Origin of the sequence: Streptomyces sp. NPDC057099, assembly GCF_042671245.1 — a bacterium.
Taxonomy (GTDB): domain Bacteria; phylum Actinomycetota; class Actinomycetes; order Streptomycetales; family Streptomycetaceae; genus Streptomyces; species Streptomyces purpurascens.
Genome location: NZ_JBHUTX010000047.1, coordinates 1 through 56,005, shown reverse-complemented (window position 1 = coordinate 56,005; position 56,005 = coordinate 1). Strand labels below are relative to the sequence as shown.

At 70.1% G+C, this 56,005-nt stretch carries 48 protein-coding genes and 6 pseudogenes; 26 read left to right on the top strand and 28 right to left on the bottom strand.

All coding sequences use genetic code 11. The annotated features are described in order from the left end of the window. Positions 1-121 precede the first annotated feature (121 nt). Positions 122-1,006, top strand: a complete 885-nt coding sequence (locus ACFT4A_RS35180) for a helix-turn-helix domain-containing protein (protein ID WP_382838661.1) — start codon at positions 122-124, stop codon at positions 1,004-1,006. Between the two features lie 111 nt (positions 1,007-1,117). Here the strand turns inward: ACFT4A_RS35180 and ACFT4A_RS35175 are convergent. The 5 genes and pseudogenes from ACFT4A_RS35175 to ACFT4A_RS35155 form a co-directional block, all read right to left on the bottom strand. Further along, positions 1,118-1,225: pseudogene (locus tag ACFT4A_RS35175) on the bottom strand (GntR family transcriptional regulator); the annotation flags it as partial. A gap of 84 nt (positions 1,226-1,309) precedes the next feature. After that, positions 1,310-2,011 carry an alpha/beta fold hydrolase gene (locus tag ACFT4A_RS35170; RefSeq protein WP_382838659.1) on the bottom strand — a complete coding sequence of 234 codons (702 nt, stop codon included), beginning with the start codon at positions 2,009-2,011 and terminating at the stop codon, positions 1,310-1,312. Positions 2,012-2,035: 24 nt separating this feature from the next. Beyond that, on the bottom strand, positions 2,036-2,446 hold the full coding sequence (locus ACFT4A_RS35165) for a nuclear transport factor 2 family protein (protein ID WP_382838657.1): 411 nt from the start codon (positions 2,444-2,446) through the stop codon (positions 2,036-2,038). A 1-nt stretch (position 2,447) separates the two neighbouring features. Continuing rightward, entirely contained in the window at positions 2,448-3,254 is an 807-nt protein-coding gene (locus tag ACFT4A_RS35160) for an MBL fold metallo-hydrolase (RefSeq protein ID WP_382838654.1), read from the bottom strand. A gap of 47 nt (positions 3,255-3,301) precedes the next feature. Further along, the gene (locus ACFT4A_RS35155; RefSeq protein ID WP_382838652.1) at positions 3,302-3,928 is read right to left on the bottom strand and encodes a DsbA family protein; all 627 of its coding nucleotides are present in this window, start codon (positions 3,926-3,928) and stop codon (positions 3,302-3,304) included. A gap of 133 nt (positions 3,929-4,061) precedes the next feature. On the opposite strand from ACFT4A_RS35155, the gene ACFT4A_RS35150 reads away from it, so the two are divergent. Continuing rightward, complete coding sequence (locus ACFT4A_RS35150) at positions 4,062-4,673, top strand: TetR/AcrR family transcriptional regulator (protein WP_382838649.1); 612 nt, start codon at positions 4,062-4,064, stop codon at positions 4,671-4,673. Here ACFT4A_RS35150 and ACFT4A_RS35145 read toward each other — a convergent pair. After that, positions 4,633-5,127 carry a MarR family winged helix-turn-helix transcriptional regulator gene (locus tag ACFT4A_RS35145; RefSeq protein WP_382838647.1) on the bottom strand — a complete coding sequence of 165 codons (495 nt, stop codon included), beginning with the start codon at positions 5,125-5,127 and terminating at the stop codon, positions 4,633-4,635. The two genes, ACFT4A_RS35150 and ACFT4A_RS35145, sit on opposite strands and share 41 nt — an antisense overlap. An 81-nt stretch (positions 5,128-5,208) precedes the next feature. Beyond that, entirely contained in the window at positions 5,209-6,114 is a 906-nt protein-coding gene (locus tag ACFT4A_RS35140; RefSeq protein ID WP_382838645.1) for an AraC family transcriptional regulator, read from the bottom strand. Positions 6,115-6,243: 129 nt separating this feature from the next. Here ACFT4A_RS35140 and ACFT4A_RS35135 point away from each other — a divergent pair, with 129 nt between their 5' ends. The 4 genes and pseudogenes from ACFT4A_RS35135 to ACFT4A_RS35120 form a co-directional block, all read left to right on the top strand. Further along, positions 6,244-7,023, top strand: coding sequence for an MBL fold metallo-hydrolase (locus tag ACFT4A_RS35135; protein WP_382838643.1), 780 nt, complete (start codon positions 6,244-6,246; stop codon positions 7,021-7,023). Between the two features lie 66 nt (positions 7,024-7,089). Beyond that, positions 7,090-7,320 (top strand): hypothetical protein, encoded by a 231-nt coding sequence (locus ACFT4A_RS35130; RefSeq protein ID WP_382838640.1) that lies wholly within the window; start codon positions 7,090-7,092, stop codon positions 7,318-7,320. A 30-nt stretch (positions 7,321-7,350) separates the two neighbouring features. Next, entirely contained in the window at positions 7,351-8,163 is an 813-nt protein-coding gene (locus tag ACFT4A_RS35125; protein WP_382838638.1) for a phytanoyl-CoA dioxygenase family protein, read from the top strand. Positions 8,164-8,193: 30 nt separating this feature from the next. Further along, positions 8,194-8,449, top strand: a pseudogene (locus ACFT4A_RS35120) (helix-turn-helix domain-containing protein); the annotation flags it as partial. A 771-nt stretch (positions 8,450-9,220) separates the two neighbouring features. Here ACFT4A_RS35120 and ACFT4A_RS35115 read toward each other — a convergent pair. From ACFT4A_RS35115 to ACFT4A_RS35105, 3 genes are all read right to left on the bottom strand, one after another. Beyond that, positions 9,221-10,939: an acyl-CoA dehydrogenase family protein gene (locus ACFT4A_RS35115; protein WP_382838636.1), complete on the bottom strand. Its 1,719-nt coding sequence runs from the start codon at positions 10,937-10,939 to the stop codon at positions 9,221-9,223. A gap of 79 nt (positions 10,940-11,018) precedes the next feature. Further along, entirely contained in the window at positions 11,019-11,585 is a 567-nt protein-coding gene (locus ACFT4A_RS35110) for a PadR family transcriptional regulator (protein ID WP_382838633.1), read from the bottom strand. Positions 11,586-11,776: 191 nt separating this feature from the next. Continuing rightward, positions 11,777-12,763, bottom strand: coding sequence for a GlxA family transcriptional regulator (locus ACFT4A_RS35105; RefSeq protein WP_382838631.1), 987 nt, complete (start codon positions 12,761-12,763; stop codon positions 11,777-11,779). A gap of 72 nt (positions 12,764-12,835) precedes the next feature. Between ACFT4A_RS35105 and ACFT4A_RS35100 the strand changes: the two genes are divergently transcribed. Beyond that, the gene (locus tag ACFT4A_RS35100; protein ID WP_382838628.1) at positions 12,836-14,194 is read left to right on the top strand and encodes an MFS transporter; all 1,359 of its coding nucleotides are present in this window, start codon (positions 12,836-12,838) and stop codon (positions 14,192-14,194) included. Between the two features lie 1,261 nt (positions 14,195-15,455). Here ACFT4A_RS35100 and ACFT4A_RS35095 read toward each other — a convergent pair. The 6 genes from ACFT4A_RS35095 to ACFT4A_RS35070 form a co-directional block, all read right to left on the bottom strand. Further along, positions 15,456-17,213 carry a lysyl oxidase family protein gene (locus tag ACFT4A_RS35095; protein ID WP_382838626.1) on the bottom strand — a complete coding sequence of 586 codons (1,758 nt, stop codon included), beginning with the start codon at positions 17,211-17,213 and terminating at the stop codon, positions 15,456-15,458. A gap of 983 nt (positions 17,214-18,196) precedes the next feature. After that, positions 18,197-19,099 (bottom strand): DUF3626 domain-containing protein, encoded by a 903-nt coding sequence (locus ACFT4A_RS35090; protein WP_382838623.1) that lies wholly within the window; start codon positions 19,097-19,099, stop codon positions 18,197-18,199. Positions 19,100-19,817: 718 nt separating this feature from the next. Then, positions 19,818-23,135: a S8 family peptidase gene (locus ACFT4A_RS35085; protein ID WP_382838620.1), complete on the bottom strand. Its 3,318-nt coding sequence runs from the start codon at positions 23,133-23,135 to the stop codon at positions 19,818-19,820. 182 nt (positions 23,136-23,317) lie between these two features. Next, positions 23,318-24,328, bottom strand: coding sequence for an ABC transporter (locus tag ACFT4A_RS35080; RefSeq protein WP_382838618.1), 1,011 nt, complete (start codon positions 24,326-24,328; stop codon positions 23,318-23,320). Further along, a complete protein-coding gene (locus ACFT4A_RS35075; RefSeq protein WP_382838616.1) occupies positions 24,325-25,269 on the bottom strand; it encodes an ABC transporter ATP-binding protein in 945 nt (314 codons plus the stop codon). Before ACFT4A_RS35075 ends, ACFT4A_RS35080 begins: the two co-directional genes overlap by 4 nt. After that, positions 25,263-25,733 carry a GntR family transcriptional regulator gene (locus tag ACFT4A_RS35070; protein ID WP_382838613.1) on the bottom strand — a complete coding sequence of 157 codons (471 nt, stop codon included), beginning with the start codon at positions 25,731-25,733 and terminating at the stop codon, positions 25,263-25,265. The genes ACFT4A_RS35075 and ACFT4A_RS35070 overlap by 7 nt, the downstream gene beginning before the upstream one ends. A gap of 1,348 nt (positions 25,734-27,081) precedes the next feature. Between ACFT4A_RS35070 and ACFT4A_RS35065 the strand changes: the two genes are divergently transcribed. Then, positions 27,082-27,303, top strand: coding sequence for a hypothetical protein (locus ACFT4A_RS35065; protein ID WP_382838610.1), 222 nt, complete (start codon positions 27,082-27,084; stop codon positions 27,301-27,303). A gap of 846 nt (positions 27,304-28,149) precedes the next feature. On the opposite strand, the gene ACFT4A_RS35060 is transcribed toward ACFT4A_RS35065, so the two are convergent. Continuing rightward, entirely contained in the window at positions 28,150-29,352 is a 1,203-nt protein-coding gene (locus ACFT4A_RS35060; RefSeq protein WP_382838608.1) for a cytochrome P450, read from the bottom strand. An 806-nt stretch (positions 29,353-30,158) separates the two neighbouring features. Here ACFT4A_RS35060 and ACFT4A_RS35055 point away from each other — a divergent pair. The 4 genes and pseudogenes from ACFT4A_RS35055 to ACFT4A_RS35040 form a co-directional block, all read left to right on the top strand. After that, entirely contained in the window at positions 30,159-30,524 is a 366-nt protein-coding gene (locus tag ACFT4A_RS35055; protein ID WP_382838606.1) for a hypothetical protein, read from the top strand. Positions 30,525-30,539: 15 nt separating this feature from the next. Beyond that, a complete protein-coding gene (locus tag ACFT4A_RS35050; protein ID WP_382838603.1) occupies positions 30,540-30,767 on the top strand; it encodes a hypothetical protein in 228 nt (75 codons plus the stop codon). 239 nt (positions 30,768-31,006) lie between these two features. Then, positions 31,007-31,752 (top strand): annotated as a pseudogene (locus ACFT4A_RS35045) (IS5 family transposase); the annotation flags it as partial. A 136-nt stretch (positions 31,753-31,888) separates the two neighbouring features. Then, a pseudogene (locus tag ACFT4A_RS35040) lies at positions 31,889-32,120 on the top strand (MerR family transcriptional regulator); the annotation flags it as partial. 181 nt (positions 32,121-32,301) lie between these two features. Here ACFT4A_RS35040 and ACFT4A_RS35035 read toward each other — a convergent pair. Continuing rightward, positions 32,302-32,922 carry a TetR family transcriptional regulator gene (locus ACFT4A_RS35035; protein ID WP_193476888.1) on the bottom strand — a complete coding sequence of 207 codons (621 nt, stop codon included), beginning with the start codon at positions 32,920-32,922 and terminating at the stop codon, positions 32,302-32,304. A gap of 125 nt (positions 32,923-33,047) precedes the next feature. On the opposite strand from ACFT4A_RS35035, the gene ACFT4A_RS35030 reads away from it, so the two are divergent. Further along, entirely contained in the window at positions 33,048-34,040 is a 993-nt protein-coding gene (locus ACFT4A_RS35030; protein WP_382838601.1) for an aldo/keto reductase, read from the top strand. A gap of 31 nt (positions 34,041-34,071) precedes the next feature. Here the strand turns inward: ACFT4A_RS35030 and ACFT4A_RS35025 are convergent. Continuing rightward, positions 34,072-34,880 (bottom strand): IS5 family transposase gene (locus ACFT4A_RS35025; RefSeq protein WP_382838682.1). Its coding sequence is split into 2 segments (ribosomal slippage): positions 34,072-34,530 and positions 34,533-34,880, totalling 807 coding nucleotides; the frame shifts between segments, so codons are not numbered across the junction. Positions 34,881-34,922: 42 nt separating this feature from the next. On the opposite strand from ACFT4A_RS35025, the pseudogene ACFT4A_RS35020 reads away from it, so the two are divergent. Beyond that, a pseudogene (locus tag ACFT4A_RS35020) lies at positions 34,923-35,600 on the top strand (MerR family transcriptional regulator); the annotation flags it as partial. Between the two features lie 90 nt (positions 35,601-35,690). On the opposite strand, the gene ACFT4A_RS35015 reads toward ACFT4A_RS35020, so the two are convergent. Then, positions 35,691-37,025: an aspartate aminotransferase family protein gene (locus ACFT4A_RS35015; protein WP_382838598.1), complete on the bottom strand. Its 1,335-nt coding sequence runs from the start codon at positions 37,023-37,025 to the stop codon at positions 35,691-35,693. Positions 37,026-37,121: 96 nt separating this feature from the next. On the opposite strand from ACFT4A_RS35015, the gene ACFT4A_RS35010 reads away from it, so the two are divergent. Next, positions 37,122-37,865: an SDR family oxidoreductase gene (locus ACFT4A_RS35010; protein ID WP_382838595.1), complete on the top strand. Its 744-nt coding sequence runs from the start codon at positions 37,122-37,124 to the stop codon at positions 37,863-37,865. A 39-nt stretch (positions 37,866-37,904) separates the two neighbouring features. Here the strand turns inward: ACFT4A_RS35010 and ACFT4A_RS35005 are convergent. The 3 genes and pseudogenes from ACFT4A_RS35005 to ACFT4A_RS34995 all read right to left on the bottom strand — a co-directional run. Next, positions 37,905-38,378: pseudogene (locus ACFT4A_RS35005) on the bottom strand (DUF6309 family protein); the annotation flags it as partial. Next, the gene (locus ACFT4A_RS35000) at positions 38,375-39,184 is read right to left on the bottom strand and encodes a phytanoyl-CoA dioxygenase family protein (protein WP_382838593.1); all 810 of its coding nucleotides are present in this window, start codon (positions 39,182-39,184) and stop codon (positions 38,375-38,377) included. The gene ACFT4A_RS35000 and the pseudogene ACFT4A_RS35005, both read right to left, overlap by 4 nt. Before the next feature lie 1,194 nt (positions 39,185-40,378). Then, positions 40,379-40,534, bottom strand: a complete 156-nt coding sequence (locus tag ACFT4A_RS34995) for a hypothetical protein (RefSeq protein WP_382838590.1) — start codon at positions 40,532-40,534, stop codon at positions 40,379-40,381. 134 nt (positions 40,535-40,668) lie between these two features. Here ACFT4A_RS34995 and dhaK point away from each other — a divergent pair, with 134 nt between their 5' ends. Genes dhaK through ACFT4A_RS34980 form a run of 3 tightly spaced genes read left to right on the top strand, consistent with a single transcriptional unit; the run spans position 40,669 to position 42,711 of the window. Beyond that, on the top strand, positions 40,669-41,661 hold the full coding sequence (gene dhaK / locus ACFT4A_RS34990) for a dihydroxyacetone kinase subunit DhaK (RefSeq protein ID WP_382838587.1): 993 nt from the start codon (positions 40,669-40,671) through the stop codon (positions 41,659-41,661). 47 nt (positions 41,662-41,708) lie between these two features. Beyond that, on the top strand, positions 41,709-42,308 hold the full coding sequence (gene dhaL / locus ACFT4A_RS34985) for a dihydroxyacetone kinase subunit DhaL (RefSeq protein WP_382838584.1): 600 nt from the start codon (positions 41,709-41,711) through the stop codon (positions 42,306-42,308). After that, entirely contained in the window at positions 42,301-42,711 is a 411-nt protein-coding gene (locus tag ACFT4A_RS34980) for a PTS-dependent dihydroxyacetone kinase phosphotransferase subunit DhaM (protein ID WP_382838581.1), read from the top strand. Before dhaL ends, ACFT4A_RS34980 begins: the two co-directional genes overlap by 8 nt. Before the next feature lie 72 nt (positions 42,712-42,783). On the opposite strand, the gene ACFT4A_RS34975 is transcribed toward ACFT4A_RS34980, so the two are convergent. Continuing rightward, positions 42,784-43,509, bottom strand: coding sequence for a glycoside hydrolase family 75 protein (locus ACFT4A_RS34975; protein ID WP_382838578.1), 726 nt, complete (start codon positions 43,507-43,509; stop codon positions 42,784-42,786). A 414-nt stretch (positions 43,510-43,923) separates the two neighbouring features. Between ACFT4A_RS34975 and ACFT4A_RS34970 the strand changes: the two genes are divergently transcribed. Both ACFT4A_RS34970 and ACFT4A_RS34965 read left to right on the top strand, forming a co-directional pair. Then, positions 43,924-44,922, top strand: a complete 999-nt coding sequence (locus tag ACFT4A_RS34970; protein WP_382838575.1) for a fibronectin type III domain-containing protein — start codon at positions 43,924-43,926, stop codon at positions 44,920-44,922. A gap of 226 nt (positions 44,923-45,148) precedes the next feature. After that, positions 45,149-45,694: a hypothetical protein gene (locus ACFT4A_RS34965; RefSeq protein ID WP_382838572.1), complete on the top strand. Its 546-nt coding sequence runs from the start codon at positions 45,149-45,151 to the stop codon at positions 45,692-45,694. 78 nt (positions 45,695-45,772) lie between these two features. On the opposite strand, the gene ACFT4A_RS34960 is transcribed toward ACFT4A_RS34965, so the two are convergent. From ACFT4A_RS34960 to ACFT4A_RS34950, 3 genes are all read right to left on the bottom strand, one after another. Continuing rightward, positions 45,773-46,333: a PadR family transcriptional regulator gene (locus tag ACFT4A_RS34960; RefSeq protein WP_382838569.1), complete on the bottom strand. Its 561-nt coding sequence runs from the start codon at positions 46,331-46,333 to the stop codon at positions 45,773-45,775. 32 nt (positions 46,334-46,365) lie between these two features. Further along, entirely contained in the window at positions 46,366-48,381 is a 2,016-nt protein-coding gene (locus ACFT4A_RS34955) for an FAD-dependent oxidoreductase (RefSeq protein ID WP_382838566.1), read from the bottom strand. 110 nt (positions 48,382-48,491) lie between these two features. Then, positions 48,492-48,860 carry a hypothetical protein gene (locus tag ACFT4A_RS34950; RefSeq protein ID WP_215123612.1) on the bottom strand — a complete coding sequence of 123 codons (369 nt, stop codon included), beginning with the start codon at positions 48,858-48,860 and terminating at the stop codon, positions 48,492-48,494. A 243-nt stretch (positions 48,861-49,103) separates the two neighbouring features. Here ACFT4A_RS34950 and ACFT4A_RS34945 point away from each other — a divergent pair, with 243 nt between their 5' ends. Further along, a complete protein-coding gene (locus tag ACFT4A_RS34945; protein WP_382838561.1) occupies positions 49,104-51,200 on the top strand; it encodes a SpoIIE family protein phosphatase in 2,097 nt (698 codons plus the stop codon). On the opposite strand, the gene ACFT4A_RS34940 is transcribed toward ACFT4A_RS34945, so the two are convergent. Further along, positions 51,154-51,993 carry a putative protein N(5)-glutamine methyltransferase gene (locus ACFT4A_RS34940; RefSeq protein WP_382838558.1) on the bottom strand — a complete coding sequence of 280 codons (840 nt, stop codon included), beginning with the start codon at positions 51,991-51,993 and terminating at the stop codon, positions 51,154-51,156. The genes ACFT4A_RS34945 and ACFT4A_RS34940 overlap by 47 nt on opposite strands. A gap of 275 nt (positions 51,994-52,268) precedes the next feature. On the opposite strand from ACFT4A_RS34940, the gene ACFT4A_RS34935 reads away from it, so the two are divergent. From ACFT4A_RS34935 to ACFT4A_RS34915, 5 genes are all read left to right on the top strand, one after another. Continuing rightward, the gene (locus ACFT4A_RS34935; RefSeq protein WP_382838555.1) at positions 52,269-52,706 is read left to right on the top strand and encodes a MarR family winged helix-turn-helix transcriptional regulator; all 438 of its coding nucleotides are present in this window, start codon (positions 52,269-52,271) and stop codon (positions 52,704-52,706) included. 87 nt (positions 52,707-52,793) lie between these two features. Next, the gene (locus ACFT4A_RS34930; RefSeq protein WP_382838552.1) at positions 52,794-53,399 is read left to right on the top strand and encodes a sulfite oxidase-like oxidoreductase; all 606 of its coding nucleotides are present in this window, start codon (positions 52,794-52,796) and stop codon (positions 53,397-53,399) included. Next, positions 53,392-54,147, top strand: coding sequence for a ferredoxin reductase (locus tag ACFT4A_RS34925; RefSeq protein ID WP_382838550.1), 756 nt, complete (start codon positions 53,392-53,394; stop codon positions 54,145-54,147). Before ACFT4A_RS34930 ends, ACFT4A_RS34925 begins: the two co-directional genes overlap by 8 nt. 133 nt (positions 54,148-54,280) lie before the next feature. Next, on the top strand, positions 54,281-54,865 hold the full coding sequence (locus ACFT4A_RS34920) for a hypothetical protein (RefSeq protein WP_382838547.1): 585 nt from the start codon (positions 54,281-54,283) through the stop codon (positions 54,863-54,865). A gap of 92 nt (positions 54,866-54,957) precedes the next feature. Beyond that, on the top strand, positions 54,958-55,926 hold the full coding sequence (locus tag ACFT4A_RS34915; RefSeq protein WP_382838544.1) for an acetylxylan esterase: 969 nt from the start codon (positions 54,958-54,960) through the stop codon (positions 55,924-55,926). Positions 55,927-56,005: the final 79 nt, after the last annotated feature.

Below are 56,005 nucleotides of genomic sequence, written 5' to 3'. Positions count from 1 at the left end.
CGGTCGCCACGACACCGGGGGCGGACATGAGGTCCAAGGCCCGTGCGGCGTTCCGGCGGCCCCGCCGCATTCCACGCTAGGTGCCGTCCGAGGACCGAGGGCCGTACGCTGAGGACAGGCCATGAACAAAAACGGACAAGATGGCGAGGTCACGGACCTCCCCTTCAGGGCTGTGGCGGGAGCACCGCCGGGGGCGCAGGTGCTCGCCCTCTCCGCCCTGCTCGACCGCGCCCGCGGCCACGACCGGGACGCGTACGCGCCGATGCGCCCCTCCTTCCATCACCTGATCAGCGTGCGCTCCGGCCGGCTCGACTGCTCCGTCGACTTCGGCGAGCACACCCTGGATGCGGGAGCGTGGTTGTGGGTGCGGCCGGGACAGATCCTCCAGTTCCGCTCCGACCTCGCGGCGGCCGGGGGAACCGTGGTCCTCTTCCCGTCGGGCGTTCTCGACCCGGCCACCGCGAAGGCGGCCGGCGTCGACCGGCCCGCCCTGCGCACGGCACCGCTGTATCCGCGGGACGACGCGCCGCGGCGCACCCTCGACCTGCTGGTGGACGAGTACGGGCGGCTGGCCGACCTGCCGCTGGAGACCCACATGGAGGTCGTACGCCACCTCCTGTCGGTACTCCTGCTGCGTCTGGCGCACGAGCGGGGCGGACCCGGCGACGACGAACGGGGCAGCGAGCCTTTCCTCCGCTTCCAGCAAGCGGTGGAACGGGACTTCGCGCGCTCACACCGGGTGGAGGACTACGCCGCGAGGCTGGGCTACAGCGTCCGTACGCTCACCCGCGCCAGCCGGGCCGACGCCGGCTGCGGCGCCAAGCACTTCATCGACGAGCGGGTCCTGCTGGAGGCCCGGCGTCTGCTCGTCCACACGGACCTCGCGACATCCGCCGTCGGAGAACGCCTCGGCTTCCCACAGGCCACGGCATTCACCAGGTTCTTCCGCACCCGGACCGGGGAGACCCCGGCCGCGTTCCGCGCCCGATACCGCAACGCCCCGTAGGGCTGAGCGGGGGGGCGGATCCTGGCCGCGCCCCTGAGGACTCGAACCAGCTCGTCCCGCTGACACCCTGCGGGCCCTGTCACCGCGCAGGGCCCGTGCGCCTGTCGTCCGTTACCCGAACAGGCGCCGCTGGATCTCCCGCCGGTAGTCCTCCAGCGTCCTGTCGGGGTGGACCGCCGCGGCCTGGGCAGCCTCGTCGGGCCGGTCGTGATGCGCAGCGCCGCCGCGGCGACGGACTGCGGAGGCGCCGTCCCTCGCCCGCATCGGCCTGCGCCGGGAGCCGGCCAACCGGGCCGTCCGGGATCAACTGCCGGTGGCGGCGGCCCGTGCGACCGCCTCGGCGAGGGCGTCGGCGACCTCGTCGGCATGGGACAGGTGCGGGGAGTGCCCGGACGGGACACGAACGCTGTGCGCCGCGCGGGCGGCCCACTGCTCCTGGACGGCGGGCGGAAGCGCCGGATCCTCGGTGGCCACGACGTACGTCAGGGGAACGTCGCTCGGCACCGCACCCAGTTTCTCGGTGAAGGCGCGCATGCCCTGCCAGTTGAGGCGTTTGACGGCCTCGGCGGTCAGGGTCGGGTCGACACCGCTGAAGATGGACTCTTCCGCGTCTCCCGCCTTGACGGCGAGGTCGTCGGGAGAGCGCATCCAGGCGGGCGGGAAGGCGCCGCCCATCCACTCCAGCATCGAGGTGCCGGCCTCCAGCGCGAAGGCGGCGATGTAGACGAGTCCGGTGACCTGGCCGGCTTCGGCGGCGACCCAGGTGGCGGGCACACCGCCGTAGGAGTGGGCGGCGAGCACGACCGGCCCGTCGACGGCCTCGACCGCGGCCCGGAGCACCGCGATGTCGTCGGTCAGTCCCTGGGCGGCAGCGCTGTCGGGGTCACTGCTGGGGAGGTGCACGGCGAGCGAGGCGATGCCGCGGGCACCGAGCCGCTCACGCAGCGGGGCGAAGATCCACGGGGTGTGCATCGCCCCGTGCACCAGCACGACAGTGGGGTTCATCAGAGGTTCCTCAGGTGCGAGGGGTCAGTCGGTCATCGCGTCACGGACCAGTGCCGTGTCCACGAACTGTTCAAAGCGGACGATCAGTCCGCCACGGACGGTGAAGTGGTGGGCGACGCGGACGTCGATCGGCTTGCCGGTGGCCTTGTTGGTCGCGGTGTAGCGGGCGAGGACGACGACGTTCTCGCCGTCGACGACATAGGTGTCGTCGTGGGCGATCCAGCCGTCCCAGCCCTTGCCCAGCTGCTCCATCACACCGGAGGTGACCCCGTCGGGGGTGCGGTAGGTGCCGGCCAGAGGGAAGCCGGCCATCTCCTTCCACTCCACGTCAGGGGCGAGGGTGGCACGCAGCGCCTCCAGGTCGCCGGCCGCGGAGGCCAGGTACTGGCGGCGTACGACGTCGGCGGGCGCGGTGGAGGTGGCGAAGTCGGTCATGTCAGCCCCACTTCATCTCGCCCTTGGCGACCTTGGCACCGATCTGGGCGGCGATCAGCATGCCGTTGTCCGGGTAGCGCGCCACGAGTGCCTCGGTCAGCGCGGCACCGTCGGCGGCCTTGCCGAGCTCCTCCTCGAAGGCGACGAGGTACTCGCGGGTGGCGGTGATGGCGGAGGCGCCGGCCGGCGCGTGGGGCAGGCGGTGGCCGGGCACGACCAGCTCGGGCTGGAGGGCGGCCATCTCGTCCAGCAGGCCGATCCAGGCGGCGCGGTCTTCCGGGGCAGGGGTGTCGGCGACCCAGACGTGCTCCTGCTGGAACAGCAGGACGCCGCCGAGGAGGGCACGGGTCTCGGCCTGCCACAGGTAGTGCCGGTCGGGCAGGCCCTCCGGACCGCCCCTGAGCTCGAAGCGGTGGCCCTCCAGGATGAGGTCTCCGGTCAGCGGCTCGAGGTCCACCAGACGGGTCGGCAGGTTCGGGCCGAGCGCCGCCCACGCCTTGAGTTTGCCCTCGTAGGTGTGCTGGATGTGCTCGATGACGAGCGGGGTGGCGACGAACCTCGCGTCGGGGAAGGCGTCGGCGATCACTTCGGCGCCGAAGTAGAAGTCGGGGTCGGCGTGGCTGACGAACACGGTGGTCAGCTTCTTGCCCGAGTCGAGGATCTCGGCGGCCAGCCTGTGACCGTCGGCGCGGGTGAAGGCGGCGTCGATCAGCAGGGCCTCACTCTCGCCGGTGACGAGGGTGGCGGTCTTGTTCTTGCTGCCTGCCGGGAAGTCCAGGTCGAAGATCTTGAAGGAGAGGCTGCTCATGACGGTTCCTTTGGGGCGAGGTGCGGGGAACGGGGGCGGGGGTGGGGTCAGGAGGTGCGGGAGGCGGTGAACGCCGCGATTCCCCGCTCCACCTCGTCGGTGGAGGCCTTGCCGACGGCCAGGACTGCCACGTGGTCGCCGTCGACGGCGAGGAGGGTGGGGAAGGCGTTGACGCCCAGGTCGGCGGCGCGGAGGCGGTCCGCTTCGGCCTCGGCCCGCGTCTCGGGCGCCTCGAAGGCGGCGGCGACGGCGTCCGCGTCCAGTCCGTACTGCTCGGCGATCTTCCGGTAGGTGGCCGTCTCGGACAGGCTGAGACCGTCGACATAGAAGGCGTGCTGCATGGCGGTGGCCAGTTCCGCCGCTCGCGCGGGGGCGGCCTGACGCAGGGCGGCCACGCCACGGGCGGCGTCCTCGGAGTCCATGACGAACGAGCCGTCGGCGATCAGCCGCTCGTACGCCGCGCCGAACTCGGCGCCGGTCAGCTCGGCGATCTTGGCGTTGGCGCCGGCGACATACCCGAACTCCCGTATGGGCACTCGGCGCTCACCGCTGAACAGATGACCCGAGACCACCTCGACGGTGAGTTCCGGATGCCGGGACACCACCTCGAGCAGCGTCGCGGAGAACCCGTGGGACCAGCCGCAGTAGGCATCGAAGACGTGGACGAGCTTCATGGAGGACCTCGACGGAAAGGTGTGGCGCCGACCTGGTGCGAGCGGTTCACGCGACCAACAGTACCTGACTAGTCAGATATTCCCATGATCGAACAATGCCGCATCCCCACGTACTCCCCACCGTCGATCAGGCTTGAGCAAGTCCGCCGCCGTACGCAAGCCGGCGACGGAGCGGCGTGCGGAGACCCTGAAGGCCGCTGACGCCGAGTTCGCAGCGAACGGCCTGGCGGGGAGGAGCCTGGAAGCCATCGCCGCGCGGGTCGGCGTCTCCCACCTGCGGATCGTCCAGATGTTCGGCTCCAAGCGCAGCCTGTTCCTCGAGGTCGTACACGCCGCGTTCGCCGCTGCCGAGTCCACCCTGATCGGACTCTGCGACACCTGTCGACGGCTGCTGCGGAGCGAGCACACCATCGGACTCGTGATGCTTCACGGCTACGACGCGGCGGCGGACGAGGCCGTGCGCGAGGCGGTGAAACGGCGGCAGCTGCGACTGCAGGAGGCCAGCACCCGCTTGACCGGGGCGGACGCGATGCCGGCGCGCACGTTCTTCGCCACGGGGCTGGTGATCACCGTTTCCACGCTGCTCGAACTGCCCGGACAACAGGGCGACGCGGAGTGGGCGGCATGGATCCTCCAGCTCGCCGCCCCGCCCGACGGCGCCATGTGGGACATGTGCGGCTCGCGGCCTCTGACGGCCACTGCCCTCAGGGGAGCCGGGGCAGCGTGTCCCGCGCCGTATGGCTGAGTACGCGGAGGTTCTCCGCGAACCGCTCGCGTTCCTCGGCCGGGAGGGGAGCCAGGAAGTAGCGCCTGATGTTCTCCCGGTGCACTCGGGCCGCGGCCACCGTGGTCTCCTCCCCCAGCGCGGTCAGGCGCACCAGCCGGCCGCGCCGGTCGCCGGGATCCTCGACACGGTCGACCAGACCGGCCGCCGCCATGCGGTCCACCAGACGGGTCGCCCCTCCCGTGGTCAGCACCTGCTCCTGGGCGATGGCCCGCATCGACAGCCCCGGCTTTCCCGCTCGCCCCAGGATGAGCAGCACCTCGAACGTCAGATGGCTGATGCCGCACTCCACCTCCAGCGCCCGTCCCAGGATGTACTCCAGCCGGTTCGCGGCCCCCTGCAGCCGCCCGAAGGCCAGGATCAGGGCGTTGTTCGCCGCTTCCGCCGGCGTCGCGATCTCCGCCTGCTCGTCCATGGTCCTAACGCCCTTTCCGCTCCTGCTCCCACCCCGCCCACCGGTCATGTTCGCATCGGTACGGCCCAGCCTGTCACCGGTTCACCGCCGGCCTTGATGGGCCAGCCGGAATGCGCCTGGGGTCACGTCGACGTGGCGGGCGAAGAACTTGCCGAAGTTGGTGGCCTCGGGGAAGCCCAGCCGGCGGGCGATGGTCGCGACCGGTTCGTCGGTGTGCGCCAGCAGCCGTTGGGCCTCCAGGGCGACCCGTCCGTCGATGACGTGCTTCACGGGCTGCCCGGTCGCGGCCAGGCTGGCGCGGGTGAGTGTCTTGACGGTGTATCCGAGGCGGTGGGCGTAGTCGGCGGCGCGGCGGGTGGTGACGTAGGAGCGTTCAAGCTCGGCGCGGAAGCGGGCGTAGACCTCCCCGCCGGCGTGCGCGCCGCCGCCGTCCGGGTGGGGCAGCCGGTCGATCTGCAACAGCACGGTGGCGAGCAGGAGTCGCAGGATCTCGGACGACACCGTGTGCTCCGGCCGGCCGTATTCGGCGCGCAGTTGGCCGAGCAGGGTGGACAGCACCGCGTACTCGGGAGTGGCGCCCAGTTGCCAGCACGCGGGTCCGTACCACTCGTTGACCAGCCGGTCGGCGCTGCTGGAGTGGGGCGGGAAGGCCGGTGTGAACAGCAGATGGGTGCCGTTGGCGGTGGCCGGTCGTACGAAGCGCTGGACCTGGCCGGGGCGGATCCACAGCAGGGTGCCGGGGCGGCAGGGGTGGGCGACGAAGTCGATGGCGTGTTCGCCGCTGCCCTCGGTGACGAGGGTCAGGGTGTGGAAGTCGACCCGGTGCACCGCGTCGAGCCGACTGCCCCGGCGTAGGCGACGCTCGTGCAGGGTGGCCAGGTCGATGATCTCGAACCCGGGGACGCGTTCCTCGGGGGGATTGAAGTCGAGCCGGGGGATGGCCCCACCCCGGGAGGGAGCCTCCGCGTCAAGATCCGCCGCATTCATCACTGGCTCCGGGATGTCCTCGATTTACCATGCCGGGTCTCCAGCGTATCTCGTCTGCCTGCGATTTCACGGCGAGAGTAGAGGACATCAAGGCAACGCAAGGCCGCCCCTCACCGCAAGGAGCACCCCATGAACGGCACGGTCACGGTCCTCGACAAGGGCGCGGTCCGCATCCACAGCTACATGTCCCCGGCGGACACCTTCCACACCACCACCCAACTGATCGAGACCTCGGCGCGGATCGTCGCGATCGACGCCCAGCTGCTCCCCGCCTACGCGGACGAGGCGATCGCCTACGCCAAGGGGCTCGGCAAGCCGCTGGACCGGCTGATCGTCACGCACGCCCACCCGGACCACTACAACGGTGCCGCCCGTTTCGGCGTCCCGGTCCACGCGCTGGCGGAGGTGCGCGAGCAGATCATCGCGCGCGGCGACAGCACGTTGCCCACCGGCCTGGTCATCCCGCTCAGCGACTTCACTCCGACCGTGGAACTCACTCCCGGCACCGAGGTCATCGACGGCGTCCCGTTCGTCTTCGAGGCCGTCTCCGGCGGTGAGGCCGCCGACGAGCTGCTCATCAAGCTGCCCGAGCAGCGCGTTCTGATCGCCCAGGACCTCGTCTACAACGACGTCCACCTCTACCTGGGCAACAACGACATCACCGGCTGGCAGCAGGCCGTCGACACGCTGGCCGCCGAGTCCGGCTACGACACGATCCTCGCCGGGCACGGCCTGCCGACCGGCCCCGAGGTCTACGCGGACGTACGCCGCTACCTCGCCGACGCCCGCGAACTGCTCGGCGACGACGGTGACGCGTACAAGAAGGCGATCGTGGACCGATACCCCTCCCACGTCGGCCCGTTCATCATCGACATCGCCAACCGGTCCCTCTTCCCCACCGGTAGCTGATCTCCTCTCCCCTCCCTCTTCCTGATGGCCCACGTCGCTCGACCCGCACTCTCCCGCAGTTCCGTCATGTCACAACCCCGCCTGCCCCGTCCGCGCGCCGCGGCCGTCGCGATCGCCTCGCTCCTGGTCCTCGGCGCGTCCGCCCCGGCCCTGGCAGCCTCCCGGACGGCCGGGGAGGCGACCGCCACCCACGCGCATCACCACCCGGTGCCCGCCAGTTCTTCCGTCGCCGGCGTGACCGGGGTCCACACGCCCATCCTCATACCCGACAAAGGCGGTGCGGAGAATGTCGGGTGATCGGGGCCGGTGTCTCCGCACGATGGGGGCATGGATGACACGACCCTGGTATCCCGTTTCCTCCGCGACGGCTTCGTGAAGTTGGAGGGCGCCGTCGCGCCGCGCGTGGCCGCGGACTGCGCGCGGCTGCTGTGGCGGGAGACGGGCTGCGACCCGGACGACCCGTCGACGTGGACGCAGCCCGTGCACTGGGTGGGCGGCATGGCGCAGGGACCGTTCGCCGCGGCACCCAACTCCCCGTCCCTGCAGCACGCGTACGACCTGCTCGTCGGCCCGGGACGCTGGGAGCCGCGCTACTCGCTGGGCACGTTCCCGCTGCGCTTCCCGCACGAGGAGGAGCCGGACGACGCGGGCTGGCACATCGAGGGGAGCTATCTGCCGGAGGGCGAGAGCTGGTACTTCACGAATCTGCGCTCCCAGGGCCGGGCGCTGCTGATGCTGTTCCTTTTCAGCGAGGTCGGCGAGGAGGACGCCCCGACCCGGATCCGGGTCGGCTCACACCTCGACGTGCCGAAGGTGCTGGAGAAGTACGGGGAGGACGGGGCCAGCGGGCTGACCCTCGCGCCCGATCTGGTGGCGGCGTCCGACCACCGGCCAATCGCCCTCGCCACCGGGTCCCCGGGCGACGTCTTCCTGTGCCATCCGTTCCTGGTGCACGCTGCGCAACCGCACCATGGGGTGCGGCCGCGCTTCATGGCCCAGCCGCCGCTGATGCCGGCCGCGCCGTACGAACTGGAGCGGGCCGACGGCGCGTACTCGCCCGTGGAGATCGCGATCCGCCGGGGCCTGGGACGGGCTACCCCCGGTCCGGACGGGGACGGCACCGACCACAGCGCTGGGTAGACGTGCTTGACGATGATCGTCGGCAATTGCCGGATGTCCTCCGCGCTCACGGGCATGCCGCCGTCGGAGTACGTCCGACGCCGTCGGCTCACCCTCGCGGGCGCCGAAGTCCTCGCGGGGCGTGAAACTCTGCTGGAGATCGCGGTCCGCTATGGCTACAGCTCCGGTGAGGCGTTCGCACGGGCGTTCCGTGCCATGCACGGCATCGGACCGGGCGAGGCCCGGCGTACCGGCGCCACACTCAACTCCCAGTCGGGGATGGCCTTCCACCTCACCACCTTCGGGCCAGCACTGCAGCGGTGCAGCCGGAACGCGTGCTCCATGATGGCAATCATCGACTTCCAGTCATCCGGTGTCGTGGAAGCTTCCCGGTCGTGCGCAACACACAGCGGGCCGCGATCTGTGGGCCCCTCACCGGGGATGTGCTCAGTGGTTGTACTTCATTGGTCCGACATGTCCTTGCGGGTGGACGTGGCCATGTTGATGTTGCGGATCTCGTCCACGCGAACCAGGTCGCAACGGGCGCCGATCAGGATCTGGCAGAGCGTTCGGCGATATCCATCTCGTTATGCCGCGACTTCAGCGGAAGTCCTAGGAAGTACAGCGCGGGGAGCCGTTGGGCGGGACGGTCAAAGATCGGTGTCGTGCACGAGGCCGCCGGGTAGTGGAACGCCGGTCGCCTCCACCAGCTCCCGCTGCTGAGGTCGGCGTCGCCCACTCCGAGCGCGCACCCATCGAGGCGATATCCCTCGCGCCGTCCCGACCCCGGAGGTCCTGTAGCGCAAGCCGCCCGTGCTCGCGACCGCCGCACTCCCAGGGACGACGCTTGGGCGCCTCGCCGGCCCGGGCGGAGCATCGTCGCGCTTGCAAACACCAGGTCGCCAAGACCACGCTCCGGCCATGGACTCCGGCGTTCACACACTGGCGAGAGGAATCGCATCGTCGGGTTGCCTGGAGGCATTTACGCTCCTGGCAACCCGACACGGCCACGGTACGAGCGCTACAGCTCCCGGGGGCCCTGGCCGTCAGATGTTCGACGAGCCCTCTGGGCGGGCTGTCACGGCGCCATCTCGTACGCCCCGGACAGTGCCTCCACACGCTGCCAGACGCGCCCCGAACGCGCTTCGTCGACGACGGGACGCCGGACCGCGCCGAGCGCCCAGCGCTGCTGATCCACCGTGGCCGAGTCCTTGCCGTGCAGTTCGACGGCGAAGGTGGAGAAGTCGCGGACGAGGACGGAGAACAGCTCGTCGAGGACATCCTCGTCAAGGTCCGTCAGGCGGGCCTGCTCCAGGATCAGCTGGCCGTGCACCACCAGCGCGAACAGTTGGCCGACGGCGAGCAGAAGGTCGAGGTCGCGGCTCTGCTCCTCGTCGGGGGCCGCGGTGGCGACGAACTCGCACAGGGCGTCGGCCTGCTCGCGGAAGCGGGCGACGTTCGGCACCCCGGCGTATGCGTCGTAGGCGGGGCGCCAGTCGTGGAAGCGTACGGAGCCGAGGCCGCGGGCGGGACCCTGTTCGAAGAGGAAGGTGTCGTCGGCCGCGTCGAGGCGGGTCGGTACGGGCGCGAACTCGGCGGGGTTCAGGAGGTGGTTGCGCATGAACTTGAGGATCAGCGCGAGGTTGACGTGGACCGTGCCCTCGAGCTTGGGCAGTCCCCGGATCTCGACGGCGGCCTGGGCGAAGTAGGTGTCCTTCTCGAAACCCTTGGCGGCGATCACGTCCCACATCAGGTCGATGACCTTCTCGCCCTCCGTGGTCACCTTCATCTTCGTCATCGGGTTGAAGAGCAGGTAGCGGCGGTCGTCCGGCGAGGCGGAGCGGAAGTAGTCGACGGCGCGGTCGCTGAAGAGCTTCATGCCGACGAGGCGGACGTACGCGTCGGCCAGCTCGCGGCGCACGTGCGGGAAGGCGGTGACGGGGCGGCCGTACAGGATGCGGTTGTGCGCGTGGGTGACCGCCTCGTACATCGCGTGCTCGCAGATGCCGATCGAGGCGGTGCAGAGGTTGAACTTACCGACGTTGACGGTGTTGAGGGCGGCGTCGAAGGCGGCGCGGCCCGTGTGCAGGACGTCGTCCGGGCCCACCGGGTAGTCCTCGAGGCGGAATTCGCTGACGTACTTCGAGGAGTCGACGACGTTCTTCACGACGTGGTACGCCGAGTGGCGGCTGTCGGCGGCGAAGAAGACGTAGCCGTCCGGGCCCTCGATGTCGGTGCGGCGGCCGAAGACCGAGACGAGCCCGGCGGCGTTGCCGTTGCCGATGTAGTACTTGGAGCCCGTCGCCGTGAAGCCGCCGTTGCCGTCCGGCGTCAGCAGCATGTCGGTGGAGTAGATGTCGGCGCCATGGGTCTTCTCGGAGAGACCAAAGGCGAACACCTCTCCCCCGGCGAGGAGTTCGGCCGCGCGGGTGCGAGCCGCGGTGTTGTCGCTCTGCCAGACCGGTCCGAGACCGAGGATGGTCACCTGCCACGCGTACCAGTAGTCGAGACCGTAGAAGCCGAAGATCTCGTTGAGGGCGGCGATCCGGGCCGTGTCCCAGCGCTGGTCCTTGTCGCCGGCGGCGGACGCCGGGGTGAGGAAGGTGGCGAACAGCCCTTCCTTGGCGGCGAACGCGAGGAAGTCGGCCAGCCAGACGCGGGACCGATAGTCCTCGATGAGCCGGCGCTTGCCGCGGTCCTCGAACCAGTCGACGGTGGCACGCAGCAACCTGCGGGTCTCGGGGTCGAACTGCGCCGGGTCGTACGTACGGGGGTTGAAGAGGAGGGGGTCGGCCATGAAGGTCCGCCTTCCGAGGGTTGAGGGTGGAGAGTGCGGGTCTGAACGTCGCGGGGCCAGAACGGCGTTGGCCGGCCGGTCAGGCGTGTGGGGGTGACATGCCGAGCCGGCGGAGGGTGGCGAGTACGTCGTCGAGCCAGGCGATCGTCATCCGCTCGTACGCGATGCCGCCGCGCAGCACGACATGCTGCAGTTCCTGACCGGCGTCGAGCGGGGTGGGGGCTTCCGGGCCGGTGAAGTCGCGCAGCTCCCCGGCCACATAGTGCGCGAGCCGGTCGCTGTGCACCCGGCGGTGCCGTTCGACCTCACGGGTCAGCGCGGACGGGTCGTCGAAGGCCGCGCCGCGGATCTTCACGGCGAGTTCGTGCCGGATGCTCTCGGGTTGGATCGGTTCGTGCAGCCACTGAGAGAGGGCGGCGCGGCCGGGGCCTACGACGGAGTACTCCTTCTTGTCCGGTCGGCTCTGCTGCGACAGCTCACGGACGGCGAGCAGGCCCTCGGCCTCCATGCGCTTGAGAACGCGGTAGATCTGCTGGTGCGTGGCGGTCCAGAAGTATCCGATGGACCGCTCGAACCGCCGGGCCAGCTCATAGCCGGAGCCCGGCTTCTCCAGCAGGGAGACGAGGATCGCGTGCTCGAGCGCCATACCCAGATCCTTCTATGCAACTCGTTGCATAGCCAAGGGGCGCTGCCCAGGTGAGACAGGGCTCACGCGGGGTGGCGGTGGATGGCTCTCTCAGGTCCACCGCCGCTGCGCTCTTGTTCGGCTCCGGGCGCTTGATCTCGACGACACGGCCGCGGGTGCCGCCGGAGATGAGGACGCCGCGCGCGTACCGCTCAGCTCGTCCCTCGGAACGTGTTGCGATACGCGCGCGGCGACACCCCGAGCGTCTCCCGGAAGTGCTGGCGCAGCGCTGTCCCGGTACCGAAGCCGGCCGCTGCCGCGATGTGGTCCACCGGTTCGTCGGTCCGTTCCAGGAGGCGCCGCGCGTGCTGCAACCGCTGATCGGTCAGCCAGCGCATCGGTGTCGCTCCCGTCTCCAGCAGGAAGCGCCGACTCAGTGTCCGTACGCTCATCGATGCCTCCCGGGCCAGATCTTCCAATGCCAGCGGCTCCCCCAGATGACGGAGCGCGTAGGCGCGGGCGGCGGCCGTGGAACTGGTGCCGGGTTCGGGCACCGGCTGCTCGATGTACTGCGCCTGCCCGCCTTCCCGGTGCGGGGGTACGACGGTGCGCCGCGCGACGGTATTGGCCACATCGGCCCCGTGGTCGCTCCGGATCATGTGCAGGCACAGATCGACACCGGCGGCCACGCCCGCGGAGGTGAGCACGCCCTGATCATCCGTGTACAGGACATCGGGATCCACGTGCACCTCCGGATACAGGGTCTGCAACTCGTCGCACGACTTCCAGTGCGTCGTCGCCCGTCGCCCCGCCAGCAGCCCGGCAGCCGCCAGCACGAACGACCCGGTGCAGATCGAGGCCACCCGTGCCCCCGCCGGGATGCGGGTCAGCGCCTGGCGCACCGGCTCCGCCAACTGCCCCCGTTCCTGCGGCTCGTAGTCCTCGGCGGCAGCCGGCACGAGCACCGTGTCAGCGGTCTCCAGCGCCCGCGGACCATGGGCGACGTTCACGGTGAAGTCCGCTTCGGTGGTCAGCTCACCGGGGTCCGGCGCGCAGGTCACCACCGAGTACAGCGGTCGGCCATCCGCTCCGACGGCTGTTCCGAACAACCGGTGGACGATGCCCAGCTCCATCGGCAGCAGCCCCGGGCGGACCAGGGTGACCACCCGATGCGGCACGTTCCCGCTCACCTCAGGCATGGCCAGATCCTTTCACTTCGCGACCAGCTGGCCAGTGGTCGGGGGTTGCCCGCCCTGCGAAGGATGGAACACATGGAAGAAGCGACCACGGCACGCCTCCGGCAGCCCCAGGGCGACACTGACCGTTTCCCCGCAGATCCGCGGCTCGGCGCCATGGGGTACCGCCCCTGGTGGGTGGCCGCCATGGCCCTCCTCGCCATCGTGGTCGCCGGTGCCTTCTCCACGATGCCCGGCATCCTCCAGGACCCGCTCCAGCAGGAGTTCCACTGGTCACGCGGCACCATCGGCCTGGCTTCCTCGGTGAACATGGTCCTCTACGGACTCACCGCCCCGTTCGCCGCCGCCCTCATGGACCGTTTCGGCATCCGCCGTGTGGTGGTCGCGGCACTGACGACGGTCGCGGCCGGCTCTCTGCTCACCACGGTGATGAACGCCTCCTGGCAGTTCACCCTCTTCTGGGGACTCCTCGTCGGCCTCGGCACCGGCTCCATGGCCATGGCATTCGGAGCCACCGTCACCAACCGCTGGTTCACCACCCGGCGGGGGCTGGTCACCGGCATCCTCTCCTCGGGCAGCGTCTTCGGGCAGATGGTGTTTCTGCCCGCCCTCTCATGGACCATCGACCACTACGACTGGCGCCCCGCCCTGGTCACCCTCGCGCTCGCCGCGCTGGTCGTGGCCCCACTGGTGTGGCTGATCCTGCGCGACCACCCCGCCGACGTCGGCCAAAGCCCGTACGGAAGTGAGCACTTCGTTCCCAAGCCGCCGCCTGTCACGGGTGCCGCGCGTCGCACCCTCACCGTGCTCCGGGACTCAACGCGCACCGCGCCCTTCTGGCTGCTCGCCGGCGCGTTCGCGATCTGCGGTGCGACCACCAACGGAATCATGTGGACGCACTTCACCCCGGCGGCCCACGACCACGGCATGGCGGTCACCACCGCGTCGACCCTGCTCGCCCTGATCGGCGTCTTCAACGTGGTGGGCACGGTCGTTTCCGGGTGGCTCACCGACCGCATGGATGCCCGCCGCCTGCTCGCCGCCTGCTTCACCCTGCGTGGCCTCCTCCTTGTGCTGCTCCCCGTGATGATGGCCGCCACCGTCACCCCGGCCATGATGGTCTTCGTCGTTGCCTTCGGCCTTCTCGACCTCGCCACCGTGCCGCCCGTCATCGCCCTGTGCCGAACCTTCTACGGCGACGACAGCGCCATCGTCTTCGGCTGGGTCAACGCGGCCCACCAGATCGGCGCCGCCCTGGCCGCCCTCTTCGGCGGCGTCGCCCGCGACACCTTCGGCAGCTACGACCTGGTCTGGCCTGCCCTCGGCGCCGCCTGCGCCGGCGCCGCACTGGTCTCCATGGTCATCCGCACGACGCCCACCGGCCGCGACAACAACCCCGCATCCCCGATCCGCGAGACACAGCGGCCCCGGTAGCCTCACCGTCGCCAAGGTCGGACACCGCGGTCGCACGCGGGTGCAGTCCCGTCTCGTACCGTCGGAAAATGCGGGCGTGGTCGTCATCGAGATCGACGTCTCCTTGAGAGCGTGGGGGGCTCCGGCAGAGGTTCCTCCGGGCGGACCGCTCGCGACGCCAGAGTCAAACTCTCCTTGCTCTACGTCTTCCTGACGGCCCCTTAATTGCGGTCCCTTGACGGGAGTTCGACGGCGCCGTCCGGAGGCCGTCAGAGAGGCGCAAATTCCGTGCCGGAAGCAGCGGTTCGGGTCTCCGGCCCGGCTAGGTTTCTCCGGGCACGCGACGGCGTCACGTCGCGCCGGCGCGGCGGCCACAGTCCTGGAACCAGCAAAGGCTCCCGACGCTGCCAGATGCGGTGCTGACGAAACGCGGCTCGAATCCGAATTCTCGTGTCAGGAAGAAGTCTTCCGACGGCCCAGAAAGGCGAAGACCGCCAGAACCACTCCCTGCAACACACGCACCTATCCCTCCTACGATCAACACCGCAGAAAAGGCTCGCACACCTCTTATCGCGTCACCCATCGATGCGCCCTTCCGCCGCCTTCCACTACCGCTCCTTCGTATGCCCGTGGAGTCGAGATAGGCACTGCTTCACCGGTACGGCTGCGGGCGCCGCCTCGGTCGGCGTCGTGCGGGGCAGCGGCGGACGATCGGGGGAATGCCGGGTGACTCTGCCGCGCCCGGACTGGTTGTCTGACCATGACCTGCGAAGAGTTGCGCAACTTGATCACGCGTCTACTGGCAGGGAAGGACGTTTCGCCTCGGTGGGCCCACGACCCGGGAGCTTGTTCGAGGACCCGGGTGGAATGCTGACCCGGACGGCTGGCCCCGACGGCCGGGAATTCACCGTCGAGGTGACAGAGGCTGCTCAGCGACCATGACGACAGAGCGCCATCCCACAACTTCCCCGACGCCTTGGCCTCCGGCGCGGCAACGAGCCGAAGCCCCGCCGGAGCTCCACCGGCGGGGCGGGCCGGGCCACCCAGATCGAGGCGCCTGCCCAGGAGCTACTTCTGGCCGCCGGTGTCAATGATCTTTTAGGCGTCTTCCAGTCGTTCCTGTCGGCCTGGGCAGCCGGCTCTCCAGCGAAACCGCCCGGTCAGGACGCCGTGACCACGATGCCGGGGGAAGGGCACCCCAATGGCTGAAGCGGACGAATGGCGCAGACCATGCACACTGTCCGCATCGGGCGGGGACTCTCCCCCCGGCCGCACGGCGGGGTCAGTTGGCGTTCACCAGGTCGTGCGCCGGCACGGTGACCGTCCGCTTACCCGGCGTGCCGCCGAGCACGATCTTCCGCAGGGCACTGTTGTTGTCGAGGTTGGTTTCCTTCAGCCGCTTCTCCGGGTTGGCCAGCACCTGGATGTAGTAGGTGCCGTTGGGCACGCCGGTGATGTCGAAGGACTGGCCCGGCAGGTCCTGGGTGTAGGTGTCACCGGAGCCGACGTCCAGCACCTCGCGGACGGAGATCGAGTTCTCCTCACCGCAGGCGGTGGAGAGGTCGGTGTTGTAGGGGTGCCAGTTGGCGTTCTTCACCGTGTAGTCGATGGCGTCGGTGTTGGCCAGGCAGAACGCTTCCTTGCCGCTGCGCACGGCCTCCTTCTTGTCGGCCTTCAGCAGCCGGTAACTGGCGAAGTCGGTGAAGTGCCAGTGCACGTGCCCCGGGCGCGGGTCCCACTCCATGGTGCCGGTCGGGGTGTAGCCGACCTGCTTGCCCTTGGCGTCGTAGAAGTACTGGAAGGCGTCCATCTTGGCCTTGCCGGGCGAGCGGAACCCGTCCACCACGAGCTGCGCCGGACCGGCGTTCCAGACGTTGGCGCTGAACGCCAGGTAGTCCTTGCCGGGGATGTCCTTGTCGCCGTCGCCGATGGTGATGCCATAGGCCGGCAGCGAGCGCAGGTCCGGCTTGGGGACGTCCGGGACTGAGGGCTTGCCGGCGGGCCGCTTCGACAGCGGTTCGAGGGCGGGCGCCTGACGCGAGCCGTCGGTCTGGCCGCCGCTGTCCCGGGCCTGCGAAGACTGCGCGGACATCTGCTTCTTCTTCAACGCCCACGGCAGGGCCGGCGGCGCGGCCTTCAGCGGACCGTGGCCCACGTTGTACGAAGGACCCGCACCGCTCGTCACCGGCGCGGAAGCCTCAGCGGGCGCCGGGGCATGCCCGGGCCCGTGACCGGCGTGCGCGGTCGGCGCCTGGTGACCGGCAGCGTGCCCGGCGTGCTCGCCGGCCTTCGCGGAGCGGGGCGCGGCCGCGGAGGTGCTCTCTTCGTCCTCGTCGCTTCGTTCCACCACGGTCACCTTGACCGTGGCCGCTTTGTCGGCGATGCCGAACAGGTCGCGGTACTTCTTGGCAACACGGACCTTGGCCGTGTACGTACCGGCCGCCAGCTGGACCGGCTCGGTGTAGGAGCCCGCGTACGTGTTGGCCGCCCAGCCCTTCTCGACGCCCCACACGGAGCCGAGAGTGAAGGGGTTGGTCGAGCAGCTCTCCGGATACTTGGAGGTGGAGGGTGCGTCGGGCCGCACCCGGCCGCTGGCGTTGTTCGGGCAGAAGCTCTCGCTGCGGGTGAGGACCTTCTTGCCGGCCTTGTCGGTGAAGGTGATCTCCGAGAAGCCGGGCAGCCCGGAGAAGTCCTTCACGGTGCCGGTGGGCAGCTTCTTCGCCTTGGCCTTGCCGCCCTCGTACACGGTCTGGGTGACAGTCACCGGGTCCTTGTAGGACTTCCGGGTCACCTTGAGTTCCAGCGGCCTCCCCTCGGCGATGAGGTAGGTGCCGAGGTCCAAGTACACACCCGGATCCTCCTTCCAGGTGGTGAGCGTCACCGAACCGGTCGCCGCGACGAGGCCCAGCTCGGGGCCCTTCGCGGCCTTCGCAGGCTCCTGCGCTGCGGCCACGATGCCGGCCGTGACAGCCGTCACGGCGATGGCCGTGGTGCCGGCGAGCAGCGTACGCCGCAGCCGAGCGGTGCGTCTTCTGGTCATGGTTCCCTCGTCCTCCGGTGCTGTGAGAAGGAAGCAGGCGGCACGGCGCGTCCGCGAGGTCCGGGCCGGGGCCGCCATGTGAGAGGCGTTTGCTTCGCCCGCGCTGCGAGAGGAACGAACCGGTTGCTCGGTTGTCCGGAAGACGGAAAGAGGGCGGGGTGTTGGCCGAATGCCGTCGCAATGACGAGATCCGGCCGTCGATGCGGGCACACCTCACCCGCCATCCCGGCATGTGACGGCGTGTGGGAGTGCCGCCGCATCTCCCTTCGGAGCGCACGCTCCCGACTCCGCTTGTTCCGCGTGGAGTTCGCGAGGAAGCGGCGTGCGTGGGCCAGGACGAGAGTGGGCCCCCACTTGGCCACTTGGTCGGGCCCGAAATGGTCGGTGGCGACGAGGTCTTCGAGTTGCTGGCCGACGTCTGCGTGGTCGTGCGAGTCGAGGAAGACGGCCAGGACGCCGTCGGGCCGGCGGGGCTGGTGGTGGTGTCGACGACCTCGTGCGGTACGGGTGGGTACTGGCAGGGTTCGCGTTCCAGGGCTTCGATCTGCCGGGCCCAGTACTTCGCGTCCCGCAATTCGCCGCGGCGCAGACGCATGGCGTTGAGGCAGACGGCGCCGGTGGCCTGGCCCCCGCCGACCGCCGGCCGGATACTCGTTGTTGTCGGTTGTCGAGCATGAGTCAGCAGACGAAGACTGCTGACCCGAGCCCACCGCGCTGAACCACGATCATGCCGTCAGCCGACGATTTCTTGGTCATGAGCATCGTCCCGCGCGGCCAAGGTGGCACAGAGTCCCGAGGGAAGGCGATCACGACAAGGCTCGCCATTCCCGAAAGCACGGTGGTCAGGGGCCGGTTCGCCCATGCATCCATGAATCCCGTCGTCACGTGAGGAGCACCAGCGGTACGAGGGCGAAGGGGATGCCGAAGGGGCGGTTGGCCCGACGGCTTGGAAGGGCTCCCACAGCCTTTCCGGCACCAACTGGTCAGCGAAGGCCATCGATCCTGGCCTCCTCTTCCTGAGCCCGGCTCACTGCCTCACCGCTCGGCTGCGGCTGTGCCCCGAAACGCGCAAGGTAGTGCCATACCTTCTTGACCGCCTGCGGGTCATAGCGGCCAGTGCCCGCGGCATCCCCGACAACGCGCGGATCGAGCCTGCCACCGACGGCGATCTGCGTGCCCAGGGCAACGTACTCCTGGCCCCGGTAGGTGGGATTCCGGCAGAGCTCCTCGACCGTGAGCCGGAATCCAGGGTGCCATTCCACCGGAAAGGGAAGACACCGGGAGGCAGCCTCGACGGCAGTGCCCTGATAGCAGGGGTCCAGGACCAGCGCCTCGACATCGCGGTCCAGCCGGACCGGCCCGTGCACCTGCGCCTCGATGTAGTCGTCGAGGGCGTCTTGGTCATCGGCCAGTGCAAGTTCGATGAGGCCCATGCGATCCGCCGTACCGAAGTCCGAGGGCTCCAGGAAGCTGTCCGGGTAGCAGAACGTGGTCCGCGACAGCGCCGAGGCCGTGAGTCGGAAATGCGCGGAACCGAAGCGCGGCGCCGCGCCGACGGGCTTGTGGCGGAAGTTCAGCCCGCCATAGACGGGCCGCTCGTGAGCGGCCGCGTTGTCGTAAGCACCATCGAACATCCGGCTTTCCCACCGCCACCGGTCGCCGCCTGAGTAGGCGGTCAGGCCACCGTTGCTCGTTCCGGTGACGAACTGCGAGAGATAGACACCGCCCTCTGCCAGGGCCTCCAGGATCGGCTTGCCGTATGCCAGACGGTCCGGATGGAAGTTGAGGGTCACCCGCAACGTCGGGTCCACGGGCGCACCGGACGAAAGCCCGGCCATGTGCCCGAGGGCCCGTTCCTGCGCTGTCTGGGAGGCGTCGGAGCTCATTCGCGAAGTGTCCCCCGAGCCGATCAACCCGTGCACGCGGGTTTGTGGGCAGTGTCGCCCTGGGACGTTCTTCGACGGTGGAGGAAGTCGTCCGGCATCGGCGCCACAGCCTTCTTCGGCGGTGGCGCGCTGGTTCTGAGCGCATCGCTGCCCGGCGGCGGAGACGACCAATACGCCCACTCCGAGTTGTGTAACGGTCCGCCACTCCCGTGTCGGGTGAGGCATGACCGAGGGGGTGTATCACGCACCCCGGCGTGGTACACCGTCCGCATCCGGGCCTGAGCGGACATGGTGACCAGATGAACCCGCCCGAAGATGCTCTCCCCTGTGACATCGACGGCTGCCGGCTCCCGTAGAGCCTGCGGGGACTCCGCCTTCGTACTCAGGCACGGCGCGCTCGAGTCTGCTGTGCCCCGGAACCGCGGCGGAGGCGAAGACCTGTAATCGAGGCGACTCCGGCAGCGGGCGATGCCGGTGATCATTTCGTTCGAGGTGTCGGTCCCAGATCACGGCTGCGAGTACGTGCTCACTGCTCACCGGCGAATGGCTGCCCAGGCCAGTGACGTTGCGATGCGAGCGCCGCACGGAACCCGCCTGTGCCCACGGCGTGCTCGCAGCATTCCCACCGCTCGACGTTTCCCCAGGTCAAGCCTCAAGTCCTGCTGGGAGGGATAAGCCCCCGCCGGGCGACCGGCAGGGGCCAACGCCGCCCGTCCTCCTACTTGGTGGTGCGGTAGGCGCGGTGGATGGTCTGGGTCAGGGTGTTGCCGTCGGCGTCGGTGAGGGTGACGCGCAGTGAGACCGGGCCGGGCCTGGCGGGGCTGGTCAGCTTGAGCTGCTTGCCGTTCACGGCGGTGGTCTTCTTCCAGGTCTTGCCGTCGTCGTAGGAGACGGTGAAAGCCAGCTTGCGCAGTGTGTCGACCTTGGTGGCGGCGCCTTGGAGACTGAAGGGAACGGTGAGGGTCGTACCGGCCTTGGCGGTGCTGGCCGTCGACAGGCTGGGCGTGTAGCGGACGACGGTCAGCGGGAGCCGCTTGGGCTTGTCACCGGGGACGTGGGCCGAGGTGAAGGTCCAGGTGGCGGTCGTACGCGTACTGACCGCGGACTGGGCCGGATCGCGGGAGACGTCCACGTCGAGCTTGTACGTGCGCTTGCCCGCGGGCAGCGTGTACGAGTCGCCGTTCAGCGGGGCGTTCACGGCGAAGATCTTCTTGCCGTCGGCGTGGAGCGAGCTCCTGGCCTTGGTGTGGGTGGAGACGCCCACGTTGCCGGCGCTGTCGGAGAACAGGGGCAGGTACGCCTCGAAGGTGTCGCCGACGCGGACCACTCGGGGCGGGTCGGTGACGGCCGGGACGTCGCCCGACGGGAGGGACGGGCCGAAGACGCCGACGTTGAAGCGCTGGGTGTGGTCCTTGCCCGCCGCGTACGACCTGGGGATGCTGCTCTGGGTGCTCTCCCAGGCCGGGTCGCCCTCGGCGTCGGGGGCGCCGCGCTGGGAGACCTGGTAGAACCACTTGATTTTGTTGGGCAGCACATAGTCGGTGCCGGTCAGCGGCAGGCGGCTCTTCGTCGAGTAGGGGTTGTAGAAGCCGTCGGGCATCAGCGGTGAGGCGCTGATGCTCGTGGTCTTGCCCTTGGCGGGCACTCCGACGACGACCTTGACCTTGGTCAGCTGGTCGGGCTTGACGTTCCGGGTGAAGCCGGACAGGTCACCCGTGCGGTCCCAGGCCAGCCGGTAGTTGACGGACTTGTGGGTCCAGATGCCGTAGTACCTCACGAACGCCTCGGTGGACGGCACCGGGGCACCGAGCTGTCCGATGCGGATGTCACCGAGGGAGAGGGCGTCGTACACAGTGGTGTACGGCTTGTTGCTGACGCTGTTGTAGAAGTACACCATCGCGCCCGCGGGCTTGGCCGCGCCGTTCGGCACGGTGACCTTGACGGGTTTCGTCTTCCGGGCGTCCATGACCACGGTCGTGTTCTTGGTCAGCGCGAACTTCGGGTGCAGCAGCACGGACCGTCCGGCGCCGGCGAAGGTCATTCCTTGCAGGGAGTAACGGCCCTTCGGCAGACGGATGGTGACCTCGCCATCCCTCTCGTCGGCGACCTCCGTCCAGATGTCGTTGTCCAGGCCGTAGATGTCCGTCCTGGAGTCGCGCCCGGCCTTGCCCTCGAGGTCGAGGTGCTTGATGGTCAGGTCGTACGACTCGATCTCGCGGACGACGCCGAGCGAGGTACGCGCGGTGGCGCTGCCGTCGGCGGTCGCGGCGGTCACCGAGCCGCCGAAGCTGCCCTCGGCCGTGCCCACGCGGGTGTCGGCGGTCACGGTGGCGGTCGCCTCACCGCCCGCCGGGACGGTGAGCCGCTGCGGCGAGACGGTGAACATGCCCTCGGCCGCGGGCGTTCCGTCGTTGCCGTAGGCCTCGGTGGCCAGGTCCAGGGTGACCGGCTCGGGGCCCGCGTTGCGGTACGTGACGCCCTTGGAGACCGGCTGGTCGTCGGTGTGGGGGTACCTCTGGGTCCCGAAGCCCAACGAGGTCGGGCTGCTGGTGAGCTTCTGGGAGATCGCCCTGGCGACGTCCACGCGGCCGGTGCCCTGCGTGTACGCGGAGGTGGCGGGGGTCGGCTTCGCGGAGGCGGTGAGGGCGGCCTTGATCTGCGGGCCCTTCCAGCCCGGGTGCTCCTGGGCCAGGATCGCCGCGGCGCCCGCCACATGCGGGGTCGCCATCGACGTACCGCTCATGGAGACGTAGCCGTCGGCGACGGGGTCGCCCATGTTCCCTTCGGCGGCCTTGGCGGCGACGATGTCCACGCCCGGCGCGGTGATGTCGGGCTTGAGGGAGCCGTCGGCCGTGGGGCCGCGACTGGAGAACTCGGCGATGGCGTCCCGGCGGTCGACCGCGCCTACGGTGAGCGCGGAGGCCGCGCTGCCGGGGGTGCCGATGGTGCCCTCACCGGGGCCCTCGTTGCCGGCGGCTATGACGAACAGGGCCCCGGAACTGGCCGACAGGTCGTTGACGGCCTGCTCGATGGGGTCGATACCGGGCGTGTCGGTGCCGCCCAGGCTCATGTTGACGACCTTGGCGCCCTGCGCGACGGCCCACTGCATACCGGCGATGAGACCGGAGTCGTCGCCCTCGCCGGCGTCGTCGAGCACCTTGCCCACCAGGAGCCGGGCGCCGGGCGCGACGCCCTCGTACTTCGCGCCGGCGGGAGACTTGGCCCCGGAGCCCGCGATCGTCGAGGCCACGTGCGTGCCGTGCCCCGCACGGTCGACGCTGTCCGCGGCGGTGGAGAAGTTCTTCACCTCGTCGACCCGGTCCTTGAGGTCCGGGTGCGTGGCGTCGACACCGGTGTCGAGGACGGCGACCTTGACGCCCTTGCCGTCGTATCCCGCCGTGTGCGCGGCGGGAGCGCCGATCTGCGCCACGCTCTTGTCCAGGGTCGCCTTGACCTTGCCGTCCAGCCAGATCTTCCTGACCTTCGCGGAGCCGCTCGCGCCGGTGAGGGTCTTCCACAGGTCGGAGCCCTCGGACTTACGGGCGCGTACGGCGTCGCCGTTGATGCTCGGCAGATCCCGGCGGACGGTCGCGCCCGAGTTCCGGAACGTACTCGCCGATACGGACCTGCCCTTGTCGTAGGTCACGATCAGTGGCAGGTCGGAGCGGCGGGCGTCGTCGTAGCGCGAACTCACCAACTGCGTCACGTCGAACAGCCGCCGGTCGGCGGTCCCGTTCGCGATCAGCGGTTCGGCGTCGCGCGGCAGGACGTATGCGTGGCCCGCGGCCTGCTGGACGCGGAACGTCATCCCCTCGCGGCCCTCGGCGGCCACCACGCCGGTGACCTTGCCCTTGGCGTCGAGGGTCACCCGATCGCCGGTGACGAGGGTGACGGTGCGCGCCGGGGTTCCGGGGAGGGTCTCGGCCTGGGCGCTGTCGGGGGTGCCCGCCAGCAGTCCGGCGCCGAGCGCCGCCGCCAGGGCGGCGGCGAACGGGAGGGTGATGAGCGCTCGTTTCCTGCGTCTGTGCGATGTCAACTGAAGCCTTTCCTTATGGTTCGTGACGATCTGCCTGCCCGCCGGGGCGGCATCAGGGCGCGGCGGAGCGACGCGTGGCCGCTCGGCCGCGTACTGAGGGAGGTCTGAGAAGAAGTCTCAGAGGAGGTCCGCGAAGGAGTCCGCGAGGAAGATCGGGTCGAACGGGGTGCCTGGTCGGACGATCAGACGAGGCGCTTGCGACCCCAGAGGAGGATGAATGCCGCGATGCCGGCGGTGAGGACCAGCAGGATCGAGGCGCCGAACCACTGCATGGAGGACATCTGGGAGATCGGGAGGTAATCGATCGACCAGCCGACGACCTGCTCCTTGTCCAGGCAGGCGTTTCTGGCCGACTCCGTCGGCCCGGCGCAGCTGCCCCAGCCGATGAGGTCGCCGGAGGCGGTGAGGTAGGACTCGTCCACGATGTAAGCGCCGTCAGGCACCTCCGGGCGGGTGTCGCCCTGGACGCCGTTGCGGCTGGTGACCGTGACGATGTTCCCGAGGGACACCCGGACGTACGACCAGGCCAGCTGCAGGGCAACGGCGAAGCCCAGGGTGACGACCATGGACAGCAGGGTCCGGCGCAACAGCATGCCGATCGCCACGCCGGTGACGACGGTGAGCAGGGTGAGCGCCACGGGCACGGGTCCACTGCTGTCGAAGCCGGAGGAGTCGACCCAATCCATCACGTACGGTGACGACTTGACCGGCGACCACCACCAGGTGAACGCGGCGGAGATCGCCGCGGTGCACACCACGACCACGAGCGTGGTCACACCGAGCTTGGTGGCCAGCCAGCGAACCCGGCTGGCGGACTGGGCGTTGACCAGCTTGGCGGTGCCGGTCTCCAGGTCGCCGGCGAGCAGGGGCCCACCGATGAAGACACCGATCACGATGGGCAGCAGCCCGAGCAACCGAGAGACCGCGTCGAGCGGCCGCTGGTTGAACTTGTCCTCCCAGCCGGACCTGAGGTCGGGATAGCCGTACCCTTCGAGGTACGTGATCATCAGCTGACGCTGATAGACGATCACCGCCACGGTGACCGCGCCGGCGGCCAGAAGCGTCCAGTAGGCGGCACGGTGCTGACGCCAGACGAGCCAGTTCATGCCGCTGAGCCGGAGGCCACGGCCATGGCCGGCCGCGGTGCGGGCGGAGTCGGGGGAGGTACCGGCGGCGCTGGTCATCGTGCTCATGCGGCCACCCCCTGCGGGGCGACATAGGAGCTGGGGCTGATCAGCGGCGGGGCTTCGGGCGAGCGCAGATAGGAGAGCAGGAGCTCCTCCAGGCTCGGGGTGCTCGCCTCCCAGGGACCGGTGACCGGTCCGTCGGGTAGGACCAGGGAGGTGAACTGCCGTCCGCTGGTACGGGTTTCGACCACGGTGTGGTACGCCAGCTCCGGGGGCATCCGCCCTTCGGAGTGGACCCCGGTCAGTACGGCGTGGACGGAACGGAGTTCGTCGACCTCACCGGCCAGCCGCAGCCCGCCGCCCGCGATGACCAGCAGGTAGTCGCAGATGTTCTCCAGCTCGGCGAGCATGTGGGTGGACATCAGCACGGTGGTGCCGCGCTCGGCGGCTTCGGCCAGCAGGGTGCCCATCAACTCGTGGCGCACCAGCGGGTCGAGGTCCGACATCGGCTCGTCGAGGAGCAGCAGGTCGGGACGCTTGCCGAAGGAGACGGCGAAGGCCACCCGGGTGCGCTGGCCGCCGGAGAGTGTGCCGATCTTCGCGTCGAGGGGCACATTGCCCGCGCGGACGATGTCCTCGGCGGCCCGCTGGTCCCAGCCGGGGTTCAGTTCGCGGCCCATGCGCAGGGTCTCGGCGACGGTGAAGCGCCGGAACAGGGGCTTCTCCTGGGCGAGGAACGCGGTACGCCGAGTGGCCTCCGCGGACTCCGGGGCCGCGCCGAACACGCGCAGGGTGCCGGTGGTCGGCTCCAGCAGGTTGGCGGCGATGTTCATCAGCGTGGTCTTGCCGGCCCCGTTGGGGCCCACCAGACCGCAGATCCGCCCGGCCGGCAGCCGGAAGGAGCAGTCCCGCAACGCCCAGCCCCGGCGGTACTTCCGGCCGACCCCGCGGGCCTCTATCGCGGACGTGTCCGCCGATCCCCCGTGGCCCGTCTCGTAACTCACCATGCGCGTCCCCTTGTTCCTAACATTCCTGTTGTCGCTTCTGGCGCTTCTGTTGCCGCTGTTTCCGCGTGCTCGGCGGCAGGCCTGGTCCCGGCGTACCGCTCCTCCAGCACCGACGTGACCAGAGCGGTCACGTCGTCCTGCTCAAGACCCGCCTCGCGGGCCCGGTCCAGCCAGCTCTCCAGCTCACCGCGCAGCAGCGAATCCGCCGCCACCTGCGGACGAGTCACTGACTGACGGACGAAGGTCCCCAGTCCCGGCCGTGCTTCGACCAGGCCCTCCCGCTCCAGTTCTCGGTACGCCTTGAGCGTGGTGTTGGGGTTTACCGAGGAGGTCTGGGAGACCGCCTTGGCCGTGGGCAACTGGTCCCCCGGCAGGAGTACGCCTAGCCGCAGCGCCTGCTTGGTCTGTTGAACGATCTGCTGGTAGGCGGCGACCCCGCTTCGCCTGTCGATGCGGAACTCCAACCCCTTCACTACCCTTCACTAGTCGACTAGTGAAATGAGGATGGAGCACGGATCGCGTACCTGTCAAAGCCTGCAGGTCGGGGTGCTGGTGGGGTGGTGGAATGCGCTGCTCACGTCGGGGGCGTCACTTCGGGGTGGGATCGCTCTCGAAAGCCATGACTTGAACTACGAAGCGAACGCCTGGAGTTCGCATCGAAGGCGACCTCGCCGCCCTTGGCTCCGACTGGCGCCCGCCCGCATCACCGACACTCGCGCGGCCCAGTTGGATTGGCGATCGTGAACGCACCCCGGCCCTGCCCTCCACCAGGTCTGGCCCCGTGGAGCAGCTATGCGCACGGCGCTTCGTGGGCGGCCGGGGGGCCGGTGGCGGACAGGCCGTAGGTCCGCAGGGCGGTGCCGGTGAAGACCCCAAGAGGCTCGACTCGCCGAGGTGCTGTGCAACGGCGGCTACACCCTCACCCCGCTCGGCCACGACGTCCGCGAGGCCCTGCGTTCGGTCACCGAATGGTCGCAGCGGTGGGCTGCCGAGCTTGCCGACGTCCCGCCCACTGCCGCCGAGGGTGCCAGCGCAACCGGTTCTGACAGCGGTCCGCGCGCGGGACACCTCAGGTTTCGGCCCGTAACCACAGGACTGGAGACCACGGACCATGACAGAGTTCCCCTCACAGGAGGCGCGAACCGCCGTCGCCGCTGCCTTGGCCGAGGATGAGTCGGGCCAGGGCCGAGCCGCAGGAGCACCAGGCCGCGCGTGACCAGCCGCAGCAGCGGGCCGTCGGGGAGCAGCGCGAGGGCGGATCGGTCCGGCCGATTCCCCGCCGCGGTGGCGGCGACCGCATCCTGCCTTCGAATTGAGGGCGCCGCATGGGCGCGAAGACGGGAGGGTGCGACCGTTGCCACGGATGGGGAGCCCTGCGGCCGTCGGGCAGCTGCCGCAGTCGCATCGGGTGGGCGCCCCGCGGCGCAAGCACGGAGTCTGCCGCCGCTGCCGGCATGAAACCGAGCTCGATCGGGACGGGGTCTGCCGGCCTTGCACCATCGAGATCCGGCTGCTGCCCGATCTCGAGTGGACCCGCATAGCGCTCCGGGACCGTCCCGGGCCAGTCCGTGATCTGCAGCTGTCGATGCAGTTGCCGGGCGTCCGCAACCCCACCGGGTACGTCTGCCGCACGCCAGGCCCGGTCGAGCCGCCGCCCGCTGGCGCCTGGAAGGGACGCACCGGCCGTGACGCCCGGGGGCCGCAGGACGACCTCCGGGTCTGCCCGTCGCAGATCACCGGGCAGTTGCCCTTGCTGCCCCGGACCTTCACCCGCGAGCATGCGCAGCGGATCGCGACCGCCCCTTCGCGGAGATGAAGGACGTCCTCCTAGCCGCCGACCGGATCCGTGACCGACGCGGTCTGGACCAGGGTTGGCGGTTCAGCGTGATGGAGATGGTGGTGCCGGCCCTGGCCTCCCGGGAGACCGGTGATCTTCTGGTCGACGAGTGCGTCCTCGTGGAACTGCCCCGGATGCGGCGTGCGGTCGCCTCCGTTCTGCAGGAGGCCGGGCTGCTGCGGCGCGGCCTCGGCTGAGGGTCCCGAGGGGCCAGTTCGTGGACAGCCAGGTCGTGACGGCCGCTTGCAAGGGCGTGTCCAGCTCGGCTCTGTCGGCCCGGGCCCAGGAGCGTACGTCGGTGCCATGGTCGTCGCTGCGGGAGGGGTAGATGTAGTCGCAACCGATCACCTCGCCACTAGCGGTCTCGATGACGGTGTAGGTGAATCCGCGGCGCTGAGCGAAGTCGTCCGCGTGACGCTGGAGGTCGACGAGATTCGCCTGCGGGGCCATCCCGTCCGCAGGGGGCCATTCTCGGTCCTGGAATCCCGGGGTCGCACGGATGTGCTCGATGCCGCTGGTCCAGGCGGCGTGCTCGGCGGCGTTGTGCTGGGGTCCCAGAGGCTCCAGACGGAACTGCGGGGTGATCAGGTCCGCGGGGACGACGAAGTCGTCGGGTACGAGGGCATGGTCAGTCATGGGGCCGAGGCTATGAGGCAGGGCTCGCGGGTTGCGCCTGGATTGATCACGCCGCAAGCGCGGCGGGACGGCTGAGCCGGACCGAGGAGGCCGAGGCGGCGGCCCGACGGGCGTACAAGATCGAGCAGGGACGGCACTCGTTCCAGCACAACCCGGCCGGCGCGGACGCCGTCGCCGCCGCGACCACGGCCTCCGACGCCGCCCGGGTGCGCACCACGCAGCACCTGCTGGCGACGCGGCTGGAGCAGCTGCGCGCTGGCGGCACGCGCTGAGAATCCACACAGATCCGGTGTACGAAGGCGTCCTGGAACCGCGTCTGCTGGTGTGGTGGCGGAGGAGGTTCCGTCGCGTACGTGAGGTGCGGGGCACGCCGGGACAGAGGCACACTCAGGAGCCCCCAGCCGGCATCAACCCCGCGCGACGGCCGTACCTGCCTTCAGCGGTCGTGTCCGTACGGGCAGACTGCGGAGTCCGCGTTTGTGGAAGGAGGGCCACCAGGCCAGGGCACCGAGGGGCACTGCGAGTTCCAGGGCGGGGAAATGCTCTAGGAGGGAGCCGATGGCGATTTCTGCCTCCAGCCGTGCAAGTGGCGCGCCGAGGCAGTAGTGAATGCCGTGGCCGAACGCCAGGTGGGTAGAGGGGGAGCCCGGGGTGAAGGAGTCGGGCGAGGGAAACTCGCGGTCGTCCCTGTTCGCCGAGGCGATGGAGATCCACACGCGGCCGCCGGCCGGGATGACGGTGTCGCCGATGGTGATGTCCTCAAGGGCGAACCGGCGCACGGCTAAGGGGAAGGGTGGGTTCCAGCGCAGGGTCTCTTCGATTACCGCTTGGACCGGCAGGGAGCGTTGCCGGACCTGGTGCATGAGCTGCGGGTGCAGGAGTAGGCCGAGGGCTGCGTTGCCGATGAGGTGGACTGCGTTGTCGTAGCCGGCGAACAGGGTGAGGAAGGCGAGGGAGAGCAGTTCCTGCTCGGTGAGGCTTTCGCGGTCGTCGCGGGCATGGGTGAGGGCCGAGAGCAGGTCGTCGGACGGATGGCTGCGCTTGTCCTGGATGACACCGGTCAGGAATTGGTGCATCTGGCGCATCGCTGCGCGCGAGTCTGCTGCTGAGCCGGCCGAGGGGGAGAGCAGGGTGTCGGTCCACGCTCTGAAGTCGTGGTTGTCCTCGGGAATACCGAGCAGTTCGCAGATGACGCCCATGGGGAGCGGGACAGCCAGTGTTTGCATGAGGTCCATGCTTGGGCCCACCTGCGTGGTGAGGAGGGCGTCCGCCATGGCCTGGATCCGAGTGCGGAGGGCGGCGATGCGCCGTGGCGTGAAGGCTCTGGAGATGAGGCGGCGCAGACGTGTGTGGTCGGGTGGGTCCATGTTGAGCAGATGGGCGTCGAGCTCGGGTGGCATGGACGACTGATAGGTACCACTGGTTTTCGCGTTTGCCTTGTCCAGCGACAAGCGGCCGTCCGCCAGCGAGGCGCGGGCCTCCCGGTAGCGGGTGATCACCCAGAGTGGCTCACCATCTGGAGTGGTGGTGCGGTGGACCGCAGCGCTATCGCGCAGGCGTGCGTAGGCGGCAGTGGGGCTTTCTATGAGGCTGTGATCGAAAAGAGTCATGGCCCCAGTCTGCTCGGGCCGAGTCGGCGATGTGCCGTGCGGCCGCGCGCCTCTGCCGAGCCGCAGCGTGTGCGCCCGCCACCGAGTCCAGGAGCTCGCCGGGGCGGTGGCCCGATGTCCCAGGACCAGCAGCCCACCGGGACGGGCGTTTCGTCGGCATGGCACGCGACTGGCCCTCTCGCGGACTGGGCTCACGCGGAGCACCACGCCCGCAGCACCCTGCAAGGCGTCCCGGGTCAGGATGTCTGCGCCCCTGCCGACGAGGGGTCAGGGAGTCGGCGAAGTCGGCCGGGCGCGGGTTGTTGTGGACGCGGTGGGCAATGTGGCGCAGAGTTCTGCGGCGGTCACCTGCGGGTTGGGCAGGTCGGCCAGCTCCGGGAGGCACAAGGCCGGAAGGCAGGCGAGCACCAGGTCCTTGCTGAGGGCGGGAGTTGGTCGGCGGGGGGCCTCGCCGTTCGGGTCAGCGGCGTGGAGCCGACGTCCTCGAGGGCCTGCATCTCGGCCTGGTCCAATCGCGCGCCATGCCTGACTGGATGCCCTCGTGGGCACAACCGCTAGGCACCCGTCGTCTCCTTCTCCACTCCCTGTAGTTGGCGCGCGGGGACCGCATACGGAGCGACAACGCGGAAGAAGCGTGACCTGCTAAGAGGAGACCGGCCGGTACCGGAGTCGTCCACCGCCTGACGGAGAACCTGGTGGAGGAGGTCGCGGCGAACGCCTTTGGGACGGCACGTCTTGTGGGTGGCGCGTTTCCCCGGTCCTCGACAACGGCAGCAACAGGGGAAAGCCCGAAGGGGAGAGTGGACGTGCAGGACGACTTACTGGTGGTCGGGTTCGACCTGGAGACCCGTCGGGAGGTACACGTCGCCGAGCGGAAGCCAGAGCACTGGAGACGGCTCGGGTACGGCGGCACGGGCCAGCTGGTGTGCTTCTACTGCTTCCACGGCTTCGAGGCCCCGGCGGGAACCCGGGTGCCGCTGGTGACACGGGGCCGGCTGGGCGGGAAGGTGCGCCGGCACTCTGCCCACCGGCCCGGGCAGGCTCCGGCCGGGGGCCACAGTCCGGAGACGGTATGGCACATCACGACCAAGCACACCTTGGCGGCCTGGGCGTGGTCGAGACCCGGGGTGGAGCGGGTGCGGCTGGAGCAGCGGACGGACGACCACCACTGACGGGCCGACGTCGAGGTGCTGCTCAGGGACGGCACGAAATACGACCTGCCGTCGGTCACCGACTACACCCCCGTCGAGGGCCGCGCCGACGGCAGATTCACCGCCCGCGTGGACCTGGCCGCGACTCTGCTGGCCCTGCTCCACGACGACAGCCACCACCGCACCACCGTCAGCGTCATCACCACAGCCGCCAAGCCCACTCTGCTCCAGTGGATGCGCCGCGAAGCACTCGCCAAGAGATGAGCCGATCCGTCCGCACCGGATTGCGGCGCGCCGCCGACGCAGCGGGTATGGGGAAGGTGTTGACATGAGTCAGCACGGCCTCAAGGAGGTGGCATCGGCCGACACCAGGAAGGAAACAGTGAACAGCGCGCTGCAATGGCACCGGATGACGGCACCGGGGCCGGTGCCGGGGGCCATACGGGCTAGGCCGTGTTCAGGTTCGGATTCCTGTGCGCGTCCTGCACTGTGATGATCAAGATGTGGGGCGAGGGGATCTTTCTGATGAGCAGTGGTCGGTGCTGGAGTCGTGGCTGCCTGCGGTGGTCATAAGTCGCAGGTGGCCTGGCTGTCGGCGGCTGGTAGACGGTGTGCGGTGGCGGGTTCGGACCGGAGTTCCATGGCGGGACCTGCCGTTCGAGTACGGACCGTGGCAGACGGTGTTGGGACTGTTCCGAAGATGACAGCGTCGGGGTGTGTGGGCCCGGCTGTTGACGTTGTTGCAGGCGAGGGCTGATGCGGCCGGGCTGATCTTCTGGGAGGTCAATGTCGACGCCACCACCTGCCGGGCACACCAGCATGCTGCCGGTGTCCGCCAGCGCGGTGCTGTGCAGAAGGAACCGCCGGGCGGAGTGAGCGCCGAACGAGCAGGGACAGAAGCCGTTGTCGCTGCTGATCACCGCCGGGCAGCGCGGTGACAGTCCGCAGTTCGAGCCGGTCCTGAACGCGATCGGGGTGCCCCGGCCTGGCGTACTCTTCACGCGCGAATCGCGCCTACCTGAGCAGACGTGGCATCAGGTGCACGATTCCTGAGCCGGTCGATCAGGTCCGCAACCGCAGGCGCCGCGGCCGTGGCGGCGGCCGTCCGTCCGTCTTCGACCGCGAGGACTACGAGGCCCGGCATGCGGTCGAATGCGGGATCAGCCGGCTCAAGCAGCACCAGGCCGTGGCGACCCGGTTCGACAAACTTGCGGTTCGGTTCGAGGCGACAGTTCAGGTCGCGGCGATTTCATCAGTGGCTGTTCACGGAGGAAGAGCGCGTTTCCTGGCATTGGCGCGGGGCGGTGTGTATGGGGTTGCACCCTCCGTAGCGGCATGTGGTCCGGTGGACTTACGTCCGGTCCCTTGAGGAAAGGTCCCTGCTCATGCATTCGTCCTTCATGCCACCCCCGCCAGGTCAAGATCGGTGACGCGGCGGCCTTCGCCGGCACCACGCCGCGGGCGATTCGCCATTACCACGAGATCGGCCTGCTCCCCGAGCCTGAGCGCGGCGGCGATGACCGCCGCCGCTACGGGTACGAGGACATGATCCGCTTGCTGTGGATTCGCAAGATGGCCGACGCCGGGATCGCCCTGGACGACATCCGTGACGCCTTTAGAGGTAGTTTCTTATGGCGTGATCGCTCGCTGAACGGTGTCGGACGGATCCCTTTGAGGTTCCGTTGGTGGTGGTGCTGGCGAGCAGGGATACCCGGGGGCTCAGCTTCCTGAGCCTGATTCCGGTCACGAGCGCACGTACCCCGTTGCGGGCAGGTCCCCTGCCCGAAACCGGTGTTACTCAGACCGCTCGGGGGAATAGCTGCTCGACTGCGGTCACCACCGCGGCACGGCGGGCGGCGGTGGTGGGGTCCACGGCGTGTGCGGCGGCGGCCTTGCTGAGTTCGGGTTGCGACGCCCAGGTCATGGCGATCTGGTTGACCAGGGCGAGGACGTCGGCCGGGTCCCAGGCAGGGTCGAGCTGTCCAGCCTGCTGCACCTGGCGGAGCTGGTCGATTTTGCGGGCGATCACTGCCTGGTCGGGATCGTCGGCACCGGCTGTGGTGCCCTGCAGTTCGAGGCGGCCCCAGGTGATCAGGCGGTGGTGGTCTGGACGGGCGACGAAGTAGTCGAACAGGCGACCCGCGTAGCCAGGGAGGTCGGACGGGTCCATCTGGGTGGCCTCGGCGATGACGACATACTCCCGTGCAGCAACAGCGGCATAAAGCGCGTCTTTGCTGCGGAAGTAGGCGTAGACGCGTTCTTTGCTGGTTTTGGCGAGCTTGGCGATGCGGTCCACGCGGGCGCCGGCGATGCCGTGGCCGGCGAACTCCTCCATGGCAGCGGCAAGGATGCGCTCGCGCGTGGTGTCGCCGCCGGCGGTGGGCGCTGCGGTCTGGCCGGAGTCGCGGGACTGGGACATAGGCCCAGGATAGAGCACCGAACCGTTCGGTTTGGTAGTCGGGGTGGTCGGCGCGTACAGTCAAACGGAACAGTTCGGTTTGGCCCCTGTGGGTGAAACCGACGAAATACCGAGGGAGTGAACTCATGCAGCACCGCAATCTGGGCTCTCAGGGTCTGCGCGTCTCGGCGCTCGGCCTGGGGACCATGGGCATGTCCATGGCCTACGGCGCCTCGAACGACGACGAGAGCATCGCGACCATCCGCCGCGCCCACGAACTCGGCATCGACTTCTTCGACACCGCCGAGTTGTACGGCGCCGGTACCGGCAGGAACGAAATCCTCCTGGGCAAGGCAGTCCGCGACTTCCGCGACGAGGTGGTCCTCGCCACCAAGTTCGGCTTCGACATGACGACCCAGCCGCTGGGCTCCGGCTTCAACAGCCGCCCCGAGAACATCCGCAAGGTCGCCGAGAACAGCCTGCGCTACCTGCAGAGCGACCACATCGACCTCTTCTACCAGCACATCTCCGACCCCACCATTCCGGTCGAGGAGGTCGCGGGCGTGGTCGGCGATCTGATCACCGAAGGCAAGGTGAAGTACTTCGGCCTGAGCAACGTCGGCCCCCAGTACATCCGACGCGCCCACGCCGTCACCCCGCTCTCGGTGCTCCAGTACGAGTACTCGCTCTTCGAGCGGGAGGTGGAGGAGGAGATCCTTCCCGTCCTGCGGGAGCTCGGCATCGGCTTGGTGCCCTACTCCCCGCTCGGCCGCGGCTTCCTGACCGGGGCGGTCAAGCCCGCGAGTGAATACCCCGCGGACGACATGCGCAGCTGGGACGAGCGCTGGCAGGGCGAGAACTATACTTACAACCTCCGCGCCACCGAACAGCTCAAGGAACTCGCCGCGGTCAAGGGCATCACCACCGCCCAACTCGCGCTGGCCTGGCTCCTCGCCCAGGGTCAGGACATCGTGCCCATCCCCGGCACCCGCAGTGCCAAGCGTCTCGAGGAGAACGCCGGCGCGGACAGCGTCCAGCTCACTGACGCCGACATGGCCCACATCACCGAGGTCCTCCCCCACGGCTCGGCGGGCAGCCGATACCCGGCCGCGATACTGTCCAGCTTCACCACCGACTGATCCCGCCGACGCCACAACGCCTCTCCACCGTCTATGTGGTGAGGCGCCGGTGGCAGATGAGAGCGGCGGCTATGCCGACGAAGGCAAGGAAGTGCTCGGGCTTGCGTTCATAGCGGCGGTGTAGGTGACGGCATCCGCCAAGCCAGGAAACCGTACGTTCAACGACCCATCGATGACGGCCGAGCCGCTGCGAGGGCTCGATGCCCTTGCGGGCGATGCGGTGGGGTATGCCACGGCTGCGGAGCCATCGCCGCAGGTGCTTGTAGTCGTAGCCTTTGTCCGCATGCAGTTTCGCCGGGAGTCTGCGCCGAGGTCCGCGGCGGGAGCGAATGGGCGGGATGCCGCGCACAAGCGGTTCCAGGGCCTGGCTGTCGTGCATGTTGGCTCCGGAGATGCCCAGCGACAGCGGCAGTCCGTTCCGGTCGGTGAGCAGGTGAATCTTCGTTCCTGACTTGCCACGATCGGTCGGATTCGGTCCCGTCAGCATCCCCCTTTTACTGCACGGATGCTGACCGAATCGATCGCGCACCGCGACCAATCCAGCTCACCCCGAGCACCGAGTTCATCCAGGACCACGCGGTAGAGCCGGGCCCAGACCCGGTCCCGACTCCACTGTGCGAACCTCCGGTACACCGTCTGCCAGGCCGGACCGAACACCGGCGGGAGCTGCCGCCACGTACAGCCGGAGGTCGCGACGAAGATAATCGCGGCCAGTGCCTCGCGGTCACCGGCTCGACACCGCCCCCCGCCCTGTGGACGATTCACCTCGGCGGGCGACACCACCCGCCGGAACAGAGCCCACAACTCGTCCGGTACCAACCGCTCAACAGGAATCGTCATGCCCGGTTCAACGCGCGATCGGGCCATAAGAAACGATGTCTTAGCACCGGAACGGCTTCCGCCGGCGCGGACAGCGGAGAAGGTATCGCGGGCATCCTGGAGCGGTTGGAGGAAACCCTCACCGAGCAGGAGGCGGAATTGCGGCGGCAGCGGGCCGCCGTGCAGCGGATGCGCACCGAAGGCAGCCGGATGGGCCTGCTCTCCGACTTCGTCACCGACCGTCTCAAGGGCCTGCCCGAGGGCTCCCTGCGTCAGGCGGACCTGGACAGTCTGCTGGTCACTGAGCGGATCTTCGGCCCGCTCGGCGCGGCCGTACAGACCAGCCGCTTCGTCGTCCTGGCCACGCATCCCGCTCTGCGGGAGGACTCCGACCGCATCGATGACGCCGAGGAGGCACTCGATGACAGCGTCACCGTCGATGATCCGCGGGTGGCTCAGGTGGCCGTCGAGCGGCACGCCTTCGAAAGCGCCCTGCAGGCTGTCATCGAGGAGTCCGGCCTAGGGAAGGACGACGATGCCCTCGTCGACGCCTGGGACACTTTGCCCCCTGCTACCGCCGATGACGGCGAGGACGAGGCCGACCTCAGCTCTGGCAGGCGGGAGGCTGACTCCATGAGCGCGTTCAAAGCCACCGGCAAGATGCCCTACGACTTCTCCTCAGCCCGCCTGCGCTGTATGGAACTGGCCGAAGAACTGTGCGCCCAAGAGCCACCCGCTACCTGGAACACGGCCTGGGTACCCGATCGAGCCCTTGGGTACCACCACGTCGATCTGCGTCACGTCGTCCGGTCCTGCGACGCGGGTGTGTCCTCACAGGGCCTTGAATGCTTCCGTGACAGCCTCGCAGGTGGCCGCGAGGTCGTCGTCCGTGGCCGCGGCGGAGACGAACCAGCAGGCCATGGGGAAGGCGTTGGCGTGGACTCCGCGTTTGAGGAGTTCATGCCGGAAGGCGTGGGACCGGACCTGGTCGACGCGCAGCAGGTCGCGGTAGTTGCGGGTGGGGCGGCCGTCGGCGGTGAAGACGGTCTGGAACATGGCGCCGACGCCTTGCACGGAGCAGGGGATTCCCTGGTCGTGCGCCGCCTTCCGTGCCGTCTCCATCACCTGGCGGCCGGTGTCGTCGATCCGCTGGACGACGGCGGGATCTCCGAGCTGCCGCAGGGTCACCAGGGCGGCCGTGGCGCACAGCGGCGAGGCGTTGTACGTGCCGCCGTGCTTGACCCGTCCCGACGCGAGCCCGTCCATGATGTCTTGGCGGCCGGCGAAGGCGGCGATGGGCAGGCCGCCCCCGAGGGCCTTGGAGAACACCGCGAGGTCGGGTTCCACGCCGAAGAGGGCCTGGGCCCCGCCAGGGCCGGTACGGAACCCGGTGCAGACCTCGTCGAAGATCAGCACGATGCCGCGTGTGGTGCACTCCTCGCGCAAGGCCTCCAGATATCCCGCCTCGGGCATGGTGCAGGCGTTGTTGGCGACGATCGGCTCACAGATGACGGCGGCGAGCTCCCCGGCATGGGCGTCGAGCATCGCACGCAGCGTGGTCAGGTCGTTCCAGGGGCAGACCACGACGTCCTCCACGACACCGGCGGGGATTCCCGGGGAGTGTGGGACGGGCCGTGGCGTGTCGGAGGGGCCGGCCTCGTGCTCCGTGGGGCGGTTCGAGATCGCCAGGGTGTCCGACCACCCGTGGTAGTGCCCTTCGAACTTCAGGATCCGGGAGCGCCCGGTGTGGCCGCGGGCAGCACGTACGGCGCCCTGTACGGCCTCGCTGCCGGAGTTCGCGAAGCGGACGAGTTCCGCGCAGGGCACCATCCGGCAGATCGTCTCCGCCAGCTCTACCTCCGGGACGTTGCAGGTGCCGAACATCGTGCCGTTGTGCAGCACCTGGGTGAGGGCGTCCGTCAGTACGGGCGGGGCATGACCGAGAACGGCGCTGCCGTAGGAGATGAGGTAGTCGATGTACTCGTTGCCGTCGACGTCTCGGATCCGGGAGCCGGACCCGCTGCTGATGTAGAGCGGGTAGGGATGCGGCCCTGTGGAGGTGAGGCGGGAGGACGAACTGATCCCGCCCGCGAGGGAGTTCTGCGCACGCTCGAACCACGACCTGCTGCCGTCCGTGCCGTGCAGCGCCTGTAAACGGTCATTCATGGCTGCTCCTGTTTGCTGAGGTGTGCCCGGGGAGACGCTTGCGGGTGTTCGGACCGGCGTCATGGACGGCGTGAGACGAAGGGGTGGTGCGGTGTGGTGAGGACGGCTGTGGTCACGGGGGCAGGGAGCGGTATCGGGCGGGCTTGTGCCCTGGGTCTGCTGGCCGACGGCTGGACGGTCGTACTGACCGGCCGTCGCGAGGAGCGGCTGCGCGAATCGGCGCGCCTCGCCGATACCCGCGACCGCGACCGGGCCGTGGTGCTGCCCGCAGACGTCACCGACGCGGAGTCCGTGGACGCGCTGTTCTCCGCAGTGGTGGAACGGTGGGGACGCCTGGACCTGCTGTTCAACAACGCCGCTGACGTCATGCCGTACACGCCGACCGAGAATGTGGAGGTGGCGGACTGGCATCGGGTCATGGACTCGATCGCCACCGGAACCTTCCTGTGCTCGCGGGCGGCCTTCCGGATCATGAAGGCGCAGGTCCCCCGGGGCGGGCGGATCGTCAACAACGGGGCCCCGTCCGCCCAGATGCCGAGGCCGGACTCGGTCGCGTTCACCGCGGCCAAACACGCCGTGGCCGGCATCACCCGCTCGCTCTCCCTCGACGGGCGCCGCTACGACATCTCCTGTGGACAGATCGACATCGGCAACGTGACCCCCGCCGACCGTCCGCAGCCCGCCGTCCGGCAGTCCGACGGCTCACTGCGGGTGGAACCCACCATGGACATCCGGCACGTGGTCGACATGGTCCGGGCCATGGCCGCCCTCCCGGTCGGGGTGAACATCCAGTCCGTCCTGGTCATGCCCAGCGCCATGCCCTACGTCGGCCGAGGATAGGCCCGCCACGTACGCGTTCAGCAGCCGGCCGGGCGCCAGGCGTCTCGCCCGCTCCCAGGCCAGCATCCGGTGCAGTCCGTCCAGGTGGATCAGTCCTTCGCGGACGGACAGTCCCTCGTAGTCCGGTCCTTCCACTGCCCTGGTGCTCAGGAACACCGCGGTGGGCTCGGCGTGGACCTGGCGGGCCAGCTTGCGCGCGCACAGCGGATTGGACGCGGCGTACGCATCCCCCAGTGCCGTCAGCCGGGCGGCGGCGGCCCGCACGGTGAGGCCCGTCCTCGGGATCAGCTCGACTTCCCCGTCCTCGCCCAGATGCCAGGGCAGCACCACGCCGCTTACCTCGGGTCCCTCCAGCAGCACCCGGTGCCAGCGGCCCTCCGCGAGGGCCTGAGCGTTGCGGATATGGGTCTGCGCCTCGTCGTTGGAGTTGGCCATGTCCCCAGAGTGGTAGGGATGGTGCCGCGTGAAGTGGCCCAGGACCGTGTCGAAGGAGACGGCCTCCAGGACCCTCATGCCGCCCGCCCGGCGTCGCCCGGCTCGTACACGCCGAAATGACGTTCCTCGAACAACTCCGCCCACCGTCCTTGTCCCAGCCGGCGCTCCCGGCCGACCGCCAGTATCCGGCGCCAGTACGGCTTGACCGGCGGCCACAGCTCACCCGTACGGCAGTACGACGCGTCGATCATGTACCTGTCGGTGCCCTCGGCCGCGGACGCGTCCCCGGCACGTCGGGTGTGGAACAGTGCGGAGTGGAGAACCACCGCTGACCCCGGGGGCAGCTCGGTGATCAGTACCTCTCCCGGCAGGGCGCCCGTCCCGAGATGACTGCGGGCGTCCTTCTCCGCGACCTCGTGGTGCGAGCCGGGCAGCACGGCGAGAGCGCCCATGCCCGGCCGCAGGCCTTGGATGTAGTGAAGAACGTGAACCATCGGAAGCCGCCGATGCCGCTGGGGTCGCTGCTCGTAGTCGTGGTGCCAGGGCTTGCCCGGGGCTCCGCAGGGGCGGCGGTCACTGTGGAGGTGGTGGAACACGAAGGCAGGGCCGAGCAGGTTCTCTTGCTCCAGCAGCTCCAGCAGCGGCGGGAACGCGGCCAGCTCCCCGTGTGCCGCCATATCCAGCTCGACCGTCTCCGGTACCGGGCACCGATCCGGGCGTAAGCAGGCGTCGATGGAACGCTGTCGCAACCCGGAATCCACCCAGTGGTCGACCTCCCGTGTCAGACGTCCGACGAAAAGGCTGGGCAGAAGGCCCGGAAGCACCAGGAACCCCTTCTCGTCGAACTCCTTGATGTGCGGTGCGGTACCCGAAGCGGCGATCACGCGGCTGAACCTCCGTTGTACACCGATGGGCGGCCAGGGATAAATCGGGCTGCGCCATCCATATCCAGGTCCTTCCGGAGCCATGCCCTTACGCAGCGGAATGGCCGGTCCCCAGCCCTGGAGGTGCGACAGCAGGGCCTCAGGGGCGGAGGGTTCTTACCGGGACGGGCGAGGCACCGATGACACGGGCGAGCGGCCGGTTCGTGCGCCCAGAACGGGTCGGCGCCGGAGAGCCTCCCCACCCTCTGAGGAGCGGCGTGGCTACCGGCGATATCGCGCATCACGACGGCCGACTTGTCCCAGAAGCTGTCGTAGCGGCTGGCATTGGCCATGGTGTTGGCCGGTGAACCACGGAGCAGGGTTTCACCACAGCACTCGGGCCGCGGCGCCACCGGATCGAGCCGGTAGGCGGTCAGGCGGCCGGGAGTCCGCAGCCGGATGCCGGCCTTTCAGGCGCGCGGCCCGGAGATGCCGGCCACGGTGCGCCCGGCCATCGCGAGCTGGTCCGGCCGGTCGTCCCACTTGCGGGGAGTCCCTGGTACTCGTCTGCGTTCCCCGCTCCACGCCGCTCGTTCCTCCTCGCCTCTCCGTGATCACGCACTTGTAGCGCGGAACAGAACCAGACCCACCGGTCCGGGGCAAGGAGCGTGGGTGCCCGCATGCAGGGCGCTTCGAGAACCGGGACCATCACGAGAACGTGCTCACCGACCGGGTGCCCGCACCCAATGGTCCGGAGCCGCACCACCTTCACCAACGCCGCCACCGGCGCTCGGCGCATGCGCTGCTCCCCCGCCACCACGCGGCGAGCCCAGGACAGGTCCACCACACCCCGCGCCTCCCTGACCAGACACTCACACGGACAGACCAGGGGACGTTGCGTCTGCTGCGCAAAGCCTGCGAGTCGGATCATGCCTCAGTCCAAGATCCGGACCATACGCGGACCGACGATTCGCAACCTGTCCAGCCTCATGCCATTTCACCAGGTCAGTGAAATGCAAGACGTGTACCACCAGCAGACGAAGAATCTGCTGGACCTCCGTACTCGTGTCTCGCCAGATTTCGCCAATAACTGCGGCAGACAACTGCAATGGCTTGCGCTCCGAGTTCGGCCACACAAGGCAGTTGTGTCCTGAGCTTCGCTTCTACCGCCCACGACCCACAACGAGCAGAGCATCCACGCGTTTTCCTGGACTATCAGCCTCCGACCCTTTGATCCAGCAGGTGACGCAGATACTGGACCAGCAGCGTGATGTTCGCATCCGCGAGGTCGATACTGCCGACTGGAGGATCACCGGCCCGCTCGCACACGACGACCACCCACACCTGACGACCCATCACCAAAGTCAGCATGTGGTCAGCATCAGTACCGCCACAACCCGCTACGGACAGCTACACCCCGACAAGATCGACAACTGGTCAAACGCAACCTGGCCTGCGAAGCTGGAGTCCAAGGGCTCATCTACTAGTTTCCCTAGGAGGTACCCGTGAAGATGCTGATCAACGTCCCGGAGACCGTGGTCGCGGACGCGCTGCGCGGTCTGGCGGCTGCCCACCCGGAGCTGACCGTGGACGTGGAGAACCGGGTGATCGTGCGACGGGACGCTCCCGTGGCCGGAAAAGTGGGGCTGGTCTCGGGCGGAGGCTCGGGGCACGAGCCGCTGCATGGGGGTTTCGTGGGTCCCGGCATGCTGTCGGCGGCCTGTCCGGGCGAGGTGTTCACCTCCCCGGTGCCCGACCAGATGCTGCGCGCGGCCGCCGCCGTGGACAGCGGGGCGGGGGTGCTGTTCATCGTGAAGAACTACACCGGCGACGTGCTCAACTTCGACATGGCAGCCGAGCTGGCTGAGGACGAGGGCATCCAGGTCGCGAAGGTGCTGGTCAACGATGACGTGGCGGTGACCGACAGCCTCTACACGGCCGGCCGGCGTGGCACCGGCGCGACCCTGTTCGTGGAGAAGATCGCCGGTGCCGCAGCCGACGAGGGCATGCCGCTGGAGCGGGTGGAGGCCATCGCCCGGCAGGTCAACGAGAACTCCCGCAGTTTCGGTATCGCGCTGAGTGCCTGCAGCACGCCCGCCAAGGGCAGCCCCACCTTCGATCTGCCGGCCGGTGAGCTGGAGTTGGGCATCGGCATCCACGGCGAGCCCGGCCGGGAGCGGCGGGCGATGATGACCTCCGGCGAGATCGCCGAGGCCGCCGTCGAGGCGGTGGTGGAGGACCTCCAGCCGCGCAATCCCGTGCTGGTCCTCGTCAACGGCATGGGCGCGACGCCGCTGCTCGAGCTGTACGGCTTCAACGCCGAGGTGCACCGGGTGCTCGCCCAGCGCGGCGTACCCGTGGCCCGGGTCCTCGTAGGCAACTACGTCACCTCCCTCGACATGGCGGGCGCCTCGCTCACCCTGTGCCAGGTCGACGAGGAGATGCTGCGGCTGTGGGACGCGCCGGTGAAGACGGCGGGTCTGCGCTGGGGCATGTGAGACGCAGGGGAAAGGATCACCCCGTACCTACCAGGCAAGGAGATCCAGTGCTCGACGCCGATTTCTTCCGCCGTTGGATGACGGCTACCGCCGCGTCCGTCGACCGTGAGGCGGAACGGCTCACCGCCCTCGACTCCCCCATCGGGGACGCCGACCACGGCAGCAACCTCCAGCGCGGCTTCAGGGCCGTGGCGGCCGCCCTGGAGAAGGAGGCCCCCGGCACGCCCGGCGGGGTACTGACGCTGGCCGGACGCCAGCTCATCTCGACGGTCGGCGGTGCCTCGGGGCCGCTGTACGGCACGCTGCTGCGTCGTACCGGCAAGGCGCTCGGGGATGCCGCCGAGGTCAGTGCGGAGCAGCTGGCCGAGGCGCTGCGGACCGGGGTGGACGCGGTCATGACGCTCGGCGGTGCCGCCCCGGGCGACAAGACCATGATCGACGCGCTGGTGCCGGCGGTGGACGCGCTCGGTGACTCGTTCGGGGCGGCGCGGGCCGCCGCGGACGAGGGCGCCGTGGCGACGACGCCCCTGCAGGCGCGCAAGGGCCGGGCCAGCTATCTGGGTGAGCGCAGCATCGGGCACCAGGACCCGGGCGCCACATCGGCGGCGCTGCTCGTCGCCGCTCTCGCGGAGGCAGCCGATGAGTGACGAGCGGCTTGTGGGAATCGTGCTGGTGTCGCACAGCGCGGAGGTGGCCGCGTCGGTCGCCGCGCTGGCCAAGGGGCTCGCGGGCGGTGGCCCGGTGGTGCCCGTCGCTCCGGCGGGCGGCACCGAGGGCGGTGGGCTGGGTACCAGCGCCGAACTGATCGCCGCGGCGGCCGTGTCCGTCGATCGCGGTGCGGGCGTCGCCGTCCTCACCGATCTGGGCAGCGCGGTGCTCACCGTGAAGGCCCTGCTCGCGGAGGGCGACGAACTCCCGGAGCAGACGCGGCTGGTGGACGCCCCGTTCGTGGAGGGAGCCGTGGCCGCCGTCGTCACGGCGGGCACCGGTGCCGATCTGGCGGCGGTGGAGTCGGCCGCCGCGGAGGCGTACACGTACCGGAAGGTGTGAGACCGGACCCGGGCACGCCGGTCGACGGCGTGCCCGGCCGGCCTGAGCGGCAGCTGACGTGCCGTCACTCGCTCAGCTCCCGTCGACGAACCGCCTCGCCGCCCGCTCCCCCGAGGCCACGGCCGCCGCTTGGTCCTCGATGGGCGACACCCGTGTGTTCTTGAAGACGATGTAGGTGACGCCCGAGGCGGTGCCGCCCCGGAGCGGGTGGGGGCGGATGCCGAGGGCCTCGGCCGTCGCGTAGGAGGCTTCTCCGATGACGCCCCGCGGGCCCGTGTCTCCGACGACCGCGTACTGCACCTGGTCGCGGTAGACGACGGCCACGACCGAACCGCCGCCCACGCCGTGGTCCCGGTAGTCCCAGATGCGGCTCGGGGCGGGTACGACGATGAAGGGGAGACGTTCGGCGTTCAAGGGGCGGCCGTCGGACTGCGAGTAGGCCGTGCTGGCGGCGAAATACGGGTCGGTACGGCGGTTGCAGCGGCGTCCGGGGCGGCCGTCGCAGTCGATGTCCATGTCGGCCTTCCAGAAGACGGCGTCGCGGGTACCGCAGACCGGGATCTTCGCGGAGGAGCCGAGGTCCTTGCGGTACCGGCCGCGGGACACCGGAGCGCAGTCCCGTGCCCTGTCCAGCAGGTCGGCGGCGCTGACGGGGACCTCGCGCCACACCATCGGCCGCCACACCACCGGGCGCCACACCACCGGCTGGGTGCGCGGCGGGGCCGGAGTGGCGACCGGTGCCGTCGGGACGAGCAGGGCGGCACTGGCCGCGGCCAGCGTGAGCGACTGGACTCGCACGATGAGTGAGCCTCTCCTGAGGGAACCTGACGGTCAATCAGCCGCATCTGTTCCCCCGGGCCGTTCATCCGGTCACCCTCAAAGGGCCGGACGGCGCACTCCCCCAACCACCGACAGGGGCCGGGGACCTGAGTCCGTGTGGGACCCGGGCCGCCCGGCCACCCGTGTCGGCACGGGATCTGCGACGACAGCGGTCCGCGCGACAGGCCCGAACTCCCTGGCGTCCGCCAGGAGTTCGGCCGTGAGCGACTTCAGCATACGTAACCCTCCCGAGTGGTCACGAACGGCGGGGGTGACGCGCGACCGCCTCAGCGCCCCGCGTCACCCTCCACCACCCGCCCTCTTGATGTGATCGCGTCAGTCGCGCCATATTGGTCCGGACCATTCCCGAGTGCCGTACCGGGAGGCAGTGTCGTGCGACGCGTTCTCGTCTCGTTCCCCGCTCCCGCCCTTCTCCTGCGGCGCGTCGCGCTCTGCGGGGCCCTCGCGCTGGTCGCCGCCTGCGCCTGGGCCGGAGCGGAGGAACAGGACGTCGGTGGTGTGCCCGGGGCGCCGACGGGCGTCACCGCGGAGGCGGGCAGCGCGACGAGCGTGCACGTCATGTGGAACGTGACCGTGCGGGCCGACGTCTACGAGGTGTATCGGGGCACCACGAAGGTCAGTGAAGTACCGGGTTCGAAGCACATGGTGGACGTCACCAGGCTCCGGCCGTCCACGCAGTACGTCTTCACCGTACGGGCGCGGGACGCCGAAGGGCGGCTCGGGCCGCCCAGCCGTCGGGTCCGGGCGCGGACACCCGCTGCCGTGGCGGACGACCGCTCGGCGCCGACCCGTCCCTCGGCGCCCAACGGACGGGCGGCCGGCAGCCGGGCGGTCCAGCTGTCGTGGTCCGCCTCGACGGACGACCGGGACGTGGTGTCGTACGACATCCACCAGGGAGCCGCGAAGATCCACAGCGTGGGCGGAGGCCAGACGGCCGCCGTGATCACGGGGCTGCGGCCCGGCACCTCCTACGCGTTCACCGTCCGGGCCAGGGACGCGGCCGGCAACGTCTCCCCCGCCAGTCCCACCGTCCGTCTCACCACCCCGGGCACGGACGACGGCCGGGCCACGGCCCCCACCGGCTTCCGGGCGACGAGCCACCGCGAGGACGGGGCGTACCACGTCGACCTGAGCTGGGTGCCGCCCCGCGTGGACGGCGAGATCACCGAGTACCAGATCCAGCTGGACGGCCACCCGGCCACATCCCTCGTGTACGGCGGGAGCGCCCCGCGCGACCGGGCGACGCACCGTTTCTACGTGGGGCAGGTCGCCGGTGTCACCCACCGCGTCCGGATCCGGGCGATGCTGCCGGACGGCACGTGGGGCGGTTTCTCGGCGGAGCGGACGGTGACGACGGGCGCGCGGCGGTGACACCGAGACCACGGCGGTGACGTGACACCACGGCGGCGACGTCGGGTCCACGGAGATGTCGTGCCCGCGTCGGCCGGCCAGTGGACGACGTCACCTGCACGGCGGTACCCGGCGTGCGACCCCGGCCCGGGGAGCTTTGGCTGACCCCTGAGGCAGCACGGGCGATTCCCGACCCTCGGCGGCGCTAGGGATGTACCGCCAACCGTGCCGCCGGAGGGCAGTCCACATGCGCAATTCATCGCCAGTTCTCCGCTCCGGCCTGACCGTGGCAGCCGCCGCTCTGCCCCTCGCCCTGGCCGCGGGGCCCGCTGTCGCGGGCCCGGGCATCTCCGTGAGCACCACGGGTTCCACGGTGTCGGTCACGACCAGCGCGTGCACCCAGATCAACGGCAGCTGGGGCACCGCCTCACTGCTCACCAGCAGTCAGGGCAGCTTCGCCCAGGGGCGCCAGGTGACCCTGTCGGGGACGTCCACCAGCCAGTCCGCCGCCTGGTCGAGCGTCAGCGCGGGGACGTACACCGTCATCGTCATCTGCTCGGACGGCACGACCGCGGGCACCCAGTCCGTCGTCGTCTCCCCGGCCCCCTCCCCCTCGAGGTCCGCGTCCCCGTCCCCGTCGGCCTCCCCCTCCCGCGGCGTCATGGGCGGTACCGGCGGAAGCGCCACGGACTACGGGACCGTCACGCTGGTGGCCGGCGGCACACTGGTCGGGGCCGGCCTGCTCGGCACGGCCTGGTACCTGCGCCGCCGCAACAAGCCGTACCGGTACTGACCCGGTACGGACGGCGGCCCGCCCTCCCGAAGCGCTCCGGTCGGGCGGGCCACCGTCACATCCCGGTCCCGGTCCCGGTCAAGCCGGGCGGGTCGGCTCGCCGTCCGGGAGCTCGGCGAATTCCGCCAGTGCGCGGCTGAGCCACTGGGTCCAGAAGGTCTCCAGGTCGATGCCGGCCCGCAGCACCAGATGCCGCAGCCGGTCCTCCGTGCCGTCCCGGCCGGGCGGGAAGTCGCGCTGCTCGATCTCCTGGTACTCCGCCAACTGCCGCTCGTGCAGCTGCAGATGGCGTCGCAGATCGGCCTCCAGGCCCGCCGTGCCGACCACGGCCGCCGCCCTCAGCCGCAGCAGCAGCGTGTCGCGGTGCGGCTTGGGGTCCTGGGAGGCGGCGGTCCAGCGGGCCAGTTCGGCGCGGCCCGCGAGCAGGACCTCGTAGCTCTTCTTCTGCCCGCGTGCCGGCTGCTCGGACGGCAGGGCCCGGATCAGGCCGTCGGCCTCCAGTTTTCCCAGCTCGCGATAGATCTGCTGGTGCGTCGCGGACCAGAAGTAGCCGATCGACCGGTCGAACCGGCGGGTCAGCTCCAGGCCCGACGACGGCTTCTCTAGCAGGGCGGTGAGGATCGCGTGCGGGAGTGACATACCAGCCATCCTAGGGACGGGCGGCAGGCCCCCTACAGCGCCGCCGCCAGCTCGGTGCCCTGCTTGATGGCACGCTTGGCGTCCAGCTCCGCGGCCACGTCGGCGCCGCCGATGAGGTGCGTGCTGCGCCCGGCGGCGACCAGTTCCTCGTACAGACCCCGGCGCGGCTCCTGGCCGGTGCACAGCACGATCGTGTCGACCTCCAGGACCGTGCTCGCGCCGTCGACCGTGACATGCAGTCCGGCGTCGTCGATCCGGTCGTACCGGACACCCGGCACCATGGTGACGCCGCGGTGCTTGAGTTCGGCGCGGTGGATCCAGCCGGTGGTCTTGCCGAGTCCGGCGCCGACCTTGGACGTCTTGCGCTGGAGCAGATGGACGGTGCGCGGCGGGGCGGGCCGCTCGGGCGCGGCGAGGCCGCCGGGGGCGCGGTAGTCGAGGTCGACGCCCCACTGGCGGAAGTACGTCGCAGGGTTCTCGTGGGCCTTGTCGCCGGCGTCCGTGAGGTACTCGGCGACATCGAAGCCGATGCCGCCCGCGCCGAGGATCGCGACCCGGTCGCCGACGGGGGCGCCGTCGCGCAGGACGTCGAGGTAGCCGAGGACGCTCGGGTGGTCGACGCCGGGGATGTCGGGGGTGCGCGGGCTGACGCCGGTGGCGACGACGACCTCGTCGTAGCCGTCGACGTCCGCGGCCGTGACGGGTGTGTTCAGCCGTACGTCGACACCGTGCCAGTCGAGCTGGGTGCGGAAGTAGCGGAGCGTCTCGTCGAACTCCTGCTTGCCGGGGACCTTGCGGGCGACGTTGAGCTGCCCGCCGATCTCGCTCGCGGCGTCGAAGAGGGTGACGTCGTGGCCGCGCTCGGCCGCCGAGACGGCGCAGGCGAGGCCGGCCGGTCCGGCGCCGACGACGGCGACGCGTTTGCGCAGCCGGGTCGGGGAGAGCACGAGTTCCGTCTCGTGGCAGGCGCGCGGGTTGACCAGGCAGGAGGTGATCAGGCCGCTGAAGGTGTGGTCGAGGCAGGCCTGGTTGCAGCCGATGCAGGTGTTGATCGCCTCGGGCCGGCCGGCCTCCGCCTTGATGACGAAGTCCGGGTCGGCGAGCATCGGGCGGGCCATCGACACCATGTCGGCCGCGCCCTCGGCGAGCAGTTCCTCGGCGAGCTCGGGGGTGTTGATGCGATTGGTGGTGACGAGCGGCACGGACACCTCGCCCATGAGCCGCTTGGTCACCCAGGTGTACGCGCCGCGCGGCACGGAGGTGGCGATGGTGGGGATGCGGGCCTCGTGCCAGCCGATGCCGGTGTTGATGATCGTCGCCCCGGCGGCCTCGACGGCCTTGGCCAGGGTGATCACCTCGTCGAGCGTCGAGCCGCCCGGGACGAGGTCGAGCATGGAGAGCCGGTAGACGACGATGAAGTCCTCGCCGACCGCCTCGCGCACCCGCCGCACGATCTCGAGCGGGAAGCGTGTGCGGTTCTCGTACGAGCCGCCCCAGCGGTCGGTGCGCTGGTTGGTGTGCCGGGCGATGAACTCGTTGATGAGGTAGCCCTCGGAGCCCATGATCTCCACGCCGTCGTAGCCGGCGTGCCGGGCCAGGCGGGCGGCGCGGACGTAGTCGTCGATGGTCCGCTCGATGTCGGCGTCGCTCAGCTCGCGGGGCGGGAAGGGGCTGATCGGCGCCTGGACCGGGCTGGGCGCGACCAGGTCCTGGTGGTAGGCGTACCGGCCGAAGTGCAGGATCTGCATCGCGATCCGCCCGCCCGCGTGGTGCACGGCGTCGGTGATGACCCGGTGCCGCTCGGCCTCCGCCTCGGTGGTGAGCTTCGCGCCGCCCTCGTAGGGACGTCCCTCGTCGTTGGGTGCGATGCCGCCGGTGACGATCAGGCCCACTCCCCCGCGGGCGCGGGCGGCGTAGAAGGCGGCCATGCGCTCGAAACCGCCGTCGGCCTCCTCCAGACCGACATGCATGGAGCCCATGAGGACCCGGTTGGGCAGGGTCGTGAAGCCCAGGTCGAGGGGGGTCAGCAAGTGCGGGTAATGGCTCATCGGGGGCCCTCCGTGCGCGGTGTCGTCCCCGTAGTTGTAGAGGCTACCGACGCTTTATGCAACTAGTTGCATAAGGTGATGGAGGGCACAGCGGGGCTACGACCAGGGGATCACCGGCTCTCGAGGCGCACGTGCAGTTCCTTCTCCTGGTCGCCGGGGACCGTGGTCAGGTCCTGCACGGCGAACAGGGAGTCCAGCCTCATCCGGAACTGTTCGATCGCCCAGTACCCGCCGTGCAGATCGGCGTCGACGGAGGACGACAGCCGGGCCGGCCGCGCGCCCTCGTGCGTGTCGGCGACATCGAAGGTGCCGAGCCACACGGTCGGGCGGGTCTCGTGCAGTTCCTCGGGCACGTCGTCGGCGCACCGGTCCGACTCGAAGCAGGCGCACAGCGTGTCGAACACGATCCGGGCGTCGTGCTTGCTGCATCCGCTGATCTCCACCGAGACGGAGTGGGGGTGCGGTCGCTCAAGGTCCATCGTGACGCTCCTCTTCTGGTCACGCTGCCGAATCCGCCCCCACCCCAGCAAAGCACCCCCTTCCGACGAGCACTACCGGCAGCGCCCCTGTGGTGGTGACCGTTTTGCGGGGCGGTACGCGCCGTGTTGGGAGATGGTGGAAGGTGACGGAAGGGGCCTCGAGAAAACGGCTCCGCGCGGTAGAACATGGGGTGTCGGCACCATGACGGCGTGCCGCGAGGATCGGCGAAGGCGGGGCATGGGATGAGTGCAGCCGGGTCTCCCGCGGCCGAGGGCGACGAGTCCCCGCGCGGGTCGGCACGACCGAGCGGGCTGCTCGACGTCCTGAGCATGGCCTCGGTGGTCCTCGACTCCGAGGGCCGCATCGTGCTGTGGAGCCCGCAGGCCGAGGAACTGTTCGGATACGAGGCGCGGGAGGCGCTCGGGGAGTACGCCGCCCGGATCATGGTCCACGAGCAGTACGTCGACCTCGTGGTCAAACTGTTCGCGGACGTCATGGGCACCGGGCAGAGCTGGGCCGGGGCCTTCCCCATCCGCCGCAAGGACGGCACCACACGGCTCGTGGAGTTCCGCAACATGCGGCTGCTGGACGACGAGGGCGAGGTCTACGCGCTCGGTCTGTGCGCCGACCAGTCGACCGTGCACCGGCTGGAGCGGGAGGTGGCGCTGTCGACGCGGATGATCGCGCAGTCCCCGATCGGGCTGGCCGTGCTGGACACCGAGCTGCGGTACGTCTCGGTCAACGCGGCGCTGGAGGAGATCAACGGCGTGCCGACCGAGGAGCACCTGGGCCGCACGGTCCACGAAGTGGTGCCGCAGATGGACGTCGAGGCCCTGGAGGCCGCGGCGCGCCGGGTCCTGGACACCGGCAGGCCGGTCGTCGACCAGTCCACGATCGGCCGCACCCCGGCCGATCCGGACCAGGACCACGCCTGGTCGATCTCGCTGTACCGGCTGGAGAACGCCTACGGGACCGTGCTGGGCGTGGCCGTCTCGATCGTCGACGTCACCGAGCAGTACCGGGCGGGCATCGAGGCCGAGGCCGCGCGGCGGCGTCTGGCCCTGATCGCGGACGCCTCCGGCCGGATCGGAACCTCGCTGGACCTGGACCGCACGGCCCGCGAGCTCGCCGACGTGGCCGTGCCGGAACTCGCCGACATCGCGGCCGTCGATCTGCTGGACGCGGTGGTGCAGGGGCGGCGCACCAGCCTCGGCCCCGCCGAGTCGGCCGTGATCCGCGCGCTGGCGGTCCAGGGGTACGACTCGGTCGAGGCCCTGGAGGCGGCCGACCCTCCGGGACAGGTGGCCCGGTACGCGCCCGACCGGCTCGTCACCGAGTGCGTGCGCACGGCCAGTCCCGTGATGCTGCCGCAGGTCACGGACGAGGATCTGCCGCGGATCGCCCGTTCCCCGGAGGCGGCGAAGCTGCTGGGCCGGGCCGGGGTGCACTCCTATCTGGCGGTGCCGCTGATCGCGCGCGGTGAGGTGCTGGGTGCGCTGGATCTCAAGCGCACCCGCAATCCGCTGCCGTTCTCCGAGGACGACCTGCTGCTGGCGCGCGAGCTGGCCGCCCGGGCGGCGGTGCAGATCGACAACGCCCGCTGGTACCAGAGCGCCCGGGACACCGCGCTCACCCTCCAGCGCAGTCTGCTGCCCAGCCATCCCCCGGTGACGGGCGGTCTCGAGGTCGCCTCCCGCTACCAGCCGGCCGGGGCCACGAGCGAGGTCGGCGGCGACTGGTTCGACGTCATCCCGCTGGACGGCGGCACGACGGCGCTCGTCGTGGGCGACGTGATGGGCAGCGGCATCCCCGCGGCGGCGACCATGGGCCGGCTGCGTACGGCGACCAACACGCTGGCCTCCCTCGACCTCGACCCGGCCCGGCTCCTGGAGCACCTCGACAAGATCACCGAGGGACTGGAGCAGGCCATCGCCACCTGCGTCTACGCCGTCCACGACCCGCATCGGCGACAGTGCCGGATCGCCAACGCCGGGCATCTGCCGCCGGTACGCGTGCGGGCCGGCCGGCCTCCTGAGCTGCTCGACCTGCCGACCGGGGTGCCGCTCGGCGTGGGCGGCGTCCCCTTCTCCACGACCACGGTCGACCTGGAGCCGGGCGACCGCCTGGTCTTCTACACCGACGGCCTCGTCGAGACCCGCCGCGACCCGCTCGACGACCGCCTCGACACGCTCCTGTCCCTGCTCGACGGCCCCGACCGGCCCCTGGAGGAGGTCTGCGACCTGCTCCTGCGCACCCTCCACGAGCCGGACAACTTCGACGACGTGGCCCTGCTCATCGCACGGGCGACGGCCCCGGACCGATCGGCACCTCCTGCCTGACCCCGATCACCACATGCGCGTGCGGCTCCTCCGAGACGGCCAGGCGGGTCGTCAGGCCGCCGCGTTCGAACGCGGCGACGGCGGTCGGTGCCTGGTGCCGGCCGGTCTCCACCAGGACGCAGCCACCGGGGGCTAGCCAGCGGGAGGCCTCGGCCGCGACCCGGCGCAGGACGTCGAGGCCGTCCGTGCCGCCGTCGAGGGCGACCAGCGGCTCGTGGTCGCGGGCCTCCAGGGGCAGCAGGCCTATCTCGTCGCTGGGTACGTACGGCACGTTGGCCGCGAGGATGTCGACGCGGCCGAGCAGCTCACGGGGCAGCGCCTCGAACAGGTCGCCCTGGTGGACGTGACCACCGGCGGCGGCGATGTTGCCGCGGGCGCAGTCCACGGCGAGGGGATCGATGTCGGCGGCGTGCAGTTCGACGCGACCGAGCCCGGCGGCCAGTGCCACACCGACGGCACCCGAGCCGCAGCACAGGTCCACGACGACCGTGGAGCCGGGCGCCTGGGCGAGGGCCTGTTCCACCAGGAACTCGGTGCGGCGGCGCGGCACGAAGACGCCGGGGGCGACGGTGATGCGCAGGCCCCGGAACTCGGCCCAGCCGACGACGAGTTCGAGGGGCAGACCCTCGGCGCGGCGCTCGACCATGGCGGCCGCCTCGGCCGGGGTGCGCGCGGTGGAGAGGATCAACTCTGCCTCGTCCTCGGCGAAGACGCACCCCGCGGTGCGCAGGGCGTCGGCCACGGAGGCACGGGACAACGGCGTGGAGGGCGGGACAGAAGACACAGACGGCATGGAAGCCAAGAGCCTTTCGAGAGCCGAAGGGCGCTGCGGCGGTCGCCTACGGGCGGCGGTCCGCGCGACATCGAGGAGTGAGCACCCGAGCTGACACAGCGGTAATGGGTCTCACCTCCTCGGCTTCCGATGGCTGGGTTGGTCCGCAGCCGGACGGCCACACTACCCGACGGACCGGCCGCCCGGTACGGCACGGCGAGCGGCCGCCCGTCCGACAGGTGGTTGGGCCATGCAACCATGGAAAGGCCAGGCAGCAGCGCCATGAGGGAGGCCGGGTGAACGCAGCCGACGCCGTGGAGACCATCCAGCGGGAGATGACGGTCTTCGCCCGCCGTGCCCGTGCCGCGGCGGGGCGGATGCACCCCGAGCTGTCGCTGGTGTCGTACACGCTGCTGGGGCATCTGGAGGAGAGCGGCGGCTGCCGTGCCACCGATCTGGCCGCCCACTACGCCCTGGACAAGTCCACCGTCAGCCGCCAGGTGGCCGCCCTGGAGCGGGCCGGTCTGATCGAGCGCCGCCCCGACGCGGAGGACCAGCGCGTTCTGGTGCTGCACCTGACGGAGTCCGGCCGGCGCATCCTGGCCCAGGTCACCGAGAGCCGCCGGGCCGCCTTCCGGGAGCGGCTGGCGGACTGGCCGGCCGAGGACCTGTCGCTGTTCGCCGACTGTCTCGTGCGCTACAACGCGACCTCCGAGCCCGGTGGGCACGACTGAGGCACACCGCACGTACCGTTGAATGCGCAATCACTGATCACCCGGGCCCGGCGTGGCACCGTCGGCCCGGTCCGGAGGCAGCTCCCCATGCACATCACCAGAGGCTTCACCGGGCGCCCACGCGTCGACGACCCCGGTCTGCCGCCGGGCCAGTACGACGCCGGCGACGACTGGCCCGTCCTGTCCGCCGAGGTCACTCCCGACCTGGCACCCGCCGACTGGACGTTCCGGGTCGACGGTCTGGTGGACGAGCCCCGCACCTGGGACTGGGAGGAGGCGCACCGGATGCCGCCGTCGGCGTACGAGGGCGCCATCCACTGCGTGACGGGCTGGTCGAGGTTCGGGGTGCGGTTCTCGGGCGTGTCCCTGGACGCCTTCCTCGATGTGGTCCGGCCCCATGGGTCGGCGACCCATGCCGTCGCCTACTCGCACACCGGCTACACCACCAACCTCCCGCTCGCCGACCTGACCGGCGGGCGTGCCTGGATCGCCTGGGAGTACGACGGCGGCCCGCTCGCCCCCGAGCACGGCGGTCCGGCGCGACTGCTGGTGCCGCACCTGTACTTCTGGAAGAGCGCCAAGTGGATCGCGGGTCTGCGGATCCTCGACCACGAGGAGCCCGGTTTCTGGGAGCGGAACGGCTACCACGAGCGGGGCAACCCCTGGCAGGAGCAGAGGTACTCCGGTGACTGAGACCTTCGTGCCTCCCACGCGGTTCGCCGTGCCCGGGCGGATCGCCGTGGGCGAGCAGGCCGCCTCCGTGTGGCAGACCGCCACACTGACCGAGATCCGCCGTGAGACCGCGCGTGCCGCCACCTTCCGGTTCTCCGTGCCCGGCTGGCCGGGGCACCTGCCCGGCCAGCACCTGATGGTGCGGCTGACCGCCGAGGACGGCTATGCGGCCCAGCGCCACTATTCGATCGCGTCCGCCCCGGACGGCTCCGGGCACATCGAACTGACCTTGGACCACGTCGACGGCGGCGAGGTCTCGGGCTGGTTCCACACCGTCGCCCGGCCCGGCGACCGGGTCGAGGTGCGGGGACCGGTGAGCGGCTTCTTCGCCTGGCCCGGCGACCGGCCCGCGCTGCTGATCGGCGCCGGCTCCGGTGTCGTACCGCTGATGTCGATGGTCCGGCACCACCGCGCGCGGAACCTGACCGTGCCGCTGCGGCTGGTGGTGTCCGCGCGCAGCCCCGAGGAGCTCATCTACGCCCGGGAGTTCGGCGCGGAGACGACGCCCGTCTTCACCCGCGCCGCGCCGGAGGGTGTGCCGGTGGGACGTATGGCCGCGGCACATGTGGCGCCGCTCCTGGCCGAGCAGCCGTCCGGTGGGTGGGAGGCCTATGTGTGCGGCTCCAATGCCTTCGCCGAACATGCCTCGCGGCTGCTCGTGACGGCCGGTCAGCCCGTGGACCGCGTCCGGATCGAGCGTTTCGGCTGATCTCGGGAGCGGACCGACGGCCCGGCGCCCCGTAGCGGGGCCACGACGAGCGATCGATGCGCGTCGGAAGGGGTACCCGGTCCGTGTGGGCACTCGCAGGCGTGGCATGACGCGGAGGGAGCGGCAGGTCGACATGCGAACCCGGGTGCGCGGCTGGCGTTGGCGGCGCAGTCCGCTGCGGCGCCGGTCCGATGTCGTCGAGGCGTGGACGGTGCTGGTGGTGGCCGTCCTGCTGCTCGTGGGCGCGCCGCTGGCGGGAGTGGCGGCGGCCTGGTGGGCCCATGACGAGGCGACGTCGGTCTCGGTGGAGCAGCGCGCCGAGCGGCATCGCGTCCGTGCCGAGGTCGTCGGCAGGAAGGGCGACTCGCTGCCGTCGGCGGAGGCCGGCGGGCAGCGGACGTTCCGGGCGACCGTGCGCTGGACGGAGCCGGGCGAGGGGACGCGCACCGCGACGGCACCGGTCGCCGCGGGCACCCGGCAGGGCGAGGTCGTGGACGTCTGGTTCGACTCCCGGGGGCGGAACGTGCCCCCGCCGGTGGACGGCGCCACGGTCTGGCAGCACACCCTCACCATCGGCACGTGTGCCGCGGGCGGTGCGGTGCTCGCGGTGATCCTCGGCCACGTCGTCGTGCGCCGGGTGGCGCTGCGCCGCAGGCTGGCCGAGTGGGACCGGGCGTGGGCCCGTACGGAACCGGAGTGGACGCATCGCCGCGCATGACGCACAAAATGCCTGGCGAGTCCTCCGACCGCCCCCATAGTGTGATCATCCGCTCTGTCTCCGCAGCTGTTCCTCACCCAAGGCGGTCCTGCATGGCCCTGTTCGACCTTCCTCTCGATGAACTCCGTGAGTACCGCAGCGCGTCCCCCGAGCCCGAGGACTTCGACGCGTTCTGGTCCAAGACGCTCCAGGAGGCGCGTCAGCACGATCTGGACGCCCGCTTCGAACCGGTCGACACGGGCCTGTCCACCGTGCAGGTGTTCGACGTGACGTTCGCCGGCTTCGGTGGTCATCCGGTCAAGGGCTGGCTGACGCTGCCGGCCGGGGCGGACGGACCGCTGCCGCTGGTCGTGGAGTTCATCGGCTACGGCGGAGGCCGCGGACTGCCGCACGAGCACCTGCTGTGGGCGTCCTCGGGCCGGGCGCACTTCGTGATGGACACCCGCGGGCAGGGCAGCGCCTGGGGCGCTGGCGGCGGCACGGCGGACCCAGTGGGCGGCGCGCCGGCCTTCCCGGGCTTCATGACGCGCGGTATCGACGCGCCGGAGAACTACTACTACCGCCGGGTGTTCACGGACGCCGTGCGGGCCGTGGAGGCGGCCCGTTCACACCCCCTGACCGACGCCACGCGCACGGTGGCCGTCGGCGCGAGCCAGGGCGGCGGCATCACGATCGCGGTGGGCGGCCTGGTCCCCGACCTGGCGGCCATCGCGCCGGACGTGCCGTTCCTGTGCGACTACCCGCGCGCGGCGACGCTCACGGACCGGCACCCGTACCGGGAGATCGGCCTGTACCTGAAGACGCACCGCGGTCGCGCCGAGGACGCCCTGCGCACGCTCTCCTACTTCGACTCCGTGCACTTCGCCGCCCGCGGCCGGGCCCCGGCGCTCTTCTCGGCCGCCCTGGAGGACCAGACCTGCCCGCCCTCCACCGTTTTCGCGGCCTTCAACGCCTGGAGCCACGAGGACAAGGAGATCGAGGTCTACGACTTCAACGACCACGAGGGCGGCGGTCCCTTCCAGGAGGCGGCCAAGCTGCGCTGGATGCGCTCGTACAGCTGATCCGGCCGTTCACCACCGACGGACTTTCGTGCGGTCCCGACCAGTCGGTATGTTCTTCGGGGCCGGGCCGCTCCATGGC

Excerpts from the sequence above, each read along its gene's own strand:
- ACFT4A_RS34965 (WP_382838572.1), top strand. The coding sequence starts at position 45,149 with ATGCGCAATTCATCGCCAGTTCTCCGCTCCGGCCTGACCGTGGCAGCC.
- ACFT4A_RS35035 (WP_193476888.1), bottom strand. The coding sequence starts at position 32,922 with ATGTCCCAGTCCCGCGACTCCGGCCAGACCGCAGCGCCCACCGCCGGC.
- ACFT4A_RS34940 (WP_382838558.1), bottom strand. The coding sequence starts at position 51,993 with ATGCCGTCTGTGTCTTCTGTCCCGCCCTCCACGCCGTTGTCCCGTGCC.
- ACFT4A_RS35075 (WP_382838616.1), bottom strand. The coding sequence starts at position 25,269 with ATGGTGAGTTACGAGACGGGCCACGGGGGATCGGCGGACACGTCCGCG.
- ACFT4A_RS35030 (WP_382838601.1), top strand. The coding sequence starts at position 33,048 with ATGCAGCACCGCAATCTGGGCTCTCAGGGTCTGCGCGTCTCGGCGCTC.
- ACFT4A_RS34920 (WP_382838547.1), top strand. The coding sequence starts at position 54,281 with ATGCGAACCCGGGTGCGCGGCTGGCGTTGGCGGCGCAGTCCGCTGCGG.
- ACFT4A_RS35160 (WP_382838654.1), bottom strand. The coding sequence starts at position 3,254 with ATGAGCAGCCTCTCCTTCAAGATCTTCGACCTGGACTTCCCGGCAGGC.
- ACFT4A_RS35100 (WP_382838628.1), top strand. The coding sequence starts at position 12,836 with ATGGAAGAAGCGACCACGGCACGCCTCCGGCAGCCCCAGGGCGACACT.
- ACFT4A_RS34980 (WP_382838581.1), top strand. The coding sequence starts at position 42,301 with ATGAGTGACGAGCGGCTTGTGGGAATCGTGCTGGTGTCGCACAGCGCG.
- ACFT4A_RS34955 (WP_382838566.1), bottom strand. The coding sequence starts at position 48,381 with ATGAGCCATTACCCGCACTTGCTGACCCCCCTCGACCTGGGCTTCACG.
- ACFT4A_RS35090 (WP_382838623.1), bottom strand. The coding sequence starts at position 19,099 with ATGAGCTCCGACGCCTCCCAGACAGCGCAGGAACGGGCCCTCGGGCAC.
- ACFT4A_RS34930 (WP_382838552.1), top strand. The coding sequence starts at position 52,794 with ATGCACATCACCAGAGGCTTCACCGGGCGCCCACGCGTCGACGACCCC.
- ACFT4A_RS35105 (WP_382838631.1), bottom strand. The coding sequence starts at position 12,763 with ATGCCTGAGGTGAGCGGGAACGTGCCGCATCGGGTGGTCACCCTGGTC.
- ACFT4A_RS35145 (WP_382838647.1), bottom strand. The coding sequence starts at position 5,127 with ATGGACGAGCAGGCGGAGATCGCGACGCCGGCGGAAGCGGCGAACAAC.
- ACFT4A_RS35080 (WP_382838618.1), bottom strand. The coding sequence starts at position 24,328 with ATGAGCACGATGACCAGCGCCGCCGGTACCTCCCCCGACTCCGCCCGC.
- ACFT4A_RS34915 (WP_382838544.1), top strand. The coding sequence starts at position 54,958 with ATGGCCCTGTTCGACCTTCCTCTCGATGAACTCCGTGAGTACCGCAGC.
- ACFT4A_RS34945 (WP_382838561.1), top strand. The coding sequence starts at position 49,104 with ATGAGTGCAGCCGGGTCTCCCGCGGCCGAGGGCGACGAGTCCCCGCGC.
- ACFT4A_RS35180 (WP_382838661.1), top strand. The coding sequence starts at position 122 with ATGAACAAAAACGGACAAGATGGCGAGGTCACGGACCTCCCCTTCAGG.
- ACFT4A_RS35095 (WP_382838626.1), bottom strand. The coding sequence starts at position 17,213 with ATGACCAGAAGACGCACCGCTCGGCTGCGGCGTACGCTGCTCGCCGGC.
- ACFT4A_RS35130 (WP_382838640.1), top strand. The coding sequence starts at position 7,090 with ATGTCACAACCCCGCCTGCCCCGTCCGCGCGCCGCGGCCGTCGCGATC.
- ACFT4A_RS35110 (WP_382838633.1), bottom strand. The coding sequence starts at position 11,585 with ATGGCGCTCGAGCACGCGATCCTCGTCTCCCTGCTGGAGAAGCCGGGC.
- ACFT4A_RS34950 (WP_215123612.1), bottom strand. The coding sequence starts at position 48,860 with ATGGACCTTGAGCGACCGCACCCCCACTCCGTCTCGGTGGAGATCAGC.
- ACFT4A_RS34960 (WP_382838569.1), bottom strand. The coding sequence starts at position 46,333 with ATGTCACTCCCGCACGCGATCCTCACCGCCCTGCTAGAGAAGCCGTCG.
- ACFT4A_RS35135 (WP_382838643.1), top strand. The coding sequence starts at position 6,244 with ATGAACGGCACGGTCACGGTCCTCGACAAGGGCGCGGTCCGCATCCAC.
- ACFT4A_RS35125 (WP_382838638.1), top strand. The coding sequence starts at position 7,351 with ATGGATGACACGACCCTGGTATCCCGTTTCCTCCGCGACGGCTTCGTG.
- ACFT4A_RS35015 (WP_382838598.1), bottom strand. The coding sequence starts at position 37,025 with ATGAATGACCGTTTACAGGCGCTGCACGGCACGGACGGCAGCAGGTCG.
- ACFT4A_RS35060 (WP_382838608.1), bottom strand. The coding sequence starts at position 29,352 with ATGACTCTTTTCGATCACAGCCTCATAGAAAGCCCCACTGCCGCCTAC.
- ACFT4A_RS35140 (WP_382838645.1), bottom strand. The coding sequence starts at position 6,114 with ATGAATGCGGCGGATCTTGACGCGGAGGCTCCCTCCCGGGGTGGGGCC.
- ACFT4A_RS35165 (WP_382838657.1), bottom strand. The coding sequence starts at position 2,446 with ATGACCGACTTCGCCACCTCCACCGCGCCCGCCGACGTCGTACGCCGC.
- ACFT4A_RS35170 (WP_382838659.1), bottom strand. The coding sequence starts at position 2,011 with ATGAACCCCACTGTCGTGCTGGTGCACGGGGCGATGCACACCCCGTGG.
- ACFT4A_RS34995 (WP_382838590.1), bottom strand. The coding sequence starts at position 40,534 with ATGCTGACTTTGGTGATGGGTCGTCAGGTGTGGGTGGTCGTCGTGTGC.
- ACFT4A_RS35155 (WP_382838652.1), bottom strand. The coding sequence starts at position 3,928 with ATGAAGCTCGTCCACGTCTTCGATGCCTACTGCGGCTGGTCCCACGGG.
- ACFT4A_RS35115 (WP_382838636.1), bottom strand. The coding sequence starts at position 10,939 with ATGGCCGACCCCCTCCTCTTCAACCCCCGTACGTACGACCCGGCGCAG.
- ACFT4A_RS35065 (WP_382838610.1), top strand. The coding sequence starts at position 27,082 with ATGAAGGACGTCCTCCTAGCCGCCGACCGGATCCGTGACCGACGCGGT.